Origin of the sequence: Actinoplanes sp. G11-F43, from assembly GCF_050589265.1 — a bacterium.
GTDB lineage: Bacteria > Actinomycetota > Actinomycetes > Mycobacteriales > Micromonosporaceae > Actinoplanes.
The window spans coordinates 1-57,671 of the sequence record NZ_JBNZCE010000021.1 but is presented as its reverse complement, the minus strand read 5'-3'; the positions used below and the strand labels follow the sequence as shown (position 1 = coordinate 57,671).

Here is a 57,671-nt window from a genome sequence, read left to right as displayed (position 1 = left end):
GATGCCGATGGTCAAGTTGCCGCGGGCCATGGACGGGACTCGGCTGGCGGTCGTCTCGGACATTCACATCGGTCCGTTGACCGGGGTGGATCACGCACAGCGGATCGTTCAGGTGATCAACTCGGTGAACGCGGACGTGGTCTGCGTGGTCGGGGATCTGGTGGACGGGAGTGTCGCGGAGCTGGGGCGGTTCGCCGCTCCTCTGGGTGACATCCAGTCGCGGCACGGGGCGTTCTTCGTCACCGGCAACCACGAGTACTACTCGGGTGCCGAGGAGTGGATCGCCGAGGTGGACCGGCTGGGTGTCCGGCCGCTGCGCAACGAGCGGGTCGCGATCAACGGGCTGGACCTGGCCGGGGTGAACGACATCAGCGGTGCTCAGCAGGGTGACGCCGCCGACTACGCCCGCGCGCTGGGTGACCGGGACACCGCCCGCCCGGTGGTGCTGATGGCGCATCAGCCGGTGGCCGCGCGGGATGCCGCGCCCTATGGGGTGGACCTCCAGGTCTCCGGGCACACGCATGGTGGTCAGATGGCGCCGTTCAACATGCTCGTGAAATTGCAGCAGCCGGTAGTCTCCGGCTTCGGGGAGGTGGACGGCGTGCCGGTGTATGTGACCAACGGCGCGGGTTTCTGGGGTCCACCGGTGCGGGTAGGAGCGCCCCCACAGGTCACGGTCATCGAATTGCGTGTGGCGTAACCCATCAAGATCGGTAAGTGTGTTTGAGCGTGGCGAAGCATGGCGAGACCGACGGCCGTGACAGGATGCGGGATGTGGAGGTCAGCACGGATACATATGTCGCGGACCTGCACATTCATTCTCGCTTCTCGCGAGCGTGCAGCCGCGACCTGACACTGCCCAACCTGGCGTGGTGGGCCCGGCGCAAGGGCATCGCCCTGCTCGGCACCGGCGACTTCACCCACCCGGCCTGGTTCGAGCACTTGAAGGAGAGCCTGGAGCCGGCCGAGCCCGGCCTGTTCCGGCTGGCCGACGAGAAACCGGTGACGAAACGGCTGCCGGGGTCGCTGCGCGGGACCACGCCGGCGCGGTTCATGCTGAGCGTGGAGATCTCCACGATCTACAAGCGGGACGACAAGACCCGCAAGGTCCACCACCTGTTGTACGCCCCGGACTTCGCGACCGTTGAGAAGATCAACACCGCGCTGGGCCGGATCGGCAACCTGACCGCGGACGGCCGCCCGATCCTGGGCCTGGATTCGCGGAACCTCCTGGAGATCACCCTGGAGGCGGGCGGCTACCTGATCCCGGCGCACATCTGGACGCCGTGGTTCTCCGCGCTCGGCTCGAAGTCGGGTTTCGACGCGATCGCCGACTGCTACGCCGACCTGGCCGAGCACGTGACGGCGGTGGAGACCGGGCTGTCCTCCGACCCGGAGATGAACTGGCGGGTCTCCAGCCTGGACCGCTACCGCCTGGTCTCGAACTCGGACGCGCATTCCCCGGCCGCGCTGGCCCGCGAGGCGACCCTCTTCACCGGCACCCCGGACTACTTCGCGGTGAAGGACGGTGTCGGCCTGGCCGGCACGCTGGAGTTCTTCCCGGAGGAGGGCAAGTATCACGCCGACGGCCACCGGGCCTGCGGGGTGAACTGGGAGCCGGCGAAGACCCGTGCGGCGAACGGCCGCTGCCCGGAGTGTGGCCGCGGCCTGACCGTGGGCGTGCTGAGCCGGGTGGAGGACCTGGCCGACCGGCCGCTCGGCTTCCACAAGGACGATCACGTCGAGCACCTGATCCAGCTGCACGAGATCCTCGGCGAGATCAACGGTGTCGGCCCGAAGTCGAAGACGGTGGAGTCGCAGCTCAACCACCTGGTCGCCACGCTCGGCGCGGAGCTGGACATCCTGCGGAAGGTGCCGGTCGACGAGATCGGCAAGGCCGGCGGGGACGAGCTGCGCGAGGCGATCACCCGGTTGCGGCGCGGTGACGTGCGGCGGGTGCCGGGATACGACGGCGAGTACGGCGTGATCACCCTGTTCGACTCCGGGGAGCTGCGTAATCGCAGTAGTGCCCCGCAGGTGGAGACGCTCTTCGACTTCCCGGCGGTGCAGCCGAAACCGAAGCCGGAGCCGGTGCGGGAGAAGCCGAAGGCCAAGCCGGCGAAGGGGAAGCCGGCCCCGCCGCCGCTGGCTCCGCCGCCGAGCCCGCACGAGCCGTTCGAGCCGATGCTGGCCGGCATGGAGGAGGTCGGCACCGGCCTGCTGGACCGGCTGGACGCGATGCAGCGGGTGGCCGCGTCGGCGCCGGGCGGACCGCTGTTGATCGTCGCCGGGCCGGGTACGGGCAAGACCCGCACGCTGACGCACCGGATGGCGTACCTCTGTGCCGAGTTGGGGGTCTTCCCGGAGCGCTGTCTGGCGATCACGTTCACCCGGCGGGCGGCCGCCGAGTTGAAGGAGCGTCTGGAGGCGCTGCTCGGCGATGTGGCCGAGGACATCACCGTGGGCACCTTCCACTCGCTGGGCCTGATCGTGTTGAAGGAGAACGCGAAGGCGGCCGGGCTCGGCACGGGCTGGCGGATCGCCGACGATCAGGAGCAGACACTGGCGCGGGAGCAGGCGGGCGAGGACGACGCCGCGTACCGCAAGTTGTTGCGCCAGCAGGATCTGGTGGACCTGGACGATCTGATCAGTGTGCCGGTGGAGTTGCTGCGCAACGATCCGGCGCTGGTCGAGAAGTACCGCCGCCGCTGGCAGTGGATCTTCGTGGACGAGTACCAGGACGTCGACGAGCTGCAGTACGAGTTGTTGCGCCTGCTCAGCCCGCCGGACGGCAACCTGTGCGCGATCGGTGACCCGGACCAGGCGATCTACTCGTTCCGTGGTGCCGACGTGCGGTACTTCCTGCGGTTCAACGCCGACTTCGTGGACGCCCGCCTGGTCCGGCTGACCCGCAACTACCGGTCGTCGGCTCCGATCCTGGCCGCGGCGGTTCAGGCGATCGCCCCGTCGTCGCTGGTCAGTGGCCGGCGGCTGGATCCGGCCCGGCTGGACCCGGAGGCGGCTCTGGTGGGCCGGTACCCGGCTCGGAGCGTGGCCGACGAGGCTGACTTCGTGGTCCGTACCATCGATGAGCTTGTCGGTGGTCTCTCCCACCGCTCGCTGGACTCGGGCCGGGTCGACTCCCGGACCGCAGCCGTCGGCAACCTGTCGTTCTCGGACATCGCGGTGCTGTATCGCACCGATGCCCAGTCCGGCCCGGTGGTGGACGCGCTGTCCCGGGCGGGTGTGCCGGTGCAGAAGCGCTCGCACAACCGGCTGCGGGACCGGCCCGGGGTCGCGGAGATCGCCCGGGAGTTGCGGCACGCCGGTGGTGCGACCGGTTCGCTGGCGGCCCGGGTGAAGGCGGCCGGGCAGGCGCTGGCGCAGCGGTGTGCGGCGCCCACGCTGGACGGTGACCAGCTCGCCCCGGAGGACGTGTGGACCGCCGTGGAGCTGCTGAGACCGCTGGCCGAGCGGGTCGGCGACGATCTGCAGTCGTTCCTGCAGCAGTTGGCGACCGGGGCCGAGGTGGACGCGCTGGACCCGCGGGCGGAGGCGGTCAACCTGTTGACCCTGCACGCCGCGAAGGGCCTGGAGTTCCCGGTGGTGTTCCTGGTCGGCTGTGAGGACGGGCTGCTGCCGTTGCGCTGGCCGGGTTCGGCGCCGTCGGAGGACGACGTCGCCGAGGAGCGCCGGTTGTTCTTCGTCGGGCTGACCCGGGCGCAGGATCGGCTCTACGTGAGTCACGCGGCGAAGCGGTTCCGGCACGGCAGCGAGCGGGAGCAGTCCCCGACCCCGTTCCTCGACGTGATCGATTCCGGACTGTTCGAGAGGCTGGGCGAGGCTGCCCCGGCTCGGCCGAAGGACCGGCAGCTCAGGCTGCTGTGAGCAGGCCGGCGCAACTGCCGAGGAGGAGTGCCGGCCCGAACGGGACCGGCCTCGTCCGGCGGGTCACCAGCAACCAGGTGGCGATCGCGCCGTTGAGCAGATGGGCGGTGCCGAAACCGACGGCCACCGCCGGCCAGCCCGCGAATCCGAGCAGGAACGCCAGTGTCGCGCCCAGTTTCACGTCGCCGAGGCCGAGTCCTCGCCCGGGTAGCAGGGCGATCGCCAGATAGGCGGCGCCGATCAGCAGCCCGGCGGCCAGTGCCGGCCCGATCCGGTCCGGCCGGAGCAGGGCGAGGGGGAGGCCGGCGACCACGGCGAGCATGCCGACGAGGCGGTCGGGCAGACGCAGACAGCCCAGGTCGATCATCGCCAGGAGGACGCCGGGGACCGCCGCGAGCAGGTGCACGGGCAGCTGCGGGACCGGTCCGAGCAGGACCGCCAAGACTCCGCCGAGGAGTGCGGACACGATGACCGGCCGGTGGCCGTGACCGCAGCAGGCCGGCCCGGCGTGGATCCAGCCGCCGGTGCCGGATGGGAACTGGCGGTCGCAGCGATGGCACGACGAGCGGGCCGGCCGTCCGAAGGGGACGGTCAGCCGGTAGGCGATCCGGGGCAGGAACGCGCCGGCCGCGGCACCGAAGAGCATCGACAAGATCACCAGGTGTGACGACACGAACGTGAAAGGTAGCCGATCGCCCGCCGCACGCTACGGTGGCAGGCGGCGTAGACCGTTTCGGAAGGGACTCCGATGTCGCAGGACGGGCCGTACCCTGCCCAGCAGCCGTACTCGGAGGCCTCCGACCCCTGGGGCGGACAGGATCCCTCGTGGATCCCGCATCAGCAGCAGTACGCGGCCTCCCCCCACCCGCCACCGGCCCCGTTGCGGGAGAACCGGCAGCGGCCCCGGCGCGGGTTTGCGATGGGCGCCACGGTCGCGGTGCTGAGTGTGCTGATCGGTGGCGGCCTGGCGACGGCGGCCTGGTTCACGCTGGGCGGTGGGAGTGAGGAGCCGGAGAAGCCGGCCACCATCGCGGCGACGGCTCCGGCGGTGTCCGTCCCGCGGGCGCCGTCCAGTGAGGACGCCCGGTTCGCGGCGAAGGGCCAGTGCGTCCGCAACGAGGGTACGAACACCGAGCCCGAGCTGCGGATCGTCGAGTGCACGGCGAACACGTACGAGATCCTGAAGCGCATCGACGGCCGCACCACCGGGGAGAAGGACGCGGTGGGTAAATGCGCCAAGGTGGCGAACTATACGAAGTGGTACTACTACGACACCGAGTACGACGACGTCGATTTTGTCCTCTGCCTGCGCGAGTATGAACCCCTCTAGCCCACTCTCGCAAAAAAGCTAGACAGCGCAAGATGGGGTTATCGAGTGAACTCTAGCGCTGACGCTAGAGAGCCCGATACGGTGCTACGTCATGGATCCGGTGCGCAACCCGTACGCCCCCGGCGCCGGTCAGCGCCCACCCGAGCTGGCCGGGCGCAACCGTGAGCTGGACGCCTTCGACATCGTGCTGGAGCGGGTGGCCCGCGGCCGCCCGGAGCGCAGCCTGGTCCTCACCGGCCTGCGCGGCGTCGGCAAGACGGTGCTGCTCAACACCCTGCGTTCGGCGGCGATCGGGCGGCTCTGGGGCACCGGCAAGATCGAGGCCCGGCCGGATCAGTCGCTGCGCCGCCCGGTCTCCGGCGCGCTGCACATGGCGATCCGCGAGCTGGCCCCGCACCATCGCGACCCGGACCGGGTGGACGAGGTGCTCGGTGTGCTGAAGGCGTTCGCGCTGCGGGCCAACGACGAGAACGCCAAGCTGCGGGACCGGTGGACGCCGGGCATCGACGTGCCACCGGCCCGGGGCCGGGCCGACTCCGGTGACATCGAGATCGACCTGGTCGAGCTGTTCACCGACGCCGCCTCGCTGGCCACCGACGTGGGCACCGGGATCGCCCTGTTCATCGACGAGATGCAGGACCTGAGCGCCACCGACGTGTCCGCGCTGTGCGCCGCCTGCCACGAGTTGTCGCAGCTCGGGGCGCCGCTGATCGTGGTCGGCGCCGGGCTGCCGCACCTGCCGGCGGTGCTGTCGGCGGCCAAGTCCTACTCCGAGCGCCTTTTCCGGTACGCCCGGATCGACCGCCTGGACCGGGACGCCGCCGACCTCGCCCTCGGGGTGCCGGCCGAGCGCGAGGGGGTGGACTACGACCAGGAGGCGCTGGATCTGCTGTACGAGAAGTCCGGTGGATACCCCTATTTCGTGCAGGCGTACGGGAAGGCCACCTGGGATCACGCGCCCCAGTCGCCGGTCACCGCCGACGACGTCCGGGTGGCCGCGCCGGAGGCCGAGGGCGAGCTGGCGGTCGGGTTCTTCGGTTCCCGGTTCGAGCGGGCCACCCCGGCCGAGCGGGAGTACATGCGGGCCATGGCGGCGCTCTCCGACGATCCCGGCAACGACATGGACGCCGCGGTGCCGACCTCGGACATCGCGACCTCCCTGGGCCGTAAGCCGGCCAGTCTGTCCCCGGCCCGGGACGCGCTGATCAAAAAGGGACTCATCTACTCGGGCGAGCGCGGCACCGTGGCGTTCACCGTCCCGCACTTCGGCCGGTACCTCCGCACCCAGCCGGTATGAGTCCCGTGTTGCGGGTATAACCAGGACATGAGGCCCGTACGCACCGCTGCCCGCGCCATGCTCGGATCGATCTTCGTCCTCGACGGTGTCCGAGCCCTGACCAGTCCGGAGACCCGGGCCGAGTCGGCACGCCCGCTCGCCGAGAAGGCGCGCCCGCTGCTGGAACGGACCGATCCACGCCTGCCCACCGACCCGGTGACCCTGGTCCGGGTGAAGGGCGCCGCCGACGTGCTGGCCGGTCTCGCCCTGGCCACCGGACGGTTCACCCGCCCGGCCGCCGCGGTGCTGGCCGCCGGTCTGGTGGCGCACACCGTGTCCGGTTCGGGTGGGCGGGACGAGAAGCTGCGTGATCTCGGGCTGCTCGGTGGGCTGCTGCTCGCGGCGGCCGACACCGAGGGCCGTCCGGGGCTGCGTTATCGCACGTCACACGCGGTGGAGCGGAGCCGCCGGTCGGCGCGGCGGGCCGTGCGTACCGCCCGCCGGGAGGCGAAGATCGCAGCGGTCTCGGCCGCCACTGCGCGTAGATTGCCCGGCTAACAACCTTCTTGCGGCCTTTGCGTTAAAGCGGGCGAGGGGCCCGCGCCGCCCCCGAAACGGGGGTCGCGCCATGCCGGCGAACAACAGACGATGGGTCGCGCTCAGCGTCCTGGTGACGGTCGCCGTCATCACCTTCGCCCTTCATCGGTACGGGTTGAGCACGCTCGCCGCCCATCACCAGTCGATCCGGGACTGGCTGGGCGGGGAGGGCCTCTACACCTCGCCCGGCGCCGTCCCACCACCCGCGCTCGCCGTCCTGCTCACGCCGCTCACCCTGCTGCCGGTCCCGGTGGCCGGCTGGCTGCTCGCACTCGCCGGGGCCGTCGCGCTGACCGCTGTCGCACTGGTGGTGGCCGGACCGGTGGCCCGCCGGTACGGGCGCCGGCGTACCCCGTACGTCCTCGGTGTCGCGGTTCTGGCTCTGCTCGCCGAACCGGTCCGCGCCACCGTCGGCCTCGGCCGCCCGGAGTTGCTGGTCCTCGCACTGATCGCCGCCGACCTGGTCGCGTTGCGCCGGGCCGCCCGGAACCGGCATCGCGCACCGGCCCGGCACACCCGCATCCGTCGGCTCCCGGACGGCACGGTCCTCTCCCGGCTGACCACCCGCCGGCCCCGCCCCGGCCTGGAACCGTCCGCGCCGGGCCCACTGCGCCGCGCATGGACCGGCGGCGCCTGGGCCGGTGTCGGCACCGGGCTGGCCACCGCCCTGAGCGCCACGTCCCTGCTCTTCATCGCCTACCTGGTGATCACCCGGCAGCGGCGGGCCGCCGGCCTCGCCCTGGTCACCACGGCGGTGGTCGGGCTCGGCCTGCTGCTCACCGTTCCCACCGAGACCCTCAGCTGGTACGGCCACCTGATGTGGGAGATCGACCGTCCCGCACCGGTCAGCGACCCCGGCAACCAGTCGCTGGCCGGGGTGATGGCCCGGTTGTACGGCTATCCCGCCCCGCCGATCCTGGTGTGGTTCTCGTTCGTCATGCTGCTGCTCGCCGTCGGGCTGATCCGGGCCCGCACCGCGCACGCCGACGGGGACGAGGTGGCCGCGTTCACCCTGATCGGGCTGACCGCGGCGGTCATCGTGCCGGTCAGCACCAGCGCCGAGCGCCTGTGGCTGCTGCCCGCCGTGCTGATCCTCGCCGACTCCGGCCTGCGCCGCCGCCGGCGAGTGCGGCTGCCGCGCTCGGCCCGTTTCGCCGGCGCCGGGTGTCTGCTGGCCGCCACTCTCACCTACCTGATCGCGATGGTGATGCCGTCCTGGTCGCTGGCGTGGAACATCCCGGCCCTGACGATGATCCTGCTGATCAACATCCTGCCGTCCCGGCACGCCACGCCCCCGATGCCGACCGGCCGGCGCCGTCCACAGCGCCGGGCCGCCATCCCGATGCCCCGCGGCGGCTGACCGTGTGGTGATCTGCGGCTCGATGCGAGCCGCAGATCACCACACAGCACTCAGCCCGCGGTGCGGGAGCTGACCCGGTAGCGGCCCGGCGGCTCGGCCCGGGAGCGGTGGAAGGCCCGGTTGAACGCATAGACCGAGGTGTAGCCAACCGACCGGGCGATGCTGTCGATGGTGTCGTCGGTGTCCCTCAGCCGCCGGGCCGCGAGATCCATCCGCCAGCGGGTCAGGTAGGCGCCGAGACTCTGCCCGATCACCGTCTGGAACCGCCGGGCCAGCGTCGCCCGGGACACCGCCAGCTCGGCCGCGAGAACCTCGGTGGTCCAGGCCCGCTCCGGCTCCCGGTGCAGCCGGCCGAGCGCCTCCGTCATCACCGGATCGTGCAGGGCGGCCAGCCAGCACCCCTCGACCTCGGCCGGCCGGCTCTCCAGCCACACCCGCAGCAGCTGGATGAGCAGGATGTCGACCATCCGGTCCAGGATCACGGCGGTCGCCATCCGGGGCTCGGCCAGCTCCCGGGCGAGCAGCCGGACGGTGTCGCCGAGACTCGTCCCGCCGCTGTCCGCGGCGAGGTGCACCACCTCCGGCAGCAGCGTCAGCAACCGGGTCGACACCGCGGGGTCCTGCCGGTAGGTCGCGCCCAGGATCCGGGTCCGCACCTCGCCGTCGCCCAGCCGCAGCACATCGCCGCGCTCCCGGGCCCGGGCGGCGGCGGTCACGTCACACGCGTAGATGTCGGCGCCGGGCACGCTGGCCATGGTGTGTGCGGTGCCCCGCGGCAGCAGCACCACGTCACCGGGCAGCACCTGCACCGGCGGCCGGGACCCGACGGTCAGCCAGGCCGCGCCACCGGTGATCGCGTAGAAGCCGGCCTCCGCCGCCTCCGCCCAGCGCACCCCCCAGGTGCCGCCCGCCTCGACCCGGGCTCCGATCGCGCCACGCACACCGGACAGCGCGAGCACGTCCGCGACAACATCCATGGCGTTGATCGTACGTCGCAATCAGGCTCGGCAGTTGAGACGATCAGACAAAGACCTGCACGTCAGAAGCATCGACCGTGTCATCGGGCCTACCTACGCTGGGCTTATCAACGAATCCGGAGGAGACTTCGCATGACCACCACCGACATCGTCCCGGACGGCCTCGTCCCCGCCGACATCCTGACCGCGGAGACCCCCGTCGCCGTCTACGCCGAGATCCGGATCCGGCCCGACCGGGACGCCGACTTCCGCGCGCTGATCGACGCGACCGTCCCGCTGGTACGCGCCGAGGACGGCCACGAGCAATACGAGGTGCACGCCGCCAAGGGCGAACCGGGCACCTACGCCCTCTACGAGCGCTGGTCCTCCGGGCTCGCCCTGGCCGCGCACGTGCGGCAGCCGTTCATGCTGGACTACTTCGGGCGGCTGCCGGAGATGCTGGCCGGAGAGTTCGAGACCCGGTGGCTCGTCCCGGTTCGGATCCCCGCTACGGGCAGTTGACCCACTCCTCGTTGCCGTCCTGGAAGACCTGGCGCTTCCAGATCGGCAGGCGGGCCTTCGCCTCGTCGACCAGACGGGCGCACGCGGCGAACGCAGCCGCCCGGTGGGCCGTGCTCACCGAGGCGACCAGGGCGACATCGCCGATCCGCAGCGTGCCGATCCGGTGCGAGACCGCCACCGCGTAGACCGCCGGGTCGGCGGCGATCTCCTCGGCCACCTCCCGAAGGATCGCCGCCGCGGTGGGATGACCCTCGTACTCCAGCAGGGTGACACCCCGGCCGTGATCATGGTCGCGGACCACACCCTGGAAGGAGACGACCGCTCCGGCCCGCGGGTCGGCGACGGCCGCCTCGTGGGCGGCCAGGTCCAGAGTCTCGTCCAGGACTTCGACAATCGCCACCAGGCCCGGTGTCGGGGTGCTGGGCGCGGAAGAGGTGGTCACGGGCGCTCCCCGGGAGTCAGCGGAAGGGGCAGGAACGGCACCGGGTCACCGGCCGCGACCTGGACGCCGGGCCGGACCACGGCGAAACCGTGGGCGTTGGCCAGGCCGCGCAACATCGCCGAGCCGACATGACCGACCGGCGTCGCGGTACGGCCGGTGGTGTCCAGGGCGGCCAGCGCCAGGTGGGTGAACCCGCCCCGGCCGGCCACCGGGGCACCGGCCAGCACCGACGGCAGCGGTGGCAGAGCCCGGCCCTGGAGCCCGGCAAGCAACGGCGCGACCAGGGTGACCAGGGCGATCACCGCGGACTGCGGGTTGCCGGGCAGGCCGGCCAGGAAGCGCGGGCGCCCGTCCGGGCCGGGCACCCGGGCCAGCAGCATCGGGAAACCGGGACGAACGGCCACCGTGTTGACCAGGTACGTCGCACCCAGCTCGGCCAGCGCCGGATGCAGGTGGTCGACCGGGCCGTTCATCGTGCCGCCGGTGGTGCAGACCAGATCGGCGGTGTCGAGCGCGGACCGGATCGCGTCCAAGTGGGCGTCGAGGGTGTCCTTGACCGGGCCGGTCACCGTGCCGACGGACGCGCCGTACCGGCGCAGCCAGGCCGGCACCTGCGGGCCGAGGGAGTCGCGGACCCGGCCGGCGCCCGGCGTGCCCGAGGTGAGCAGCTCGTCGCCGAAGACCAGCAGTGCGGCCCGGGGCACGGCACGGACCGACAGCGACTCGTATCCACAGGTCGCCGCCACCCCGATGACCGCCGGGTCGACGGGCGTGCCGGCCGGGAAGAGCTCCTCGCCGAGCCTCGCCTCCTCGCCGGGCATCCGCCCGTCCGGGACCGGGCCGTTGCGCGGTTCCCCGGACACCCGGCCGTCGGCGCCAGTCACCGAATCCTCGATCCGGACCAGGGCGGTCGTGTGCTCCGGCACCATCGCGCCGGTGGCGATCTCGACGCAGGTGCCGTCCTCGGCCAGCGGCGCCGGGGTGCCGCCGGCCAGCACCCGGCCGACCGGGCGCCACGGCCCGGTGCCGCGCACGGCCCATCCGTCGATGCTCGACGTCGGGAAGGCGGGCAGATCGGTGAGGGTGCGCAGCGGCTCCGACAGGGTCCGGCCGTCGGCCTCACCCAGCGGAACGTCCTCCGCGCCACCCGCCGCCGCCAGGCCCGCCTGATAGGCGAGCGTGCGCGCCAGTTCCCAGTCCACAGGGGTCGACTCGGTCACCGCGAAAGCCTAGCGGTCCCCAGCCCGCGTGGTCACTTGCGGTGCGCTCCGCGCCGGAAGTGACCACGCGGGTTAGTGGTCGCCGCCTCGGATCTGGTCGACCGTGTGCGACAGGAGGGGGCCGAGCACCGCCAGGCCGTCCTTGGCGCCGCCGGCCGAGCCGGGCAGGTTGACGATCAGGGTCCGGCCGGCCACCCCGGCGAGTCCCCGGGACAGCGCCGCGGCCGGCACCGTCTCCCGGCTGTGGGCGCGGATCGCCTCGGCGATGCCGGGGATCTCGAAGTCGAGCAGGCCACGGGTGGCCTCCGGGGTGCGGTCGGTCGGGGTGACCCCGGTGCCGCCACTGGTCAGCACCACGTCGACACCGTCGCTGATCGCGGTGCGCAGCGCCTCGGCGACCGGTTCCCCGTCCGGCACCACCACCGGGTCACCGACCTCGCATCCCAGTGAACGGAGCCCGGCGACGAGGCGGGGCCCGCTGGTGTCGGCGTAGACCCCGGCGGCGGCCCGGTTCGACGCCACGATCACTCGCGCGGTGATGGTCACGGCCGGTCCTCCGGGCGTACCCAATCGCCGGTCTTGCCGCCTTCCTTGCGCAGCACCCGGATGGCTTCCAGGCTGGCCGCGGGGTCCACCGCCTTGATCATGTCGATCATCGCGAGGCCGGCGGTGGCGACCGCGGTGAGCGCCTCCATCTCGACGCCGGTCCGGTCCGCGGTCTTGGTGATCGCGGTGATCTCGACGGTGGTGGCGGTGGTCTCCAGTTCGACCTTGACCCCGTGCAGGCCGATCGGGTGGCAGAGCGGGATCAGGTCGGGTGTCCGTTTCGCGCCCATGATCCCGGCGAGGCGGGCCACCGCGAGTGCGTCACCTTTCGGCAGACCGTCCCGGAGAAGGAGTTCGATCACTTCCGCGGTGGTCTGGACGCGGCCGGCGGCGACGGCCCGGCGGTCGCTCACCGCCTTGGCGGAAACGTCGACCATGCGCGCGGCGCCGGTGTCGTCGACATGGGTGAGTCGGGTCATACCGGGAGCTTAGTTCTATGCCGTTCACATCTCGTCCACACAGCTCAGGGGAGGTGGGAAATAGAATTCAGGGCCAGTGAATGGCGCGATTCTCATCGCATTGAGTTCCCATTCAGACGCGTTCCGTAACGATAACCCGTACGGTTCTCGCATTCTGCGCATAGCGACACGATCCACTTGAAACAGACACTCCCCGCAGCATAACTTTTCTCCGTCAACGCCAATTACCAGCAGAAAAGGGAGAAAAGCCATGATCGGCGAAAAAGAGTGGGGCTGAACATCAAACCCCTATGAATTACCCTCATCCTTGAGCGACGATGCGATAGCACTCGGCGACGACAAGGATCTGATGTCTCAAGACCGAAACGTCGACAACGTGACCGATCAGCGGCTCCGGCTGCTCGTCGGTCTCGTCGTCGTTCTAGGGGTCTGCGCCGCCGCCGGATTCGCGGCCCACGCGTTGCGCGACCCCGTCCCCACCCCGCACCCACTGGTCCTCGCCGGCCTCTGCGGAGCGCTGGTGATCGCCAAACGGGTCCGGGTCTACGTCCGGGTGCAGTCCAACCTCGACAGCAACACGTGGGGCGAGGTGCCGGTCCTGGTCGGGCTCACCCTCGTACCGGCGCACTGGGTGGTCTTCTGTGCCATCGCCGCCTCCCTGGTGATCCGCTGCCTGGCCCGCGCCGGCCTGCAGAAGAACGTCTTCGCCGTCGCCAAGGACACCCTGACCACCGGTGCCGCCGCCCTGGTCTTCCTGGCCTTCGGCGTCCGGGCCGACCTGGCCGATCCGTCCTTCCCGATGCTGCCGATCGTGGTGGCCCTGGCCACCTTCATCGTCGTCGACCACCTGGCGTTCGTGCCGGTGCTCTCCGCGGCCACCGGGGTCCCGCTCTGGCAGGTGGCACTGCACGACTGGGTCAGCAAGGCCATCCTGCACCTCGGCGAGCTGGTCGCCGTCCTGCTGGTGGCCGGTGTGCTGGCCACCGGCACACACCCGCTGCTCCTGCTGAGCGTCCCGCTCGTTGTGGTGTGCATGCACCTGTGGCAGTCCCGCAGCGTCCGCACCCGTGAGGAACGGGAGTCCTGGCAGCGCCTGGCCAAGGCCACCGACGAGCTCAACGCCGTCGACCTCACCCAGGTCCTGCACTCGGCGACCACCCGGGCGGCACAGATCTTCTCCGCCGCCGAAGCCGCGATCGACCTGTCCGCCCGGACCGTCCGGGCCACCGAGTCGCAGATCCTCGCCGACGGGCCGCCGGCCGCCGCGACGCCCGCGCCACCCGACGAGACCACCGTCGACCTGGTCGCGCACGACGGCAGTGTGCGGATCGGGGTGCTGCGGCTGCGGTTCGGCGGCGCGGTCCGGCTCACCGAGGTCGAGCAGTACAAGCTGCGCACCTTCGCCTCCGCGCTGTGCACGGCCATCCGCAACGCCCAGGCGTACGCCGAACTCGCCCGGATCGCCGCCGAGAACGCGCACGCCGCCACCCACGACCCGCTCACCGGCCTGGCCAACCGCCGCCGCCTGTACGAGCACGCCGAGCAGCTGTTCCAGGCCACCTCGCACTCCGGGCTCTTCGCCCTGCTGATGATCGACCTGAACCACTTCAAGGAGGTCAACGACACCCTCGGGCACGCCGCCGGCGACGAGGTGCTGCGTCAGGTGGCCGCCCGGCTGCGGGACGCCGCCGCCCCCGGTGACCTGGTCGCCCGGCTCGGCGGCGACGAGTTCGCGGTGCTTCTCACCGGGCTGCCGACACCGGCGCTCGCCGGGCACCGGGCCACCGGCATGCTCACCGCGCTGGAGGCCGACATCGAGGTCGAGGGCATGCGGCTCACCGTCGAAGCGGCCGGCGGCATCGCCCTGGCCGCCGGCACCGGAGGCACCGAGGAGCTGATGCGCCGCGCCGACATCGCGATGTACCAGGCGAAACGCGCCGGCGAGCAGACGTTCGTCTACGCACATGCCCGGGACACCGCCGATCTGGGCCGGCTGATGCTGACCGGGGAGCTGCGGCGGGCGGTGGCCGAGCACGAGTTCACCGTCGACTTCCAGCCGATCGTCGATCTGGGCACCGGCGAGGTGGTGGCGGCCGAGGCGCTGGCCCGCTGGCACCATCCCGAGCAGGGCAGTCTCAGCCCGGTGCAGTTCCTGGAGACGGTGGAACGCTCCGGGCAGCTGCCGGCGTTCGCCGACGCGGTGCTGGAGCAGTCGCTGCTCGCCCGGCAGAGCTGGCGGGACGCCGGTTTCGACCTGCCGGTCGCGGTCAACGTGTCGCCGCGCAGCCTGCTCGACCCGACCTTCCCCGGCGCGGTGCTGGCGATGTTGAGCCGCCACGACGTACCGGCGAATCGCCTGGTCCTGGAGTTGGCCGAGACGCTCACCGTCAGTCAGCTCGACGTGGTCGAACGCACCCTCGCCGAACTGCGCGACGCCGGGGTCCGGCTGGCCATCGACGACTTCGGCACCGGCGTCTCGTCACTGTCGGTGCTGTCCCGGATCCCGGTGCACCAGCTCAAGATCGATCGGGAGTTCGTGGCCGGGGTGGAGACCTCGGCGGAGGCGGCCGCGGTCATCCGCACCACCGTCGACCTGGCCCGGAATCTTCACCTCACGGTGGTCGCCGAAGGGGTGGAGAGCGAGCCGCAGCGGCGTGCCCTCTGGGCCCTGGGCTGCCTGGCCGGGCAGGGCCACCTGTTCGCCCGGCCCTACTCAGCGGCCCGATTCCTGGGCGTCCTGCAGCGTGGTTCGGGCGGACGGCCCGGTGTGCTGGCTGTGGCGCTGCACGACGAGGGCTCGGTGGTCCGCCTTCCGGTCCGCCGTCTGCCAAACTTGCCCGCGTGATCAAGCTGTCGGACCGGGCCCTCGACCTGCTCCTCTACGCGTTGTCCGCGGTCTTCGCACTGGTCACCGCACTGACCTCGACGTTGCTGCCGCACCGGGCGTGGGGTGCGGTGGCGGCCGGCGGCTACCTGGCCGCGGCCCTGCTCGTCTACCTGGTGCGCCGCCGGGACCTGCTGACCTGGGCGGCCTGGGGCGCGGTGGCGCTGCTGCCGATGGTCCTCCAGGCCGTGCAGCGGGCCGGCGGGCGCACCGACCGGGCCCAGGAGGAGGTGCTCGTCGTCGAGCACATGGGCGAGTCGCTGCTGAGCGCCGGCACGCCCTACCTGAGCCGTCCGGAGATCGCCGCGATCCCGATCGATGAGCGCCTGCTCGGCTACCGCCCCTACCAGCCCGGCATGTCGATCTTCGGGCTGCCGCGGGCGGTGGCCGGCGACTTCTGGTGGACCGACGCCCGGATCTGGTTCGCGGTGGTCACCGCGGGCGCGCTGGTCACCGCGTTTCATCTGGTACGCGCCACCCAGCCGGTACGTGCACTCCAAGCCGCCACCGTCCTCCCCGTGACGGCGCTGACGCTGGCGACCGGTGGGGACGACATCCCCGTCCTGGCGCTGTGCCTGCTCGCCCTGGCGCTCGTCCACGCCGGCCGCCCCGGGTGGGCCGGTGTGGCCGTCGGGGCGGCCGCCGCGTGCAAACTGTTCGCCCTCCCGGTGGTCGCCGTCCTGGTGATCCTGGCGCTCTTCACCCGATCGTGGCGGCTGCTCCCGGGTGCTCTCGGGCTCCCCCTGCTGGCCCTGCTGCCGCCGCTGCTGGTCAACGCCGACGCACTGATCGAGAACGTGTTCCGGTTCCCGCTCGGGCACGGCCTGGTCACCAGCCCGGCGCAGTCCCCGTTCCCGGGATATCTGATCTCGCAGCTCGAACCGGGCGGCCGTTACGTGGCGATGGGCCTGCTCGGGCTCGCCGCCGCGGTGATCGGGATCCTGCTGCTGCGCCGTCCGCCACGCACCGCCCGGTCGGCTGCCCTCTTCTGCGGATACGGACTTCTCACCGCGATCCTGCTGATGCCGACCACCCGTTTCGGATACCTGCTCTACCCGGCCGCACTGGTGTTTTTCGCCCTGGCACTCAGCAAGGACACAGCTTCTTCGGCTGCACAGCGCGACACAGCCTTGTACCGTCATTGAAATGCATATGACCTGTCCCAAGTGTCACGGCGAGATGCGGGTCTACGAGCGCAGCGGCGTCACGATCGACCAGTGCACCGAGTGCCGCGGAATCTTCCTGGACCGTGGCGAGCTGGAGAAGCTGTTCGCCGTCGAGGCCAACTACAACCGTTCCCAGGGCGGCCAGGTCCCGCCTCCCCCTCCGGCCCCACACCAGCCCCCGCACCAGCCGGGCTACGCGCCTCCGCCCCCGCCGCCCGGTTACGGGACACCCGGCTACGGAGCGCCCCGTCCGGGTGCCTACCCGCCCCCCGCACCCGCCTATGGGCACCACGGGCACTACCGGCACGGTGGGCACGGGCATCACGGGCACTACCGTCGTCGTAGCTTCCTGCACGGCCTCTTCGACTGAGCCGACACTTCGGCCCGTGTCCTTCTGCCGCGTCGTGACGTCGGCAGAACGCGGGTGAGAAGGTGGATGCGGCCGGCATGCCCGACATGCCACGGTGTGTCGTATGCCGGCCGATCCCGTCGAAGTCGCCGCCCGTCTCGTCCGTGACCGATTCCCGGACGCGCACGCCGCCTTTCTCGGCGGCAGTGCCCCGACCGCCCGCCGGACCCGCTGGTCCGATCTGGACGTGGTGGTCGTGCTCGACGGTCCACCCGCACCGTTCCGGGAGACCACACGCCATGACGGCCAACTCGTCGAATGGTTCGTGCACACACCGGACTCGTTGCGGCACTACTGGCGCCAGGACGCCGGCCGGCGCCGCACGCCGCTGTTACGCATGGTCGCCGAGGGCATCCCGCTGATCCCGGCGCGTCCCGGTGAGATCTCCACCCGGAACCCGGCACATCCCGGTGAGGCCCCTGCCCAAGCCCCGACCCGGCCTGGCGAGGCCCCTGCCCGACACTCGGGTCATGTCGGCGAGCCCTCCGCCCACGACCTGCCCCAGCCGGGCGCGGCTCCCGCCCTGAACCCCTCCCAGCCCGGCGGGCCCCCTTCGCAAGACCCGGCCTGGCGCGGTGAGCGGACTGGGCGGAACGCGGCCTCGCCCGGGGAGTTGCCGGAGCCAGGCTCGCGGGGGCGGGGGTATCAGGCCGAGGCCGTCGCTCTGTTGGCGGCGGGGCCGGCGGCTCCGGGCGCCGCTGCCGTCGACTACCAGCGCTATCTGGTCACCGACCTGCTCGACGATCTGCGCGGTGCCACCGATCCGGTCGAGATCGCCTTTCTGGCGGCCACCGTCGTGCTCGCCGCCTCCGATCTGCTTCTGCTGGCCGAGAACCGTTGGTCGGCCCGCGGCAAGTGGCTTCCCCGGCGGCTCGCCGAAGTGGCGCCGGAGTTGCCCGGCCGGCTGGCCGCCGGACAGCGGGCCGCGGTGGCCTGGGGCGATCGGGCACCCCTGGAGTCGGCCGTCCGGACTGTTCTTGATCACACTGGCGGCCCACTGGGGGAGGGCTTCCGGGTCGCCGGGACGATTCCGGCTCCGCACACACAGTGATTCGAAACGACGATACGGAATCGTCCACATTGCTGGCTTCGAGCCTTGTGAACGCGTCAATTTTCACGACTGTAATCAAAAGACGAACGTGGTATTGATCACGCTTAGTAATCACCAAACGGAGTCACGCCGTCACTTTAGAGCGAGATATTTCGATAAGGCTCTCTTTACGTGTGCGTTACGAAGTTATCGGAATACGCAACGTCGCCGATCTTGGGTATTGTCACGTCGCCCCCCTGTCGCGGCGAAGGAGGAAGAACCGTGACTGAAACTGCCGATACATCCCTGCAGACCGACCTGCAAGACACCTACGGGCGGTATGAGGAGCTTCGTTCCGGTGTGGACGAACTCCAGCGCAGCCTGGCGACCATGCAGGTCAGTGCCGAGTCCGAAAACGGCGTGGTGCACGCCACAGTGGACGCTGCCGGGAGCCTCGTCGGACTCCGGCTCGATCAGCAGGCCTGCCGGGAATGGAACGTCGACACCCTGGCCCGGGTGATCGTGGAAACCGTGCAGAACGCGTCGGCCGGCAAAACCCGACAGATCGAACAGCTCGTCACCAATCACCGCCCCGACGAGGACGCCTGAACAAACCGCGACTCGTCTTTCCCCTATTCGCCCGACGAACTCCGGCCAGCCTCACCAGTCGGCGCCCACCCCCGCGCCCGGCTCCCCGACCTGCCGGATCCGGTATCCGTGCCGGGCCGCTCGTTCCCACCCACGAACACCGCGACCCGGCGCAACACCCGCACACCGAAGATCAGAGATCAGATGGCCATGTCGACGAATCGCGACAGGTGCAGCTGAGCGGCCACCGTGATCGTGTCGGTCGGCCCGTTACGGTGCTTGGCCACGATGAAGTCGGCCTCACCCGCACGCGGCGACTCCTTGTCGTAGTAGTCGTCACGGTGCAGCAGGATCACCACGTCGGCGTCCTGCTCGATCGAGCCGGACTCACGCAGGTCGGACAGCTGCGGCCGTTTGTCGGTGCGCTGCTCGGGACCACGGTTCAGCTGGCTCACCCCGATCACCGGGCACTCGATCTCCTTGGCCAGCAGTTTCAGGCCACGGGAGAGCTCCGAGACCTCCTGCTGACGGCTCTCGGTCTTCTTCGGCGAGGACATCAGCTGGAGATAGTCGATCACCAGCATCTTCAGGTTGTGCCGTTGTTTGAGACGCCGCGCCTTGGCCCGGATCTCCATCAGGTTCATGTTGGGTGTGTCGTCGACGAAGATCGGCGCCTGACTGATCTCGCCCATCCGCCGGGCCAGTTTCGTCCAGTCGTCGTCGGACAGCTGCCCCGACCGGAGTGTGTGCAGCGGCACCCGCGCCTCGGCGGAGAGCAACCGCATCACCATCTCGATCTTGCTCATTTCCAGCGAGAAGATGGCGCTGGCATGGCCGTGCTGGATCGCCGCGTTGCGGGCGAAGTCCATGCTGGCGGTCGACTTACCGAGACCGGGGCGTCCGGCCACGATGATCAGCTGGCCGGCATGCAGCCCGTTCAGCAGCCGGTCCAGGTCGGCGAAACCGGTCGGCACACCGGACATCACGCCACCGGCCGCGCCCACCGCCTCGATCTCGTCGAGGGTCGGCTGGAGCATGTCACCGAGAGCCGCGTAATCCTCGCTGACACGTTTCTCGGTGACGTCGTAGATGGCCTGCTGCGCGAGGTCGACGATGTCGTCGACGTCCCGGCCGCCGCTCCCACCCGTACCGTAACCGAGTTGGACGATCTTGGTCCCGGCCTCCACCAGGCGGCGCAGGATGGCCCGCTCGGAGACGATCCGGGCGTAATACGACGCGTTCGCCGCGGTCGGCACGCTCTCGATCAGCGTGTGCAGGTAGGGCACACCACCGATGCGCTGCAGCTCACCGGAGTCGGCGAGGGCCGCGGCCACGGTCAGGGCGTCGGCCGGCTCACCGCGACCGTACAGATCGAGGATGACGTCGTAGATCGTCGCGTGCACCGGCCGGTAGAAGTCGTTGACCTTGAGGATCTCGACGACGTCGGCGATGGCGTCCTTGGAGAGCAGCATGCCGCCGAGCACACCCTGCTCGGCCGCGACGTCCTGTGGCGGCGCCTTGTCGAAGCCACCGCCACCACCGCCCCCGCCGCCCTCCTGCGGACCCTTGCCCTTGCCACCGCCCCCGTTGAAGGAGCCGCCCCCGCCCCCGGACGCGGCCGGCGGCCGTGCCTCATGCCTCGCGTCGTCGGTGATCGACACCCGGACTCCCCCTCCACTCGGCCACGCGCTCGGACGATCGAACCGCCTCGGTCAACCCGCCTCGGTCAACCCGCCTCGGTCAACCCGCCTCGGTCAACCCGCCTCGGTCAACCCGCCTTGGTCAACCATTCGACCCGATCAAGTCCGCACGTGAGGCTGGACCACTCTACGAATCCGGTCGGCCCCGGCCCAACTGGCGCGGTGGACAAGCCTTGGGACAACCTGTGGACAGCCCGGACAACTCCTGTGGGTAGCCCTGTGCACACCGTGTGGATAACTCTTGGGGACAACGAACCCGACCAGGTGTTTCGCTCGCTACTCCTGTGGAGGGCAGAAAAGGTTCTGGATCTGCGGAAATACCGACTCGGGTGAGCAATCCGTCGCACTGAGGCGTTGCGGTTCCGTCTCGCGCACGTCACCCTTTCCAGGTGGACCAACGGGAGTGGGACTACGGCACCCGCATGTCGCGCAGTCGGCGCGCTGCGGGTTCTTGGTCCACCCGGGAACCGGAGGTCCAGGAGCCGGAGCCTCGTTGGGCCTCCCTCACCGACACCGGGAGCATGGCTCCGAGCGACGAGGCCCTCACCTGGCAGCGCCGCGCCGACGACTGGGCCCAGCAGGCCGAGGTCGAGCCGTACAACGGCGGTGGCGGCCAGGAGATCGAGCCGGCGAACAGGTGGTCCTCCGCCGAGGTGAGCACCACCGGCCGGCCCACCTTCCCCGCTGACGGTGTCGGCTGGCGCACCGAGACCGCCGAGTGGCGGGCCACCGGGGCGCGCTGGCGGCAGACCACCGAGTGGCGTTCGTCCACCGGCTCACACGTGTGGCGTTCCACCACCGAGGCCTGGCAGGACGAGGAGGACGGCGCTCCGAGACGGGAGCAGGAGGCGATCTCCGGCACGGCTTGGCCGACCCCCGGCACCGACTCCGACGGTGACAGCGCGTCGACACCGTCCTGGCGGCAGTCGGCGGCCGATCAGACCCCGTCGTGGCGGCAGTCCCGGGCCGATCCCGGCCCGTCCTGGCAGCAGCCCCGCTCCGACTCCACCCCGTCGTGGCAGGAGCCGCGTTCGGAGTCCACGCCGTCCTGGCAGGAGTCCCGCTCCGAGTCCACGCCGTCCTGGCAGCAGTCCCGCTCCGATCCGGCCCCGTCCTGGCAGCAGTCCGCCCGCTCCGAGCCGGCACCCTCCTGGCAGCAGCCTCGATCCGAGCCGACCCCGTCGTGGCAGCAGCCCCGGTCCGAGCCCACGCCGTCGTGGCAGCAGCCCCGGTCCGAGCCGACCCCATCGTGGCAGCAGTCGCCGGCACCGGCCGCCGAGCCGGCCCCCTCCTGGCGGCAGTCGTCCGACCCGGCGCCGTCCTGGCGGCAGACCGAGCCGGAGACCCCGTCGTGGCAGCGCACCGATCCGGAGGCGTCCGGGTCCCGGCGGCGCCGCCCGGACGGGCCGGCCGCGACCACTCCGGTCGAGCAGACCTGGTCGTCGGGCAGTTCCTCCTGGCAGCAGCCGTCCGCCTCGACTCCGTCGTGGCAGCAGACCTCCGCCCGTACGCCCGCGTGGCAGCAACCGCAGCAGACGCCCTCCTGGCAGCAGCCGTCCGGCCCGGCGCCGGCCCGGCGCCGTGACGAGGACCAGACCGGTGCCGCCCGCTCGGGCCGTGCCGACCGGCCCGAGCCCGGGGAGAACACCGGCGGCATCACCCGCTGGGAGCGCACCGACGCGCCCGGCTGGCAGCGGTCCGCGGCCGACGACGCCCGGCATCTGGTCCGCGAGGACGACCGGGCCGCCTGGCGCCGGGACAGCGAGCGCCCCACCCGGGTCGGCCGCCGCCGGGCCGCCGAGAGTGGTGCCGCGCCGTCCGGAGGCACCGGTTGGACCAGCGGTTCCGACGGGGACAACTGGGCCGGGCACACCGACACCGGCAGCATCCCGGCCTTCATCGAGCCGGACGACGGACCGGCCGCGCCGAGCTGGGGCACCCGCTCCGGTGGGCCGTCGCGACGGGACCGGCGGCGGGCCGCCGAGCAGGAGCGCCCCGAGCTCACCCGGCCCGACTCCGGCCGCGCCGGCCAGTCCCGCACCGACATCGGCCGCCCGGATCAGTCCCGGACCGACATCGGCTGGCCCGACCAGTCCCGCACCGACATCGGCCGGCCCGACCAGTCCCGCACCGACATCGAGCGTCCCGGCCTGTCCCGCATCGACGTCGGCCGTCGCGGTGGCGCCGCGCCCAAACGGGGCAAGCCGCGCTACAACGCGAATCCCACGAACTGGCGCGAGGACACCTCCTCGTGGGATGCCGACCAGGACACCAGCAACTGGACACGGGACCCGGACACCGGCCAGTGGAGCCGGGCCGAGGACGACCCCCGGGTGCTCGCGTGGCGTGCCGAGGCCGCCCGCCGGGAGGCCGCCAAGGGGGAGCCGGAACCGGAGCCGGAGGAGGAGCCGACCGGCCGCCGGGCCCGCCGGGCCGACCCGTCCGGTGGGGTGCCCGGTGGTCCGCTGCCGAGCAGTGCGATCCCGTCCGGCGGTGGCCCCGGCTGGGCGGCCGGCGCGGTGCCGAACGAGGCGCCGTCCGGCGGCATGCCCCGCAACGCCCTGCCCGGCCCGGCCGACGAGGACCAGGGACGCCGCCGCCGTGGCGCCGACCCGGACCGCACGGGTGGCCGCCGGCGCGCGTCCGATTCCTGGCAGCAGGACTCCGGCCCACAGCGGCCCGCCGACGCCTGGCAGAGTCAGCCGGATCCGCGGCAGAGCCGTCAGTACCGGCGCATCGAGATCGAACCCGAGGACTACTCCACGCCCGACGACGGGCGTCCCGGTCCGCGGCCGCCGCAGTGGCAGGATCCGGGTCCGGATCCGCGCCGTTCCGGCTACCGGGACGAGCCGCCCGACCAGTCCGGGTATGGGCAGTCCTATCCGCCGCCGCAGCAACCGCCTCGGCGCAGCGGGTTCGGCAGCGCCGCCCGGGAGCTTCCGGCCGGCCCCTCGGCACAGCAGCAGCGGCCCGGCTACGGCGGTCCGGCCCGGGAACTCCCGGCCGGCCCGTCCGCGCAGCAGCCCTCGCGGGCGCCGCGGGAGTTGCCGGCCGGCCCGTCGGCGTACGCCGCGGGCGACCCGGGCCAGTGGTCCGACCGGGAACGGCCGCAGCAGCCCCCCACACGGCCGGTCAGTGGTCCGGCCTGGCCCGCCCAGGAGCGGCAGCAGCCGGAGCCGCAGCGGCCCGGCTACGGCGCTTCCGGCACCGATTCCTGGCTCGATCAGGAGGGGCGGCAGCAGCGCCCGGGCGGCGGCTCGTCCTGGATCGAGCAGGAACGCCGGCAGCAGGCTCCGCAGCGCCCGGCTGGCGGCGAGCCCTCGTGGCTCGACCAGGAGCGGCAGCAGCAGTCGCCGACCGCACCGGTCAGCGGCCCGTCCTGGCTGGAGCAGGAGCGGCAGCGGCAGCGCCCGCAGTCGGGCCCGTCGTACGGCGGTCCCCGGATCCCCACCCAGTCGCCCGGCTACGACGCCCGTGAGCTGCCCGCCGGCAGTTCCGCGCCGAGTTGGTCGGAGCAGCGGAAGCCGGCGTACGGCGGATCCGAGGATCTGACCGCGCGCTGGCCGGACCCGCTCGCCGAGCAGTCCGGCCGGGGTGGCTACGACAATCGTGACGAACCGCCCTCACCCGATGGGGGCGGATTCGGCGGCCGTCCGCCTCTCACGGACTGGCTCGCCGCGGAACGCGCCGAACGGCGCGGGACGACCGGGTACCGCACGGGCGCCGGGCAGGACGGTGAGACCGACTGGCGTCGAGAGTTGTCCGGAGATCCGGCGGAAGGAGAGTCCCGCCGTTACAGCACGTCGGACTTTCCTCCCTTTCGGCCAAGTGGGTCAGCCTCGGTCGACGGAACGTCGAACCTGGCCCTGAGCTCCACCTCGGTGATCTCCACCGAGCCCGGCGCGGCCGCACGCGCGGGTGGCGGAACCGCCCTCGCCGTCGAGGAGGACACCTCCTGGCCGCCGCGCCGGTCCACCGGCGCGTTCCAGGGCACCGGATCGTACGAGCGCCGCCCGGTCAGCGACGACTACTTCACCACCGGCGTCAAGCAGAACGATCTGCTCGATCCGGATGACGACGAGGAAGAGGAGGACAACGGCAGCCCGCTCGCCGCGGTCGGTTACACGGTCGTCTGGTACGGGGTTCCGGTGGTCCTCTTCGTCGCCGGCATGCTGGTGCTCAACACCGGTGGGAACAACACCGCGCTGGACACGCTCGCCGGGGCTCTGCCGCAGTTCGGCATCTCGCTGGTGCTGAGCATGCTGGTCGCCTACGGCCTTCGTACGGCCACCACGTCCTGGAAGTCGGCGAGTGTCGGCCTGGCTGCGGCGGTCGTCGGCGGCGGCCTGGCGACGGTGCTGAGCTCGGCGATCACCGGCAACAGCCTGAGCTGACCCGGCCGAGGCCGAGAACAAAGCAAGAGGCGCGCCGGGCACCGGGCCCGACGCGCCTCATGGCGTAGTCCGAAGAACTACTTGGCGGCCACCACGTTCACCGGGAACGTCGCGGTCACCTCGGGGTGGAGCTTGACCTGCACGTTGTACGAGCCGGTGGTCTTGATGTGACCGGGCAGCTCGAGACGACGGCGGTCGAGGGCCGGGCCGCCGGCGGCCTTGACCGCGTCGACGATCTCGGCCGGGGTGATCGAGCCGAACAGACGGCCGCCGTTGCCGGAGCGCGCCTTCAGCGTGACCTTGAGGCCGGACAGCTGGCCCTTGACCTCGTTGGCCTGGCCCAGGTCACGGATCTCACGGGCCTCGCGGGCCCGCTTGATGACCACGACCTGCTTCTCCGCGCCCTTGGTCCACTGGATCGCGAACCCCTGCGGGAGCAGGTAGTTACGGCCGTAACCGTTCTTCACCTCGACGATGTCGCCGGGGGTGCCGAGGCCGGACACTTCCTGAGTGAGGATGATCTTCATCTGGGTGTCCTCTCTCAGCGCGCCGTAGCGGTGTACGGCAGGAGCGCCATCTCACGCGCGTTCTTGACCGCGCGGGCGATCTGACGCTGCTGCTGGGAGGTCACACCGGTGACGCGGCGGGCACGGATCTTGCCGCGGTCGGAGATGAACTTCCGCAGGAGAGCGGTGTCCTTGTAGTCGATGTAGGTGATCCCGTCCTTGTCGAGCGGGTTCACCTTCTTCTTCGGCTTGCGAAGCGCAGCAGCCTTAGCCATTGCTCAAACTCCTGAATTGTGATCCTGAAAGCCCGGAGGGCTTAGAAGGGAGGCTCGTCGTCGAACGAGGAGTTGCCGCCGCCACCGCCGGAACGGTTGCCGCCGCTGGATGCCGGGGCCGCTGTCGCCCAGGGGTCGTCGAAGTCGTTGTTGTTTCCACCACGACCGCCACCGGAGTTGCCGGAGTTGCCCCCGAACTGCCGGTTGCCACCCCCGCCGCCACCACCGGAACCGAAGCCGCCGCCGGAGTTGCCGAAGCCACCCCCGCCGCCACCGGACCTGCTCGCCTTCTGCACCTTCGCCGTGGCGTAGCGCAGTGACGGGCCGATCTCGTCGACCTCGAGCTCGTAGACGGTGCGCTTCTCTCCCTCTTTGGTGTCGTAAGACCGCTGCCGCAACCGGCCCTGCACGATCACCCGGGCGCCGCGCTGCAGCGACTCGGTGACGTGCTCGGCGGCCTCACGCCAGACACTGCAGGTGAGGAAGAGTGGCTCGCCGTCTTTCCACTCGCCCGACTGCCGGTCCATCGTCCGCGGTGTCGAGGCGACACGGAACGAGGCAACGGCCGCACCGGAGTTGGTGTAGCGCAGCTCAGGGTCGTTGACCAGGTTGCCAACAACCGTGATTACGGTTTCTCCAGCCATGAAACTTCTCCTCGCCGCTCAAGTCGTTGACGCAAAGGGTCTCAGGACCCTCTGACAAAAAACGCCTCAGCGGGTCTCGGGACGGATGACCTTGGTGCGCAGGATGGACTCGTTGAGCCGGAGCTGACGGTCCAGCTCGGCCACGGCCTCGGGCGTCGCCTGCAGGTCGACGACCGCGTAGATGCCCTCGGCCTTCTTGTTGATCTCGAACGAGAGCCGGCGACGGCCCCAGACGTCGAGCTTCTCCACCGAGCCACCCGCGGTCCTGATCACGTTCAGGTACTGGTCGAGCGACGGTGCGACGGTGCGCTCCTCGAGCGAAGGGTCGAGGATCACCATGAGTTCGTAATGACGCAAGACGTTCTCACCTCCTGTGGGCTATGCGGCCACGGGATTTCCGTGGCAGGAGGTCTTGTGTCGTACGCAGAAGAAAACCGCGGGTCAGGTAGCGCCCACGGCGAACACACTGCGAACCGAGCCAGCATACCCAAGAGGGTCGCCACGCCCAAAAACGACGGCCCCGTCCGGAGACAGGGCCGTCGTCACGTAGAGCCGCGGGGCGTCCGGTCCGATTCGTTGGGTGGGACCTGGGGAGGAACGACCACACCGATGAGGTTGGACGCGTCCGCCCCGCGGAGCTTTCAGAAACTACCTTACGCCATATTTGTACGAGATGCACGTTGTGACACGATTGCCCGAATCGCGGCAGTTGCTACGCCCAGCACGCAGACCAGCGCGGTCAGCCCGAGCAGGCCCAGTGGGCGCCCGTCGTCGATCCGCCCGACCGCCGCCACCGGCTCGGCCGCGCTCAGACCCGACGGCTCGGCCGGCTCCGCCTCCCAGCCCGGGATCCGGGACAGCACCTCGTCCGTCTCGGAGATCTGCGGCACCGTGCCGCCCTGACCCACCCCGTCCCGCGCCGGGCCGGCCTGTGCCGCGATCGGCCCGGCACCCGGCGTGGCGGGCACCGTCGCCTTCCGGCCGCCCGGGGGCATGCCGGCGAACACCGGCGCACCGGTGGCCGTACTCCGCAAGGGTTTGGTCTTGATCTTGGAAGTGATGTCCCCCTGCGGCATCGCCTGCGCCGCGGTGGTCACCGTCTGCGCGGCGGTCGCCGGTCGCGATCCGGGCTGCTTGCGCGCTCCGCGCCGGGATTCCTTGCCGGTACGGGCGGGCCGCGCCGCCCCGGCGATCGAACCGGGCCTGGTGGAACCAGCGGTGGTACGTGCCGGAGCACCCGGAATCGCCGGCTTCGACATCGTCGCGACGGAACGGGAGCCACCACCCGGGGCGGCCGGCGCCGGCTCCGGCTCCTCCGCGGCAGCCGACGGGGACGCCGTCACCAGCACCGGCAGGGTGGTGTCGTCCTTGGACGCGCACTCCGGCGTCAGCAGCACCGGAGTGGCGCCCCGGCGGAAGACCACCTCGGCCGAACCGTCCGCCGGGATCGTCCCGCGCGGCGCGCCGGCCAGCCGCAACTGCGCGTCGTGCCCGGTCTGGTTGACCACCCGGACCACGCTGCCGGCCGGAACCGTCATCGTCTCGACGTTCGGCCGGGAACCGCACGACAGGCCCAGCATCCCGGCGCCGCCGAAACTCACCTGCCGTTCGTTCGACTCGACCTGTTCGGCGCTCGCCGTCCCGTTCAACAGCAGCGGCGCGCCGAAGATGAGACCGCTCAGCCCCAGCGCCGCCATCCGGTATCGGAACTGTCGCGACATGCCATCCCCCAGTTCACCGCCGATCGAGATCAGCGTTCGTCCAGCCAGATCACCGGGGGTAACGACGGGTGCACAAGCGCGGTGACGCGGCGGGAAACCGTCGTACCGGCGTCGTAGGCTCGTCCCATGCGCATCGGAGCCCACGTCGATCAAGCCGACCCGCTGGCCGAGGCCGCCGCTCGTGGCGCCGAGGCGGTGCAGTTCTTCCTGACCGACCCACAAAAGTACAATTCCCCCAAACCGCGTGAGGACGCCGCGCTGATCCGGGCCGCCGAGGTGGACGTCTACATCCACGCGCCGTACATCGTGAACGTCGCCTCGCCCAACAACCGCATCCGCATCCCCAGCCGCAAGCTGCTGATGGCACACGCCAAGGCCGCCGCCGAGCTGGGCGCCAAAGGGCTGATCGTGCACGGCGGCCACGTCGGCAAGGGCGCCGATCTGGCGGACGGTTTCACGAACTGGCGAAAGGCCTTCGAGTATGCGGAGAGCGACGGCGGACTGCCCCTCCCGATCCTGATCGAGAACACCGCGGGTGGCGACAACGCGTGCGCCCGCCGGTTCGACGACCTGGCCCGGCTGTGGGAGGCGGTCGGCTCGTTCGGGGCCGGGTTCTGCCTGGACACGTGCCATGCCTTCGCCGGCGGGGAGGACCTGCTCGGCATCGTCGACCGGGTCAAGGCGATCACCGGGCGGATCGATCTGATCCACGCCAACGACTCCAAGGGCGGATTCGACTCGGGCCAGGACCGCCACGACAACCTCGGCAATGGGAAGATCGACCCCGAGTTGGTGGTGGCCGCGATTCGCGCCTCCGGCGCTCCGGCCATCGTGGAGACACCGGGCGGGGTGGAGGGGCAGACCGCCGACATCGCCCTACTGCGGGAGCGGGCGGGCAACTGACGCACCGCCGCCGGGGAGGGTCATGACCGAGAAGCCGCAGCCGGCCTCACCCGCGCCGCCCGCCGCTGAGCGGCCAGCGCCGGAGAGCCCTGCCCCGGAGAGCCCTGCCCGGGAGTCGTCAGCGCCGCCGGCATCGGCCACCGCCGCTTCCCCCGCGTCCGTGACGGCGCCCTCCCCGGTGCCTGAGTCGGCGACCACCTCATCCGCCGCTTCATCCGGGGGTGCGGCCGGGGCGGCCGTGAGCGGACCCACGACCGGGCCGGCCGAAAGCAAACCCACAACCGGGCCAGCCGAAAGCGGGCCCACGACCGGGCCGGCCGAAAGCGGACCCACGGCCGGTTCCGGGGTTGCGGGGAAGCCCACTGCCGGGCAGCGCGGGGCACCGGGAGAGAAGCGGCGGCGTTTCACCGTCTTCTGGCGCAGAGCGGCGACGAATACCCCGCCATCGGCCGGCAGCGTCGCGCCAAACCCGAAAAATCCTAACAAGACGGACACGGCTGCGGGGGTGACTCCGCAGAGCACCGACCACGCGGTCGCGTCTGCCGGATCGACTCCACAGAAGACCGGTTCGGCACCCCAGCAGCGCAAGGCCCTGCCCACCGACCGGCCGGCCGGAGCGCCACCGGACCCGTGGACCACCTTCGCCAACACCCGGGACAAGGGGCCCGGCCGGATGCGGCGCGGGTTCCGGCGGCTCGGGCTCGGCCTGGTCCACGAGTGGGCGCTGGCCGCCTACGCCTCCTGCCTGCTGGCCGTGGCGATGACCTGGCCGGCACTGCGCTACCCGATGCACACCCTCCCGCAGGATCTGGGTGACCCGGCCCGGCAAGCCTGGCAGGTCGCCTGGGCCGGCCACATCCTGAGCAGCAACCCGGTCCGGCTCTGGCAGTCGAACGCGTATTTCCCGGAGCCGTTCAGTTTCGCGTTCGGCGACACCCTGATCGGATACGCCTTCGCCGGCATGATCGGCACCGGCCCGAGTGCCGCGATCCTCCGCTACAACGTGCTCTTCGTGCTGGCCCACGCCCTGCTGGTGTTCGGCGCCTACGTGCTGGTCCGCCAGCTCGGCGCCCGGAAGACCGGTGCGGCGGTCGCGGCGGTCGCGTTCGCCTACGCCCCGTGGCGGCTGGCGCAGGAGGGCCATCTCGACATCATCTCGGCCGGGGGCATCCCGCTGGCGCTGGCCATGCTCGCGCGGGCGCACGGATACTCACTGCGCCACGGCCTGCGCCCCGAGCGCCGGCACGCCGGATGGGCGGCGGGCGGATGGCTGGTGGCGACCTGGCAACTCATGCTGGGCTTCTCCCTGGCGATCCCTTTCGCGTACGTCCTGGGCCTGCTCCTCGTCGTCATCACGATCGCCGGCCTGTACCGCCATCTCCGCCGCGTCCTCTTCCAGCGCCCACCGAAACCGGCCGTCGGTTCAGCAGCGGTCCCCCGCGACGTCGGTGCCGGCTCATCCGCGTCGGGCTCGCCCGTGTCCGGCGCCGGTCCAACCGCTTCCCAGCCCGGATCCGGCGGCGGCCCGGCTCCGGCCACCACGAGCCCGGCCACAGGCACCGGTGCGGGTGCGGGCGTCGCACCCCCGGCTGGGCCGGGCTCGACCGCCGTCAAGGGCCTGACCGCGACCGCCGCCGAACCGGGGCTGGCATTGGCGTCGAGGTCGGTGGCCGGGCCCACCAGCGAGGCGGAGAAGGCCAACCGGATCGAAGCGGCCGGAACCCCGGTGAAGGGCACCACCGACATCCTGGAGAGCCCACGCCGGGAGCCGAAGGGCCGCCGCCGCTGGCTGCTGTTCGGCCCGCGCCGGCCGGTCGCGCCGACACCGGTGGCACCGCCCGGCCCGATCGCGGCGAACCCGGCCACATCGACCTCCGTGTCGTCCGGGGCGGCTGCCGCGGGCGCCACCACGCCGCCCTCGTCGCCCGCAACGAAGGACGGCAGAACCCCCTCGGCGACCGCCGCGAAAGGTGGCAGACCGCCGCGCCGGCGCCCGGGACCACCGCCGAGGCAGAAGGCTCCGACCGTCGCCTGGTGGCTGGTGGTGGTCAACGCGCTGGGTGCGCAGACGTTCATCGCGGTCGCCTCGGTGATCGCCCTGCCGTACGTCCGGGCGCTGAATCCGGGCTCGCGGATCGAGGAGATCACCTTCTTCTCGCCGCCGTTGCGGAGTCTGCTGATCGGGCCGGCCGAGTCGCGCGTCTGGGGTGCCGCGCACGCCACCCCGCGCGAGTCACTGGGCTGGGCCGCGGAGATGTCGCTGCTGCCGGGGTTCACGCTGTACGCGCTGGCCCTGGCCGGACTGTTCCTGTCGGTCTGGCCGTTCCGGCACCGGCTGCTGCTGGTCGCCGGTCTGACGATCGCGGTGATCCTGACTCTGGGCACGAACTTCTTCGGGGGTGAGTGGACCTACCTGCCGTTGTTCGGCCACTTCCCGGCCGCCTTCGACCAGCGGGTCCCGGGCCGGTTGATGCTCTGGGTGACACTGCTGCTGGCGATTCTGGCGGCGGGCGCCGTCGACGGCTTCGTCCGCCGTACCGAGAATTTCGCCGCGCAGCGGATCCCACCGTGGCCGGGGCCGTGGCTGCGGCTGGCCACGCTGACCCCGCTGCTGCTGGTCGCGCTGGAGGGGTGGAACGCGACGGCGCATCCGGTGGTTCCGGCACAGCCGGCCTCGATGCGTACGGTGCCCGGCCCGTTGCTGGTGTTACCCACCGCCGAGCTGAGCGACCAGACCGTGCAGTTGTGGACGACTACCCGGTTCCAGCAGGTCGCCAACGGTGGTGGCACGTTCGCCGCCCAGCAGCAGAACGAGTTGCGGGCCCGGGTGGCCAACTTCCCGGACGCCGCGAGCTCGGACTATCTGATCTCGATGGGGATCACCAAGGTGCTGCTGCTGCGGGATCTGGCCGAGGGCACCCGGTGGGAGGAGGCCGCCGACCGTCCGGTGGACAGCCTCGGCATCCGGCGTGAGGATCTGCCGGATGCCGTCGTCTTCTACCTGAACTGATCAGCCGGCCGGGGACACCGGCTCCGGCTCGCCCTTGTGGACGGTCGGCGGGGCGGGCGCCTCGTCGGTCGGGCCGAAGCCGAAGAAGCGGCGCAGCCCGGTGATCCACTGGTGTTCCGGCCCGTCGAGGGGCCCGGCGTCCGGGTCGGCGCCGTCGTAGGTCTTGCGCACGTCGTCGAGTTCCGGCCGCCAGATCTCGCGCACCACCAGGCCGACCAGGACGGCCACGGTGATCAGGCGGGCGGTGGAGGCGAGCACGAAGACGCCCTCGGGGATGACGGTCTTGCCACCGGCGCCGATCAGTTCGGCGTAGAAGGCGGCGAGGTAGCCGATCTCGGCGATGGTCCAGGCGATGATCGCGCCCCACTTGGGCCGGGCCAGCACGATCAGCGGGAGCAGCCAGAGCACGTACTGCTGGGACCAGACCTTGCTGAACAGCAGGAACAACGCGACGATCAGGAACGCCAGCTGGCTGAGCCGGGGCCGGCGCGGGGCGAGCAGCCCGAGCAGCAGGATCGCCAGGCAGGACAGGGCGAAGAGTGCGTACGACAGGTAGTTGAGTGTCGGGATGTGATCGCTGAGCCACTGGAACGGACCCTGGTCGCCGGCCGCCCCGGAGTTCCATTTGCCGTCCAGGTAGCGCCCGATATACCAGAACGTGCCCCAGTCGATCGGCCGCTCCGAGTTGAGCCGGAAGAACCGCAGCCAGCTCTCGTGCCACAGCACCATGACCGGCAGGTTGGCCAGCAGCCAGGTGACACCGGCGGCGATGAACGAGCTGACGAAGGGGCGCAGTCGCCCGGTCCGCAGGGCCAGGACCAGCACCGCGCCGAGGATGAACACCGGCCACAGTTTGGCCGCCGCGCCGAGGCCGAAGAACACGCCGGCCCAGATCGGATTGCGCCGCACCCACAGGTAGAGGCCGATCGCCCACAGGCCGATCGCCAGGAAGTCCCAGTTGATGGTGGCGGTGAGCAGGACGATCGGGGAGAGCGCGAGGATGGCCGCGTCCCACGGGCGACGGCGGCGCAGCGACAGCACCACCGCCACGGTGGCGAGCGCGAACAGCGACAGCACCAACGCGTTGATGTTGTAGAACCAGCTGCCCTGGTTGATGTCCGGGCGGGTCTCGCCGTAGGCGTGCACCGGCAGCCCCAGCACGCCCATGAAGTAGCCGGTGACGACCGGGTACTCGACGGGGTGGTCCTTGTAGGGAACCTTGCCCTCGTTGATGCCTTCGGCGTAGTAGAGCGCCAGCACGTCGGTGTAGCAGTACCGGGTGTACTGGGCGTTGTTCTGCCAGTTGCCGTCCATGCAGGGCGACTTCTGCACCCAGGAGAAGGCGAGGATCAGGCAGGCGAGGGCCATCACGATCCGCGGCGCGGTCCAGAACCGGCCCGGCCGGGCGTCCGGTGGCACGGCATGAGCGCCGAGTGGCCCGCCGATGGCTTGGGAGAGTCCCCGCACGAAACCGTCCGAGGTGGGGCTCGAGACGTCGGGCCGGTCGGTGGGCGGTAGGGCGCTCATGTCTTGGCATCATGCCGCATCGGTGGCCGTACAGGGTGACCGGCCACGTTCGACGCACGGAAAACGGCGCCCACCCTCAAGGGTGGACGCCGTTGTCTCAGTTCCGGACGTCAGTCCTCTTCTTCCTCGTCACCGCCGGGGCCGCCGATGTTGGGGAGGCCAGTGCCGGGGCCGCCGCCGTTGTTGCCACCGTTGTTGCCACCGTTGTTACCGCCGTTGTTGCCACCGGGGCCGCCGTTGTTGCCACCGTTGTTGCCGCCGTTGTTGCCGTTCTGGCAGCGGGGGTCCTCCGGCGCCACCTGGCAGAAGGCGTCGTTCAGGTCGTCCGGGGAGGGCGTCTCGACCACCGGCCGGACGCCGTTGCCCTTGTCGTCGCTACCGGTCTTGCCGCCTGCGGGGAAGGGCTTGTTATCCCACTTCATCGCCTCGGCGGCGGTGTCGAGGAATTCCTTCCAGATCGCCGCCGGGGTGCCGGAGCCGTACATCGGGCCGCCGCCGATCTCCTTGAGCGAGACACGGTTGCCGGCGCCACCGACCCAGACGGTCGCCGCGAGCTGCGGGATACCGCCGACGAACCAGGTGTCACCGTTCTCCGACTTGCCGTTGATCTCGATTTCCCAGGTACCACTCTTGCCGATCGACGGGCGACCACCGGCAAGCGACTTGCCGGCATTCTTCGGGATCTCTTTGAGCACGTCGGCCAGGCCGGCCATCTGCGCCTCGTCGAAGACCCGCTTGCCCTTCTGCGGCGCGGTGTAGACGACCTTGCTCTCACCGGTCTTGGAATCGCGGTGGCTGATCTTCTTGATGAAGTGCGCGTCGTGCCGGACGCCCTGGTTCACGATGGTGGCGACGCCCTGGGCGTGCTCCAGCGGGACCACGCGGTACTGGCCGAACGCGACCTCGTTGTCGAAGTTGTTCTTCATCTTGGAGCCGTTGGCGCTCTTCAGGTCGATCTTCTCGTCGCCGTCGGTCCACATGGTCTCGACGCCGGCGTCCCGCGCGGCCTCCAGGACCTTGTCCGGGCCGATCGTGTCGGCGATCCAGTAGAACGGGAAGTTGTACGACTTGATCGTGCTGAACCGCAGGTCACAGTGGGTGATCTTGCCGCCACAGACGTTGTTGTCCAGCTGCCCCGCGTTGCTGATCTTGTCGCCGTTGTTCTTCCGCTTGGTGCCGTCCCAGATCGTGTCGAAGGACATGTCCGCCTTCAGGCCGGCCGCCAGCGTGTAGATCTTGAAGGTCGAGCCCGGCGACTGCCCCGCGCTCTTCGGCACCCCGCTGCCGTCACCGGCCATGTAGCCGGCGTAGTCGGTACCGGTCGGGTTGTCGCCGCCGTAGTACCCCATCACCTCACCGGAGGTCGGGTCGATACCGATCACCGCGGCCTGGTACGTCTTCTTCTGGCCCTTCATCGGCGAGGTCTTGCTCAGTCGCGAGCCGGCCTTCTCCGCCGCGGCCTGGACCTTCGGGACGATCGTCGTGGTGACCGTGTACCCGCCCTTGGAGAGCATGTCCTCGGTGATGCCGAGCTGGTGCAGCTCGTACGTCACGTGGCGCATGACCATGCCGACCGGCTTGCCGTCGGTGCTGCTCGAACGGCTCTTCTTGGGGTCGTTGGCGGTCGGGTACTTCCGGGCCTCGTACTGCTCCTTCGAGATCGAGCCCATCTCGTACATCTTGCCCATGGTGTATTCCCACCGCTCCTGGGCTTCTTTGAGGTTGTTCGCCGGGTCGTAGCCCTTGTGGGTGTCGGTGGGGTAGGGCTGCTTGATGATCGAGGCGAGCACCGCGGCCTGCTCGACGGTGATCGGGTTCTTCGCGTCCTTCATCACCGAGGTGCCGAAGTAGCCGTTCGCCGCGGCCTCCACACCCAGCTTGCCCCGGCCGAGGTCGATGAAGTTCAGGTACATGCCCATGATCTCCGTCTTGGAGTACTCCGACTCCAGCTTGCGGGCGATCACCGCCTCACGGAGCTTACGGCTGTAGCTGATGTCCTTCTCGTCGGCGACGTGGCGGGCGTACTGCTGGGTGATGGTCGACGCACCCTGCAGCTCGCCACCGGTGAAGTTGTTCCACGCGGCGCGGGCGATGCCCTTCATGTCGATGCCGTTGTGGGTCCAGAAGTTGTTGTCCTCGGCGGCCGCGACGGCGTCCTGCATCACCTTGCTGATCTGGTCCGGCGGCACGTTGATACGTGTCGACACGGTCTGTTCCAGCACCTTGTTGTTCGAGGTGAGAATCCTGTTCATCTGCTCCTCGGCCTTGGCCTGAGGTAGCTTGATGTCGTCGAAGAAGTACGTGCCACCGACGATGCCGACACCGAGCATGATGACCAGCACGGCGGCGGCAGCGGTCAGGATGTTGGCACGGCGGTACTTCTTGTCGGCCTTGCTGCGGGGCTTACGGCCACCGGAGCCACCCGACCCACCGGATCCGCCACCACCGCCTCCGGGCGGTCCACCCGGCCCGGCCGGTCCACCCGGTGACACCGAGGCCCGGCCACCGACGGCCGCGGCACCCACCGAGGCACGGCCACCGACCGGGGCCGCGCCCACCGAGGCACGGCCCGGCGTCGCGGAACCCACCGACGCCCGGCCTGGGCTCGCGGAACCCACCGAGGCGCGGCCTGGGCTCGCGGACCCGACGGAGGCGGAGCCCACCGAGGCCCGCCCCGGAGTGGCCGATCCCACCGACGCCCGGCCCGGCTGCCCGCCGACCGAGGCCGCGCCGGACGGACGCCGATAGGCATCCGGACCCGGCCGGCCGTTGTCGGCTGGTTCGTCGCCAGGCGTGGAAGCAGCGGACGGCCCGGGCACTTGGACCCGGGCTCGTGCTGACTGCGGTTCGCCGTACGCGTTCATTCCCTCACACCTACCGGTCGCGGGGGCGCGGCCGAACGGCCCGGAAGGGCCGACCCGGCACTGCGCCTCGATCGGGCGTTGTGGGCTGCGGTCCCGGCAGCCCCCTTGGCTTCTGTCTGTGTTGACCGTTTTCCGGCCACAAACTCGTACACGTTAACGGGATCGATCCGGTTCATCCCCGGGCCTCCCCGCTCTGTGACGGACCATTCCGGTGGGATCCCCCACCACCGGACGAGACCATAGCCTCGGTATGCAAAGCGTCATCGGTGCCCAAGCCGTCACGGCCGAGCACGAATCGCTCGACGAGGTGGTTCCACGAGCACGAGCGGCACACCTCGACCACGAAGACCTGGAACTCACGCAGAGTCATCGCCAAAACCGGCAACTCCGCCAGTTTCCGGGCCTGACCAGCGGACTGTTTCAGGTCGTCGCCATAGACGTAGTGCACCAGCGTCAGGTTGTCCCGGCGGCAGATCGGGCACCGCTCGTCGGTCGGCTCGCCGTGGAAAGTCGCCGCGTTTCGCAAGTACGGAGACGCGTCACAGACCTCGAGCGTGCCGATCCGGCCGTTTCGAACGTCACGCAGGACTGCCCGCCTCTGTAGCGAGTAGTCGACGATCTGCCGCTGCGTGCGCATGGCGAAGAGACTACGCGGTCGCCGCGTCCCCGGCGACCGTCATCACGCAGCGTCGTGTGCCGACTGCGCACGATGGCCGAGTTGCACGTCTCGCGGTCCCGATCTACGGTTGCGATGTATCGGGCCGATACATCGGGACCCGCTTCTACGTCGGGACACAGTTGGAGGGAGGGCCAGTGCTGGAAATGGCGATCCTCGGTCTCCTCCAGGAGGCCCCGATGCACGGTTACGAGCTCCGTAAAGAACTCGCCACCAAGCTCGGCATGCTCCGGGCCGCGATCAGTTACGGCACTCTCTACCCCACGTTGAAGCGGCTGAAGCTCGCCGGCTGGATCAGCGAGGCGGAGGCCAACACCGACATCATTCCCCCGATGACCAGTAGGCGGGGGCGGGTTGTCTACAAGATCACGGCAGAGGGCAAGGAACACTTCGCCGATCTCCTCACCCAGGCCGGCCCGGAGACGTACGACGACGCCGGTTTCGGGGTGCACTTCACCTTCTTCTCCCGCACCGACCGCGCCACCCGGCTGCGCATCCTCGAGGGCCGCCGCAGGCGCGTCGAGGAGCAGCGCGAGGGTCTGCGCGAGATCCTCGCCCGGGCCGCCGACCGGCTCGACGCCTACACCCTGGAGCTCCAGCGCCACGGCCTGGAGGCCTGTGAGCGCGAGGTCCGGTGGCTGGAGGAGCTGATCACCAACGAGCGCTCCGGGCGTACCCCCGCTTTCCGCAATCGCGCCGGTCTCACCGGCGCTCCGAACCCCGCTCCCGCCGTCGGACCGCCGACGGGAGCGGCTCTCCCAGAAACACCGCGTCCCCACCAGGACCGGCCGTGATGAACAACAAGGAGGCAAACGCGATGGGTTCCGTCCGCGTCGCCATCGTCGGTGTGGGTAACTGCGCCTCGTCCCTCGTGCAGGGCGTGGAGTACTACAAGAACGCCGACCCGAACGACCGCGTTCCGGGTCTCATGCACGTGACCTTCGGCGACTATCACGTATCCGACGTGAAGTTCGTCGCGGCGTTCGATGTGGACGCCAAGAAGGTCGGCATGGATCTCAGCGAGGCGATCGTCGCCAGCGAGAACAACACCATCAAGCTGACCGACGTGCCGCCGACCGGCGTCACCGTGCAGCGCGGCCCGACCTTCGACGGTCTGGGCACGTACTACCGCGAGATCATCGAGGAGTCGCCGGCCGAGCCGGTGGACGTCGTGCAGGCCCTGAAGGACGCCGAGGTCGACGTCCTGGTCTCCTACCTCCCGGTGGGCTCCGAGGAGGCGGACAAGTTCTACGCGCAGGCCGCCATCGACGCCGGTGTGGCGTTCGTGAACGCTCTGCCGGTCTTCATCGCCTCCGACCCGGTCTGGGCGAAGAAGTTCGAGGACGCGGGCGTGCCGATCGTCGGCGACGACATCAAGAGCCAGGTCGGCGCCACCATCGTGCACCGCGCGCTGGCGAAGCTGTTCGAGGACCGTGGTGTCGAGCTGCTGCGCACGTACCAGCTGAACTTCGGCGGCAACATGGACTTCATGAACATGCTGGAGCGCAACCGCCTGGTCTCGAAGAAGATCTCGAAGACCCAGTCGGTCACCAGCCAGATCCCGCACGAGATGATCAAGAGCGACGTGCACATCGGCCCGTCCGACCACGTGCCGTGGCTCGACGACCGCAAGTGGGCGTACATCCGCCTGGAGGGTCGTTCGTTCGGTGACACCCCGCTGAACGCCGAGCTCAAGCTCGAGGTGTGGGACTCCCCGAACTCGGCCGGCGTGATCATCGACGCGGTCCGCGCGGCGAAGATCGCCAAGGACCGTGGCGTCGGCGGCCCGATCCTGTCGGCCTCGTCGTACTTCATGAAGTCCCCGCCGGTGCAGTACAGCGACCACGACGCCCACGCGGCCGTCGAGGCGTTCATCAAGGGCGACATCGAGCGCTGAAGTTGATTGAAAAGGACGGCCCACCGGAAGGCGGGCCGTCCTTTCAGCTCCAGGCCCGCTGGAAGGCGACAGCGGCCTCCAGTTCGAGCAGGATGCGCTTGCGGTCCAGGCCGCCGCCGAAGCCGACCATCTTGTTGCCGGCGCCGACCACCCGGTGGCAGGGCACGATCACCGGGACCGGGTTGTGGTTGCAGGCCGTGCCGACCGCCCGGGCCGCGCCGGGGTCACCCAGGGCGGTGGCGATCGCCCCGTACGTGATCGTCTCGCCGTAGGGGATCCGGGCGATCTCGGCCCAGACCGCCCGCTCGAACTCGGAGCCACCCCGCATCTCGAACGGCACGGTGAAGTCGGTCAGCGCCCCGGCGAAGTAGGCCGTGAGCTGCTCGGCCGCCGGGTGCTCGGCGGACGGTCCGGGCCGGGCGGCGAATCGCACGCCCACCACGGCCGGACCGTCGACGGCCACACCGAGCGGACCGATCGGTGACTCGATGACGAACATGTCGTCCAGTCTGACTACCTCACCTGCACGCCGTCGACCGCGGAGGCGGCGTCGCGGGCGTTGCTGCCGGCGTAGACGGACTTCCAGGTGCCGCTCCTGGTGGCGGTGAAGGCCTTGCTGTAGGCGCCCTTGGCGTTGGTCTTGGCGGCGCCCTTGTAGGTGTAGGCGCTCGCGCCGTCCGCCTTGAAGTAGACCCGCACGGCGGCCCCGGCGAACGCCTTGCCATTGATCTTGAGTACGCCCTTGGCGGTGAGCTTCTTGCCCTTCCGCACCGGCTCGGGGGTGGCGTTCAGGCTGAGCGACGACGGCCGCTTCAGGTAGATCGACCGGCTGACCACGTTGGTGGTCACGTAGTCGAAGTCGTCCTCGCTCTTCGGGGCGTACACCCCGTAGACCCGGGCGATGTAGCGGCCGGCCACGTCGGCGCCGCAGAACTTCACCGAGCCGCGGTAGGTGGCCGAGGAACCGACCCGCTTAATCTCCTCGCCTTTGACGATGTCGCCGGTGCCGGGCTCGTAGATGTCGACACCGACGCCGCTGAAGCCCTCCTTCACGGCCGGCATCGGCGCGCTGAGCTTGGCCGTGACGGTGACCGGCGTGCAGCGGGCCTTGCTGCCGAGGACGAGGGTGCTCCTGCTGAGCGACACCGACTTGACGGTGACGTTCAGATCGGCGGCCTGCGCGGGCGAGCCGACGAGGAGTCCGGCGGCGGGGGCGAGGACCAGAAGAGCGGCGAAGAGCCGATTGCGTACGAGGTTCACGCACGCAATCTAGAACGCTACCGTTTCGGCGTAACCAACCGAACGGTCAGCGACACCGGGAAGCTAGGCGATGTGGCCCTGTTCGCGGGCCCACTTGAGGAGCTCCGCCTCGGCCTCGTCGCGGTCCAGCGGCCCCCGGTCGAGCCGGAGCTCCTTCAGGTGTCGCCACGCCTGGCCGACGATCGGGCCCGGCGGCACCCCGAGCAGCTCCATGATCGCGTTGCCGTCCAGGTCGGGGCGGACCTTGGCCAGGTCCTCCTCGGCCGCGATCCGGTCGATCCGCTCCTCCAGCGCGTCGTAGTCGGTGGCCAGCTGGGCCGCCTTGCGCCGGTTACGGGTGGTGACGTCGGAGCGGGTCAACTTGTGCAGCCGGGCGAGCAGCGGGCCGGCGTCGGTCACGTAGCGGCGCACCGCCGAGTCGGTCCACTCGCCCCGGCCGTACCCATAAAATCGCAGGTGAAGGGCGACCAGACCGACGACCTCGGAGGTCACGTCCTTGGGGTATTTGAGGGCTTTCATCCGCTGCTTGGTGAGCCGCGCGCCGACCACCTCGTGGTGGTGGAAACTGACCCGGCCGTCCCGCCCGACCGCCTTGGTGGCCGGCTTGCCGACGTCGTGCATCAGCGCGGCCATCCGCAGCACGAAGTCCGGGCCGGTGTCGCCCTCCAGCCGCATCGCGTTGCTGACCACGATCAGTGTGTGCTCGTAGACGTCCTTGTGCTGGGCGTGCTCGTCGATCTCCAGCTTGAGCCCGGCGATCTCCGGCAGGAACCGGTCGGCGAGCCCGGTGTCGACGAGCAGGCGCAGCCCGGCGAGCGGGTCGGCGCCGCACATCAGCTTGGTGAACTCGTCCCGGATCCGCTCGGCGGTGATCCGGTCCAGGTCGGCGGCCATGTCCCGCATCGCGGCGACCACCGGCGGGTCCACGGTGAACCGCAGCTTGGCGGCGAACCGGGCGGCCCGCAGCATCCGCAGCGGGTCGTCGCCGAACGACCGGGACGGTGCGGCCGGCGTCCGGATCACCCGGGCGGCCAGGTCGGCCAGCCCGCCGAACGGGTCGGTGAACTCGTGCCCCGGCACCGAGACGGCCATCGCGTTGATGGTGAAGTCACGCCGGGACAGGTCGTCGTGCAGAGACGTGCCGTAGGAGACCACCGGGTTCCGGGTCACCCCGTCGTAGGCCTCCGCCCGGTACGTGGTGATCTCGATCCGCAGCCCGTCCTTCTGGATGCCGATCGTGCCGAACTCGCGCCCGGTCTCCCAGATCGCGTCGGCCCAGCCGTTGACCACGCCCAGGGTCTGCTCGGGCCGCGCGTCGGTGCAGAAGTCGAGGTCGTCCCCCAGACTGTCGAGCAGCGCGTCCCGGACCGAACCGCCGACCAGGTGCAGCTGGTGCCCGGCGTCGGCGAACCTCCGCCCGAGCTCATCGGCGACGGGGGACACGCGGAGCAACTCGGCTACCGCTTTCTGCTGGGCGGAGTTCAGAACAGACATGGGGTTACCAGGGTATCCGTATTAGCTACTTCGACTGTCGCCGGGCAGGATGTCAGGATGCCCGTTTCCGAGGCGTTGCAGCGCCTGATCCTGGACCCCGACTTCTGGACCAACGGGCTGACCGGCACGGACGAGTTGCCCGCCGAGGCTCGTGTCACCTTTCCGGTGGTCGCCGGGTATTCCCTGATCCTGACCGTCGATCTGCCCTCCGGCGACCGGACGCTGGGGTTGCGCGGTCCGGCCTCCAGCGAACCGGTGCAGCTGGGCTGGGCGCCGGCCGGTGGGCCGTACCCCGCGGCGCTGGACTGGTGGGAGCTGGAGTCGTTCGCCCGGGTGATCGCCCTCGACGACCCGCTGCTGCCGCATCCGGGCCTGGTGGTGGCGCTGCTCTCGCCGTTCGCACCGCCGCGCGGCGAGGACGACGACCCGGCCGTGGTCGCGGCGGTGCGCGAGGCGGCGTACCGGTCGCTGCGCCGGGAGGTGCCGGAGGTGGTGCCGGCCGGCCCGGAGCAGACCCCGCTGCCGCTGTTCGCCGCCGAGCAGTGGTGGCCGGCGCCGCCGTCCCCGTCGCCGCAGGTGCTCGACGAGGCCACCATCGCCGAGCTCAGTGCCCCGGCGTTCGCGTCGCTCCAGGTTCGCGCGGGCGACCGGTTCCCGCACGAGGACCTCTCCTTTCTGGTACGCCGGACCCGCGCCGCCCTGTCCACGGTCCCCGAGTTGATGACGTGGACCGGCGGCGGTCCACTGGCCCGGGAGATCATCCGTACCGGCGATCTGTCGGTGGTGCCGGCGCTGCTGGGTGTCCTCACCGAAGCGGGCTGTGACCATCCGACGGTGCTGGATGCGCTGAGTGAGCCCCTGGTTCCGCTGGAGGCTTGCTGGATGGTGGAAACCCTGGCCGGAGCCGAGCCCGGCACCCTCCTGCGTCACCACGTGTGACATTTGCGCTTTAAGGTGGCTGCATCAATCTCGGCAGGGCTTCTGGAGGCTTGGTGAACGGCGGCCTGTACCGCAGCACGCACGCGGACCCGGACGGAGAGCCCGCGAAGCAGGACGGCGTGACCGTCATGTCCGTGGACGGCCCCGCCGAGGCACCGGGACAACCAGATCAACAGAGCGGCGGCGGTACGGCCGGGCAGAGCGCCGTCATGGCGATCGGCAGCCTGGTCAGCCGGGTGATCGGTTTCGTCCGCAACGCGCTGATCGGCATGGTGCTCGGTCAGGCGGTCGGGGACGCCTACACCGGCGCCCAGTTCCTGCCCGGCCAGATCTACGAGCTGCTGCTCGGCGGCATCCTGTCCAGCGTGCTGATCCCGCTGCTGGTGCGGCGGCGCAAGGCCGACGAGGACGGCGGTCAGGAGTTCACCCAGCGGCTGCTCTCCTTCGCGGTGGTGATGCTCGGGGTGGCCACCGTCCTGGTGACCGTCGCCGCGCCGCTGATCACCGCGATCCAGACGAGCAGCGACCGGACCACTCCGGCGTTCCGTGAGCTGGTCACCCACTTCGCGTATCTGATCCTGCCGATCATCTTCTTCACCGGCCTGTCCGCGCTGATCGCGGCGGTGCTGAACGTCCGCGGCCACTTCGCCGCGCCGATGTGGGCGCCGATCCTGAACAACATCGTGGTGATCGCGGTGTGCGGGGTGTTCCTGGCGGTGTTCGGCACCGACAAGGCGCTGACCCCGGACAACATCACCACCGGCGAGATCCTGCTGATCGGCGGCGGCACCCTGCTCGGCATGGTGGTCCAGGCCATCGGCCTGCTGCCGGCCCTGCGCAAGGTCGGCTTCCGCTGGGCCTGGCGCTGGGCGCCGAAGTCGCTCGGGCTGCGCGAGATCGGCAGCCTGGCCGGCTGGATGCTCTGCTACGTCGGCGCCAACCAGATCGCGGTCTTCGCCCTGGTCCGGGCGCTGAACAGCGCCGGCGGCGAGGACAACCCGGGCGCGCTGGCGTTCAACAACGTCTTCCTGCTGATGATGATGGCGCACGGCATCATCGGCGTCTCGGTGATCACCGCGCTGCTGCCGAAGATGAGCGCGGCCGCCGCCGAGGGCCGGCTCTCCGAGATCAGCGACGACCTGAACCGGGGCATCAAGCTGGTCTCGGCGGCGCTCGCCCCGATCGTGGTCGTCTACGCGGTGCTGAGCGGCCCGATCGCGGTCTTCCTGTTCCAGGGCGGCCGGATCACCAACGATGACGCGCTGGCGATGGGCACGGTGCTGACCGTGGCCGCGTTCGCGGTGCTGCCGCTGTCGATCAGCTTCCTCTGCACCAACGCCTTCTACGCGCTGCAGGGCAACCGGACCGCCGCGCTGATCAACCTGCCGGTGGTGGGAGTCCGGATCGCCGGGTACTTCCTGCTCGCCGCGATCCTGAACGAGTCGCTGATCGCGGCCGGCATGACCGCCGCCAACGGCGTCTCCTACCTGGTCTCCGCGCTGATCTCGCTGACCGTCCTGCGCCGCCGGATCGGCCGCCTCCACCTGGGTTCGGTCCTCGTGGCACTGCTCAAGGTCGCGGTCGCCGCCGGTGTCGCCGCCGGAGCCGCCTGGCTGGTGGTCGGGCTGCTGCCCGGATCGGGCACGCCGGACGGCCGGATCGAGGCGATCACGCAGATCGCCGTCGGCGGTGTGGTGATCCTGATCGCCTACCTCGGGACGGCTCTTCTCCTGCGCGTCCACGAGGTCAGCCAGGTGGTCGGGATGGTCCGCCGGAAGATCGGCCGCTGACCTCGCCGGCGGTTGTCCTGAACAGGTGATTCCGGACTGATCAGCCACCGATTCGCCCGGTTCGCCGGGTTCACCGCCGGTGCCGCGCCGGGGGGACGACCTGCCGGAGCGTGGCCCCGTGCGGGTATGGTCGGTGTCGTCATGTACGCGGGAGCATCGTTCCATGTGCCGGGACCTCTGCGCGGCACCCCGGAATGCACCACCCTAGGGAGGACTGGTGACCCAGGTCGGCGAAGGCCACGAGACCACGGCCGACGAGGGCGGACCGGTCTTGACCTTCGGTGCCCCCACCGCCGGTGAGGTCCTGGCCGAGCGATACCAGCTGGAAGAGCACGTCAACAATGACAGTGCCGGCCGGCAGGTGTGGCGAGGTATCGATGTGATCCTCCGGCGCGCGGTCGCCGTCGTCCTCCGGCACCCGGGCGGGGACTCCGCCACCGAGATGCTCCAGGCCGCGGTCGCCGCGAGCCGGGTGATCCACCCCAACCTGGTCGGCGTCTACGACGCGATCGACGAGGAGCAGCGGGCCTACGTGGTCCGCGAGTGGGTCGACGGCGAGTCGCTGCGTGACCTGGTCGCCGGTGAGGGTCCGTTCGACCCGGCGCGGGCGATCGCGATCGCGCACTCGGTGGCCGACGCGCTCACCGCGGTGCACGCCACCGGCATGGTGCACGGCAACGTGCACCCGGGCAGCGTCCTGATCGCCGACGACGGCCGGGTGGTCCTGGCCGACGCGCGTGCCGACTCGGCCGACACGGTCGAGGGCGACGTTCGCGCGGTCGGCGGCATCCTCTACTTCTCGCTCACCGGCCACTGGCCGCACGCCGAGGTGGGCCGATCCGCGCTGACCGACGCGACCCGTGACAGCGCCGGCAACCCGGCCGCGCCGCGCCAGGTGCGCGCCGGCGTCCCGGCGTACCTCGACGACCTGACCATGGACCTGCTGGACCGCCGGGTCGCGGCACCGGCCTCCGACGCGCTGACCGCGGAGCTGGGCCGGCTCGACGCGGCCGCCGAGGACGAGGAGTTCGAGGACGTCGGCCCGCTGCGCTTCGTGCAGGGCAACGCGTCGTCCGGCGAGCCCGCCAAGAGCACTCCGAAGATCTTGATCGGTGTCGCCGCGCTGGTGGTGATCGCGGTGATCGGCCTGGTCTTCGGCATCCGCGCGATCAACAACACCGGCAACACCGACAACACCGCCGGGGGGAACGACTCGGTCACCGCGCCGGCCACCGACGGCGGTGACGACGACGGTGCGGTCACCCCGCTGCCGGAGCCCAAGAAGATCAAGCTCACCGGTGACATGGTGCGCCTGGTCGACGCGCCGCCCGGCGACCGCAGCGACGCCGACGAGGCGAAACTGACCGTCGACGGCGACATGGAGACCGGCTGGTCCACCCAGACCTTCCGCAACTACCCGAACTTCGGTAACACGAAGGACGGCATGGGCATCCTGATCAACCTGGGTGAGCCGCGGTCGCTGTCCGAGGTGCAGGTGACCACGTCGGCGCCCGGCGTGACGATGGACGTCCGGACCGGCACGTCCGACCCGGGCAACAGCTCGAACGGCGACAAGAAGCTGCTCGAGCAGTTCAAGTCGCTCTCCGACGAGAAGCCGGAGAAGAGCACCGGCACGACCTGGATCTACACCGGTTTCGAGCCGGCCCAGAAATACCAGTACGTGCTGGTCTTCCTGACCGAGCTGCCGCCGAGCGAAGAGGGCAGCGGCTACAAGGTCACGGTCAACGAGATCGAGTTGTCTGGATACTGAGCCCGCGAGCACGCTTCCGGTGCATTAGATTGCTGACGTGACTCTCCGGGACGGACCACCCGGCTCGACGCCGACCGACGTCGAGCTGGTCCGTGCCCACGTCACGGGCGATCCGGACGCGTTCGCCGAGCTGGTCCGCCGCCATCGGGACCGGCTCTGGGCGGTCGCCCTGCGGACCATCGGTGACCGCGAGGAGGCCGCCGACGCGGTTCAGGACGCGCTGCTGAACGCGCATCGCAACGCTGCCAAGTTCCGCGGCGACGCGGCGGTCACCACCTGGCTGCACCGGATCGTGGTGAATGCCTGCCTGGACCGGATCCGCCGCCGGCAGGCCCACCCGACCGTGCCGCTGCCGGACGGCACCCGTGACGACGACCTGCCCACCGGCCCCGAGCCGGCCGCACCCGCCCCCGACCAGGACACCGTTCTGGTCGTGCGGGACGCGCTGGCCGCCCTGCCGGTCGATCAGCGGGCCGCGATCGTGCTGGTCGACGTGCAGGGTTACGGGGTGGCCGAGGCCGCGGAGATCCTCGGCGTCGCGGAGGGCACGGTGAAGAGCCGGTGCGCCCGGGGCCGCGCGCGGATGGCGATGACCCTCGGATATCTGCGGGGGAACCGAAACGACGGCGCGACCGTCACATCCAGGTCGGAGGCGGCGAATCCGCTGCCGACCGGGTCTGATCGGAGGGAGCCGCGGTGACCGGCGCCGAGTTCGAGGGAGTCGCGTTCGAGGGGGTCGACCTCGACCTGCTCGCCGACTTCGTCGGTGGCGCTCTGGACGGCACCCCCGACGAGGAGCGGGTGGCCACCCTGGTCGCCGAGGACCCGGCGTGGCAGGCGGCGTTCGAGGCCCTGGCGCCGGCGATGGCCGCGGTCGGCGGGGCGCTGGCGGCGTTCGAGCCGGAGCCGATGCCGGACGACCTGGCGGCCCGGCTGGACGGCCTGCTGAGAGAGCCGGAGACGGAGACGGCGGCGGCCCCGGCCGTACCCACCAATGTCGTTGATCTGGAGGCCCGGCGGCGGGCTCGACGGTGGGCCGCGCCGCTCGCCGTGGCCGCCGCGGTGATCGCGTTCGCCGGTTTCGGCGCCACCTGGTGGGTGGCCAACCAGCCACTGGCCGACCAGGCGTCGTCGGACAGCGCCGCGGCGACCGCCGAGCGGGCCACCGGCGTGGGCCTGCCGTTCACGGTGACCAGCAGCGGCATCGACTACAGCGCGGCCACTCTGGCCGACGTCCCGATGAGCGCGACGATGGCCACCGGGGAGGACCAGGCGGGGTCGTTGCCGGAGGCGCCGAAGAGCGCCACGCTGGGCCGGCTGGACGACACCGGCGCGCTGCTGGCCTGCATCGAGGCGATCACCGCGGAGAACGCCGGCGGCACCCTGTCGGTCGAGTCCGTGGACTACGCCCGGTTCGACGGGAAACCCGCGGTGATCGTGCGGTTCAGCGCCGCCAACGGCCAGTGGGTGTGGGCGGTGGGGCCGGAGTGCGGCTCGCCAGGTGCGGGCGCCGACGCCGCCCAGAAACTCCCGGTACGCTGACCGGACTCCCCGCGTGAGGTCGGACACCAGCCTGCCCGGGGGAATGGCGAATGCCAGCATGACGTTCTAGCGTGCAGTGTCGCCGGCCTATTCGTTCGGCGGAAAACAGACTGAGGAGTCGGCAGTGGACGAGGTCCGCAATCTGATCATCATCGGTTCCGGACCGTCGGGCTACACCGCGGCGTTGTACGCGGCCCGGGCCGAGCTCAAACCTCTGGTGATCGAGGGCGTGCAGTCCGGTGGCGCCCTGATGACCACCACCGAGGTGGAGAACTTCCCGGGGCACCGCGACGGGATCATGGGTCCCGAGCTGATGGACAACATGCGGGCCCAGGCGGAGAAGTTCGGCGCCGAGTTCCTGACCGACGACGTCACCCGCGTCGAGCTGGGTGACAAGCCGACCGAGCCGGGCACCGAGGGCCTGAAGACGGTGTGGGTCGGCGAGAAGCAGTTCTTCGCCCGCGCCGTGATCCTGGCGACCGGCTCCGCGTGGCGCCCGATCGGGGTCCCCGGCGAGCAGGAGCTGCTCGGCCACGGCGTGTCCGCGTGTGCCACCTGTGACGGCTTCTTCTTCCGCAACCAGCACATCGTGGTGGTCGGCGGCGGCGACTCGGCGATGGAGGAGGCCACCTTCCTCACCCGGTTCGCCGAGACCGTGACGATCGTGCACCGCCGGGACAGCTTCCGGGCCAGCAAGGTCATGCAGAAGCGGGCCCTGGACAACCCGAAGATCAAGGTCGAGTGGAACACCGTGGTCGAGGAGATCCTCGGCACCGACGGCAAGGTCGCCGGCGTGCGGCTGCGCGACGTGAACTCGGGCGAGACCAAGATCCTCGACGTCACCGGCGTCTTCGTGGCGATCGGCCACGACCCGCGCAGCGAGCTGTTCAAGGGCCAGGTCGAGCTGGACGACGAGGGCTATGTGAAGGTCGACGCGCCCAGCACCCGGACCAACGTGCCCGGTGTGTTCGCCGCCGGTGACCTGGTCGACCACACGTACCGGCAGGCCATCACCGCGTCCGGCACCGGCTGTTCCGCCGCGCTGGACGCCGAGCGCTTCATCGCTTCATTCGTCGAGCTGTAAGACCCGGGAGGTCCTTGTGGGAGCAACCAAGGTGGTCACCGAAGCCACCTTCGAGACCGACGTGCTGAAGTCGGACAAGCCGGTGCTTGTCGACTTCTGGGCCGAGTGGTGCGTGCCGTGCAAGAAGATCGACCCGCTGCTCACCGAGATCGCCGCGGAGATGGGCGACAAGCTGGAGATCGTCAAGGTCAACATCGACGAGAACCCGCAGATCGCCCTGAAGTACGGGGTCATGTCGGTCCCGCTGCTGACCATGTTCAAGGACGGTGAGCGGGTCAACTCGGTGGCCGGTGCGAAGCCGAAGAGCTTCCTGGTCAACTTCATCGAGTCGTCGCTCTAGATCTTCAGAGTCCAACGCCCCGCGCCCCGTCTGGGTCGCGGGGCGTACTCTCCTGGAGGTCGTGTCCTTTCTCGCCAAGGGAGTCGTGAGTGCGGTCCATCCGACGCGGAGACACCGGTCCGGCCGTTTCTGAGATCAGGTCGATCCTGGCCGGGCTGGAGTTGCTCGCCGACGCCGACCCCGATGTCTTCGACGAGGCCACCGAGGGCGCGGTCCGGGCCTTTCAGCAGAGCCGCGGTCTCGGCATCGACGGCATGGTCGGCGACGAGACGTGGGGTGCGCTCGACGCGGCGCGCTGGCGGCTCGGCTCCCGGACACTCTTCCACTCGGTGCCCGACGCTCTGGTCGGCGAGGACGTGCGGGCGCTCCAGGAGCGGATGCTGGAGATGGGCTACGACGCCGGTCGCCCCGACTCCGTCTACGGCGCCCGGACGGCCCGCGCGGTCGCCCAGTTCCAGCGTGAGGTCGGGCTCGTCCCGGACGGCTCCTGCGGCCCGCAGACCATGAAGGCGCTGCGCCGGCTCGGCCGCAAGGTGGTCGGTGGCCGCCCGCAGTGGCTGCGCGAGGCCGAGGCGTTCCGGCAGTCCGGCCCCAACCTGGTCGGCAAGACCATCGTGATCGATCCCGGGCACGGCGGCGGTGACGACACCGGTGTGGTGGTGCCCGACGGCCCACTCCGGTGGAACGAGGCCGACCTGGTCTTCGACCTGGCGTCCCGGCTGGAGGGCCGGCTCTCCGCGGCCGGCATGCGGGTGCACCTGACCCGTGGCCCGTCCCCGGCCGCGCCGATGACCGGCGCCGAGCGGGCCGCCCTGGCCAACACCCTCGGCGCCGACCTGCTGATCTCCCTGCACCTGGACGGACACGACTCCCCGTCCGCCGAGGGTGTGGCGACCTATCACTACGGCACCGGCAACGGTCTGAGCTCCACCGTCGGCGAGCGGCTGGCCAACCTGGTGCAGCGGGAGATCGTGGTCCGGACCGGGATGCACGACTGCCGTACCCACGCGAAGGGTTGGGATCTTCTGCGTCTCACCCGGATGCCCACGGTCCGGGTCGACCTCGGGTACTTGACGTCGAAGACCGACCGCGAGCGGCTGATCGATCCGCAGTCGCGGGAGCAGCTGGTCGAGGCTCTGCTGGCGGCGGTGCAGCGGATGTATTTCCCGGTGGAGCGGGACGTCCCCACCGGCTCGATCGACGTCCGCCAGCTGCGGCTCGCGCTGGCCGACAAGAGCTAGCCGCCTTTCTGCTCCCATCGGTGGTCCTGGTGCGAGGGCTAGTTGTCCGCTGACCTCGTCGCGGCCACCGGGCGGACCGGGCGCAGCAGGGTCTCCGGGCTCATCGAGCCCAGCAGTTTCTCCAAGGCGTACTCGACGTCGGACTTCCAGGACAGGGCCGTCCGCAGCTCCAGCCGCAACCGCGGATACCGGGGATGCGGGCGGACCGTCTTGAACCCCACCGACAGATAGAAGTCGACAGGCGCCAGACAGGCCGACGTCTCATCGGTCTCATCCGGTTTGGCGTCCCCGAACGCCTCGATCGCTTTCACGCCCCGCTTGGTCAGATCCCGGGCCACCCCCTGCACCAGCATCCGGCCCAGGCCGCCACCGGCGAACGCGGGCACCACCTTCGCGATGGTCAGCAGGGCGGCGTCGGCACTCACCGGCGAGGTCGGGAAGGCCATCGACCGCGGCACGTAGGCGGGCGGCGCGAACATCACAAACCCGGCCGGCATGCCGTCGACGTAGGCGAGCTTGCCGCACGAACCCCACTCCAGCAGGGTCTGCGAGACCCACGCCTCCTTCTCCAGACCGGGATCGCCGGTGGCGCACGCCCGCTCCGCGGAGACCGGATCCAGCTCCCAGTAGACGCATTGCCGGCACGGCCGGGGCAGATCCTCAAGAGTGTCGAGGGTCAGATTGACCAGGCGTCGCGACATGCGGGACCACCTTGCAGCTCGGAACCGGAACCCCCGAATCTTACGTCGGGACCCCCATGAACGGGACCGGACTAGGATCGTTTCAGTCCGGGTTTCGGCCTCTCTGGAAGGTGAATCGCATGACCGGTACGACACAGGACGACTACACCGATCGGTACGCCCGGCGTGTCCGCGGGATGACCACGTCGGAGATCCGGGCCCTGTTCGCCGTCGCCAGCCGCCCCGAAGTGGTCTCCCTCGCCGGTGGCTCCCCTTACATCGCCGCCCTCCCCCTCGACGCCGTCGGTGAGATGCTCGGCGACCTGGCCGCGCAGCAGGGCGCCACCAGCCTCCAGTACGGCATCGGCCAAGGCACCGTCGAGCTGCGCGAACGCATCTGCGAGGTGATGACCCACTCGGGCATCGTCAACGCCTCCCCCGACGACGTGGTGGTCACCGTCGGCGGCCAGCAGGCCCTCGACCTGCTCGCCAGGCTGTTCCTGGACCCGGGCGACGTGGTGCTCGCCGAGGGGCCGACCTACGTCGGCGCACTCGGTGTGTTCCAGGCCGCCCAGGCACAGGTGCGGCACGTGGCGATGGACGCCGACGGCCTGATCCCGGCAGCACTCGAGGAAGCGATCGCCCGGACCGGCGGCCGCGCCAAATTCCTCTACACCATCCCCACCTTCCAGAACCCGGCCGGAGTCACCCTGTCGGAGGACCGTCGCGAGCAGATCCTCGACATCTGCGAGCGGGCCGGGCTCCTCGTCATCGAGGACGACCCGTACGGCATGTTGTCCTTCGAAGGCGACGCACCGCTGCCGCTGCGGGCCCGCCGGCGGGAAGGCGTCTTCTACTGCTCCACCTTCTCCAAGACGTTCGCGCCCGGGCTGCGGGTCGGCTGGATCCTGGCCCCGCACGCGGTCCGCGAGAAGCTGGTGATGATGAGTGAGGCCAACGTGCTCTGCCCCAGCGCGTTCGCCCAGGGCGCCGTCACCCGGTACCTGTCGACCATGCCGTGGCAGCAGCAGATCAAGGTGTACCGGGAGATCTACCGGGAACGCCGCGACGCACTCCTGGAAGCCCTCGACGACCTGATGCCGGCCGGCACCACCTGGACCCGGCCGTCCGGTGGGCTCTTCGTCTGGGCCACCCTGCCCGACGGCCTCGACTCCAAGGCGATGATGCCGCGGGCCATCGCCGCCCGGGTCGCCTACGTGCCCGGCACCGGGTTCTACGCCGACGGCACCGGGCGGTCCAACATGCGGCTCAACTTCAGCTTCTCCTCGCCCGAGCGGCTGCGTGAGGGCGTCCGGCGGCTGTCCGGCGTGATGGAGCAGGAGCTGGCCATGCGTGCCGTCTTCGGTTCCGCTCTGCAGCCCGGACACCGCAGCCGCCGTGGCTCGGCCGCCGCGGACGCTCCCGGTCCCGACTTGGCATGATCACTGCCATGGGTACGCGTGACGAAGTGCGAGTTCTGGTCCTGGCCGGCGGGCTGTCCTACGAGCGGGACGTGTCGCTGCGATCCGGGCGGCGCGTACTCGACGCCCTCCGATCCACCGGCCTGACCGCCGACCTCCACGACGCCGACGTGTCCCTGCTCCCCTCGCTGCAGGCCGACCCGCCGGACGCCGTGGTGATCGCGCTGCACGGCGCCACCGGCGAGGACGGATCGCTGCGCGGGGTGCTCGACCTGTGCGGAGTGCCCTACGTCGGCGCCGACGCCCGGACCGCCCGGCTCGCCTGGGACAAGCCGTCCGCCAAGTCGATGCTGCGGGAAGCAGGCATCCCCACACCCGACTGGGTGGCGCTCCCGCACGACCGGTTCTCCGAACTCGGCGCGGTCGCCGTCCTCGACCGGATCGTGTCCCGGCTCGGCCTGCCCCTCATGGTCAAACCCGCCCAGGGCGGATCCGGTCTGGGGGCCGCGGTCGTGCGGGACGCCGCGGACCTGCCGGCGGCCATGGTCGGTTGCTTCGCGTACGACTCGACGGCCCTCGTCGAGCAGTACGTGACCGGCACCGTCGTCGCCGTCTCGATCATCGATCTGGGCACCGGGCCGGAGACCCTGCCGATCGTGGAGATCGTCCCGCGGGATGGGGTTTACGACTATGCCGCCCGCTATACCGCCGGACTCACCACGTGGCATGTGCCGGCTCGGCTGTCGGCCTCGGTCGCGACCCGGGTGTCGGAGATGGCTCTGGCTGCGTACAAGGCGCTCGGTCTCAGGGATCTGTCCCGGATCGACGTGATCGTGACTGAGGACGGGGAGCCGCACGTGCTCGGCTGCAACGTGTCGCCGGGGATGACCGAGACGTCGTTGCTGCCGTTGGCGGTCCAGGCGGCCGGGGTGGATCTGGGGGCCGTGATGGGCGCGTTGGTGGAGCGGGCGGTGGCTCGGCGGCGCCGCTGAGCTGGCGGCTCTTCAGGGCACCCTCTCTCAGGTCGTCCCTTGAATCTCGGGTTCGACCCACATCTGGGGTTCGTCACCTACGTCTCGTCGCCCCGCCTATCTCGTCCCGTCATCCACGTCTTGTTCTCGTCACCTACAGCTTGATCTCGCTATCTACAAGCTCGCCCTCGTCTACCTCGTCCCCGTCATCTACTTCTCCTCCCCGTCGTCTACCTCTCGTCCCCATCGTCTACCTCTCGTCCCCATCGTCTACCTCTGCTCCCCGTCATCGACCTCTGATCCCCCTCATATACATCTCAGGCCCGGCGAATCCCTCGCCGGGCCTGATCCTTATCCCCTGCCGGTTCCCTTGTGTGCGCCGCTTCAATGTCGGCCGCAGCCCTGACCGATCGCCTGTTTCACGTGGAACCGACTCCGGCTTGTCTGCCGGCGGCTCCTTCCATGCGTCGACTTTTCAGCCCGGTCGCTGTCCGTCGGCCTTTTCCACCGGTTCGTTGTCTGCCGGTTCGCTGTGTCCACCGGCTAGTTGTGTCTGCCGGTGCGCTGCCTGCCGGCTTTCCATCGGGCCGCCGCCGTCGCCAGCCTGTCTTGTCTGACCGCTGTCCACCGGCTGGCCTTGTCCGATCGCTTCCTGCGACTCGCCTGTCGGACCGCTTGTTTGCCGACTCGCCCGCCCACCGCTGTTTACCGGCTCACCCTCCGGACCGCTGCCCGTTGGTCTGCCTGTTCGGTCGCTGTCTGCCGACCTTCCGTCTGGTTGCGGCCCGCTGGCCTGCTCGGTCGCTGCCTGCCGACCTTCCGTCTGGTTGCGGCCCGCTGGCCTGCTCGGTCGCTGCCTGCCGACCCTCCGTCTGGTTGCGGCCTACCGACCCGTTCCTCCGCCCGCCCACTGTCCACCGGCTTGCCTGTTCGACCAGTGACCGACGGCCTGTCTGTTCGGTCGTCCGGCCGCCGCCGTCGAATGGAGTTTGGTCGTGGCCCGCCGGGCAGTCCTCCCACCGGACCGCGTCCGGTCTCCCCACTCGACCCTCCCACCGGACCGCGTCCGGTCTCCCCATTCGACCCTCCCATCAAACCGCGGCCGGTCTCCCTACTCGACGTCGCCGAGTGTGGCCGGGCGGCGGGAGTCGTCGGTTTCCGTGGTCGGGACGTTCAGCGTGCCGGACGACTCCCAGGCAATGTGGGCCGGCTCGGCGTTGGCCTGTCCACCGAAGTCGGCGAGCCACGCGGCCACAAGAGCGAGGTTCTCCCGCCACTGTGATTCGGGTACGACCGGCAGGATGTCGTCCCAGAGCGAGAGGAACGTACCTCGTAGCTGAAGCCTGCCGTAGGGCCGAGCCAGGAACCACATGTGTAGGTGCGCGCTTCCGTCGCCCCACCGGTTCACGTGGACCCGCGCGACGCCGTCGAGCGAGCGGATCGCGCGCTCCAGGCGAACCGTCATCACGCCGAGCTCGGCGGCCAGCAGGTTGGGCAGGTCGCCGAGGTCGAGGTGCGAACGACATTCCAGGATCAGAACCATGGGAAGGCCGGTCGGCCGGTCCATCGCGCGGACACGCCACCGCTCACTGACCCAGATGTACGCGTCGTCGGGGGTCCCGCACGCCACACAATCAGAGCCGTCTTCACCGCTGCGGGGTGGTTCGACGTCGACCGGTGGAGCGAGTTTCTTGACCCGCATATCGCCTTCGAAGGGAAAGGACGGCCATCGTGTGAAGTCAGGCAGGGGGGTGGTGTTCTCAGACACGACGTGACCTTAGCCCAGCCCAGGACGACCTGTCCCGGGTCAATTTCCCACGACTTCGCACGACAGAGGGACTCCCCGCACTTCGACGGCCATCAGCTTCCCGTCATCCACACGCCCATCCCCAAGTTATCCACAGAAGTTATCCACAGGCTCCCGTGTTTCACGTGAAACTCGACGTAGAACGCTTGCACACCCTGTGGATAGAGCAGTGGACGAAGCCCACAACATCGGCGTCGTTTCACGTGAAACACCGGCAGCCCCTCCATCAACAGGTGCAACACACAGGTTGTGGATAGTGGGGTTCGCGCATGTCTCGAAAGTTGTCCACAGCCACGTTCGCGGCGCCGAGCCGGCCCACACGATCCACGGGCATGCATCCGGGCTCAGACCGGCAGCCCAGCCGTAACGGGAATGCACTTCACTTCCCGACCTCGATCCGCTCCACGTGAAACAGCCCGACAACCCGAGTTCCGCTCAGGTCCAGGTCTACACCGCTGTCCCAGTACGCCACATCGGTCCCGCCGAAAGCCTTCATCACGGGGTCAGATCTGGTCTGTCCAGCTCGACCCCCCATCACGAGATTTCGGTCGCCTGCCTCCCCAGTACCCCGGCTCCCTCGGTCCACCTCGAGGTGGCACCCACCGCCCCGATCTATCGTGGCGTCGGTACATCCCTACCGCCGGCCACGCCCTTTCTGGATCGCCGGCGCTCGCTGATTTCGCCACCCTTCACCGCTCCTAGAAGCCTGCGCTCCGATGTCCCGGTATCCCGGCCGACCCCGCCGCCCTCAGCCATGTGATCCCGGCAATCGCCATCTGGTCCCGGCAATCGGAGTCCATGACGGCTGCGGGCCTGAGCGATCGCTGCCACCGGTCTGACATCCCAGCCGATGTCCCGTCGCATCGGGGTGCCTGCCGTCCACCCACGGACCGCTCCAGCCGCCGGCCAATTCGAAGCTCCGTTCCCCGTCGCCGGGCTTCGCCGGCCGTCCCGTCTCACTGCCCCAGCGCCTTAAGACCGGCCTCAGCCACGTCCGACCAAACTGCAGCTCCCCAAATCTCCGGCCGGCTCTCCTCTACTCATCCGCGCGCTGCCTGTTCGTCCTCGTTGCGCGTCATTCGATCTCCCCTTCAGCTGCCATGTCACCGTCCCAACTCACGGGCCGAAGGCCGCCCTCCGCCCGTAGTCCACCGCCTGAAGACCGCTCTCCCTTCTCCTCAAACGGTTCGCAGCCTTCCCGTTCACAGATCGCTCGCGGTCGCCCATCGGGAGTCTCGGCAACTGCCGGCTCCCACGGCACTGCCCTCAACCACACCCGCGCCATCATGTCGATGCTCTCTCACGCCCAGGCCCCCACCTTCATCTCCGCCACGCACAGGCACCTCGCCTTGGACCACGGCTCAGCCGCCACCTGCTATCGCATCCGCCCCTCCTCACACACAGCCCGCCTGTCGCATTCATCCGCCCGTCCCGTCCGACCGCCCGGCCACGTCCGACCGCGACGTCCGATCGCGACGTCCGACCGCCCCCTAGGTCCAACCACCGCCATGTCCAACCGTCATCACGCCGACTCACCCATCGCTTTCGGTCGGCCTGTCGCAGCCGCCCAGCCCGTCCGTTTTGCTCGCCGAGCCACCCGCACGCGAGGCCGCGGTTGTATCTCTCCGGACCAGCCGCATCACGTGAATTCCGGGCGCGAACGAACGGCCAAGTAATGATCGTTCCCGCAGCGAATCGCTAGTGGATAGCCAACGGCCAGCGCCAGTTCCCACTCTTCGCCGCCAGTCGGACAAGACCGTAGGCAGCGACCAGCTCGCCATGATCGGCCCCAATGACGATCCTCCCCGCGGCTACCACTCCCGTGGAGGCCTTCTCAGAACAGGCATCTCAGATCGCTGGGGTCGTAGGCCACTCGGAAGTCAGCTCTCGCTCTCACCGCGAGGCAGAGTGCTTGGTCCAGCCACGGCTCCTTCAATCCGCCGCGCCCTACACCCTGAGATCCTCATAACACGCGGCGAAGATCATCGCCCAGCTCCAAAACAGATCGAGCTGTGACCGACGCCAGCCCCTCCGAAGAACGCCGGCCTCCGGTGGCCCTAGGCGCCGGACGAGGCCATGTCGCTTCCCCAGCCCGAAACGCCCGCGTTCGCTAATTGAAAGACCGCTCAGCCCTCCAGTCCACCTACCCACTGCTCATCGAGCTGTGACTGGAATTAGCGCCATACCGGCAGAGCCCAGCACTCACTCCCATGGAATAGCGCCGAGCTTCGTGCCCATCCGCTGGCCGACAGGCCATTCCAAACAGCCCTTCGCCGGCACGCGCGCTGGCGGCCAAAAGCCAAGGTTTCACGTGAATCACCCCGCACCCCGCACCCCGCACCCCGCACCCCGCACCCCGCACCCCGCACCCCGCACCCCGCACCCCGCACCCCGCACCCCGCACCGATTATCGGATCGCCTCGTTCTCAAGAGAGCCGTCGGCTCACGGCTGTATCACCGGTCAGACTTCCAGCCCCAAGATCGGGCTATTCGTGGAACCTGGGGCTACGGCCCGGGCCGT

General features: G+C 70.3%; 47 protein-coding genes (1 of these 47 running past the window's edge). 27 read left to right on the top strand and 20 right to left on the bottom strand.

Going from position 1 to position 57,671, the window contains the following annotated elements:
• Both ACQ0O7_RS25030 and ACQ0O7_RS25025 read left to right on the top strand, forming a co-directional pair.
• A protein-coding gene (locus ACQ0O7_RS25030) for a metallophosphoesterase (protein WP_430784831.1) crosses the window boundary here: on the top strand, nt 1-700 show its final stretch. The gene continues 716 nt to the left of window position 1, outside the view; 700 of the gene's 1,416 nt are visible here — the last part of the coding sequence; its start codon lies off the left edge, out of view; its stop codon occupies nt 698-700.
• A gap of 65 nt (nt 701-765) precedes the next feature.
• Nucleotides 766-3,888: a UvrD-helicase domain-containing protein gene (locus ACQ0O7_RS25025; RefSeq protein WP_430784946.1), complete on the top strand. Its 3,123-nt coding sequence runs from the start codon at nt 766-768 to the stop codon at nt 3,886-3,888.
• Here the strand turns inward: ACQ0O7_RS25025 and ACQ0O7_RS25020 are convergent.
• Entirely contained in the window at nt 3,875-4,561 is a 687-nt protein-coding gene (locus ACQ0O7_RS25020) for a prepilin peptidase (RefSeq protein ID WP_430784829.1), read from the bottom strand. The genes ACQ0O7_RS25025 and ACQ0O7_RS25020 overlap by 14 nt on opposite strands.
• A gap of 75 nt (nt 4,562-4,636) precedes the next feature.
• Here ACQ0O7_RS25020 and ACQ0O7_RS25015 point away from each other — a divergent pair, with 75 nt between their 5' ends.
• The 4 genes from ACQ0O7_RS25015 to ACQ0O7_RS25000 all read left to right on the top strand — a co-directional run bounded on the left by ACQ0O7_RS25015 (nt 4,637) and on the right by ACQ0O7_RS25000 (nt 8,451).
• Nucleotides 4,637-5,218, top strand: a complete 582-nt coding sequence (locus ACQ0O7_RS25015) for an LppU/SCO3897 family protein (protein WP_430784827.1) — start codon at nt 4,637-4,639, stop codon at nt 5,216-5,218.
• A 91-nt stretch (nt 5,219-5,309) separates the two neighbouring features.
• Nucleotides 5,310-6,515, top strand: a complete 1,206-nt coding sequence (locus ACQ0O7_RS25010; RefSeq protein ID WP_430784825.1) for an AAA family ATPase — start codon at nt 5,310-5,312, stop codon at nt 6,513-6,515.
• Nucleotides 6,516-6,542: 27 nt separating this feature from the next.
• A complete protein-coding gene (locus ACQ0O7_RS25005) occupies nt 6,543-7,052 on the top strand; it encodes a DoxX family membrane protein (RefSeq protein WP_430784823.1) in 510 nt (169 codons plus the stop codon).
• A gap of 70 nt (nt 7,053-7,122) precedes the next feature.
• A complete protein-coding gene (locus tag ACQ0O7_RS25000; protein ID WP_430784821.1) occupies nt 7,123-8,451 on the top strand; it encodes a glycosyltransferase 87 family protein in 1,329 nt (442 codons plus the stop codon).
• A gap of 50 nt (nt 8,452-8,501) precedes the next feature.
• On the opposite strand, the gene ACQ0O7_RS24995 is transcribed toward ACQ0O7_RS25000, so the two are convergent.
• The gene (locus ACQ0O7_RS24995) at nt 8,502-9,428 is read right to left on the bottom strand and encodes an AraC family transcriptional regulator (RefSeq protein WP_430784819.1); all 927 of its coding nucleotides are present in this window, start codon (nt 9,426-9,428) and stop codon (nt 8,502-8,504) included.
• 132 nt (nt 9,429-9,560) lie between these two features.
• Here ACQ0O7_RS24995 and ACQ0O7_RS24990 point away from each other — a divergent pair, with 132 nt between their 5' ends.
• Nucleotides 9,561-9,929: a putative quinol monooxygenase gene (locus ACQ0O7_RS24990; RefSeq protein WP_430784817.1), complete on the top strand. Its 369-nt coding sequence runs from the start codon at nt 9,561-9,563 to the stop codon at nt 9,927-9,929.
• On the opposite strand, the gene ACQ0O7_RS24985 is transcribed toward ACQ0O7_RS24990, so the two are convergent.
• The 4 genes from ACQ0O7_RS24985 to moaC form a co-directional block, all read right to left on the bottom strand.
• A complete protein-coding gene (locus ACQ0O7_RS24985) occupies nt 9,916-10,332 on the bottom strand; it encodes a molybdenum cofactor biosynthesis protein MoaE (RefSeq protein ID WP_430784945.1) in 417 nt (138 codons plus the stop codon). The two genes, ACQ0O7_RS24990 and ACQ0O7_RS24985, sit on opposite strands and share 14 nt — an antisense overlap.
• A gap of 35 nt (nt 10,333-10,367) precedes the next feature.
• Nucleotides 10,368-11,591 (bottom strand): molybdopterin molybdotransferase MoeA, encoded by a 1,224-nt coding sequence (locus ACQ0O7_RS24980; RefSeq protein WP_430784815.1) that lies wholly within the window; start codon nt 11,589-11,591, stop codon nt 10,368-10,370.
• A 72-nt stretch (nt 11,592-11,663) separates the two neighbouring features.
• A complete protein-coding gene (locus ACQ0O7_RS24975; RefSeq protein ID WP_430784813.1) occupies nt 11,664-12,161 on the bottom strand; it encodes a MogA/MoaB family molybdenum cofactor biosynthesis protein in 498 nt (165 codons plus the stop codon).
• The gene (moaC, locus tag ACQ0O7_RS24970; RefSeq protein WP_430784811.1) at nt 12,134-12,616 is read right to left on the bottom strand and encodes a cyclic pyranopterin monophosphate synthase MoaC; all 483 of its coding nucleotides are present in this window, start codon (nt 12,614-12,616) and stop codon (nt 12,134-12,136) included. The genes ACQ0O7_RS24975 and moaC overlap by 28 nt, the downstream gene beginning before the upstream one ends.
• A gap of 349 nt (nt 12,617-12,965) precedes the next feature.
• Between moaC and ACQ0O7_RS24965 the strand changes: the two genes are divergently transcribed.
• The 5 genes from ACQ0O7_RS24965 (at nt 12,966) to ACQ0O7_RS24945 (ending at nt 18,714) form a co-directional block, all read left to right on the top strand.
• Complete coding sequence (locus ACQ0O7_RS24965) at nt 12,966-15,461, top strand: putative bifunctional diguanylate cyclase/phosphodiesterase (protein WP_430784809.1); 2,496 nt, start codon at nt 12,966-12,968, stop codon at nt 15,459-15,461.
• Nucleotides 15,458-16,645 (top strand): glycosyltransferase 87 family protein, encoded by a 1,188-nt coding sequence (locus tag ACQ0O7_RS24960; protein WP_430784807.1) that lies wholly within the window; start codon nt 15,458-15,460, stop codon nt 16,643-16,645. Before ACQ0O7_RS24965 ends, ACQ0O7_RS24960 begins: the two co-directional genes overlap by 4 nt.
• Before the next feature lies 1 nt (nt 16,646).
• Nucleotides 16,647-17,036, top strand: coding sequence for a zf-TFIIB domain-containing protein (locus ACQ0O7_RS24955; protein WP_430784805.1), 390 nt, complete (start codon nt 16,647-16,649; stop codon nt 17,034-17,036).
• A gap of 103 nt (nt 17,037-17,139) precedes the next feature.
• A complete protein-coding gene (locus tag ACQ0O7_RS24950) occupies nt 17,140-18,126 on the top strand; it encodes a hypothetical protein (RefSeq protein ID WP_430784803.1) in 987 nt (328 codons plus the stop codon).
• 261 nt (nt 18,127-18,387) lie between these two features.
• The gene (locus tag ACQ0O7_RS24945) at nt 18,388-18,714 is read left to right on the top strand and encodes a YbaB/EbfC family nucleoid-associated protein (RefSeq protein WP_430784801.1); all 327 of its coding nucleotides are present in this window, start codon (nt 18,388-18,390) and stop codon (nt 18,712-18,714) included.
• 179 nt (nt 18,715-18,893) lie between these two features.
• Here the strand turns inward: ACQ0O7_RS24945 and dnaB are convergent, their stop codons facing one another.
• Nucleotides 18,894-20,354 carry a replicative DNA helicase gene (gene dnaB / locus ACQ0O7_RS24940; RefSeq protein ID WP_430784799.1) on the bottom strand — a complete coding sequence of 487 codons (1,461 nt, stop codon included), beginning with the start codon at nt 20,352-20,354 and terminating at the stop codon, nt 18,894-18,896.
• Nucleotides 20,355-20,914: 560 nt separating this feature from the next.
• Here dnaB and ACQ0O7_RS24935 point away from each other — a divergent pair.
• Nucleotides 20,915-24,787, top strand: a complete 3,873-nt coding sequence (locus tag ACQ0O7_RS24935) for a hypothetical protein (protein ID WP_430784797.1) — start codon at nt 20,915-20,917, stop codon at nt 24,785-24,787.
• Nucleotides 24,788-24,864: 77 nt separating this feature from the next.
• Here the strand turns inward: ACQ0O7_RS24935 and rplI are convergent, their stop codons facing one another.
• The 5 genes from rplI to ACQ0O7_RS24910 form a co-directional block, all read right to left on the bottom strand.
• Nucleotides 24,865-25,314, bottom strand: coding sequence for a 50S ribosomal protein L9 (gene rplI / locus ACQ0O7_RS24930; protein WP_430784795.1), 450 nt, complete (start codon nt 25,312-25,314; stop codon nt 24,865-24,867).
• Nucleotides 25,315-25,328: 14 nt separating this feature from the next.
• Nucleotides 25,329-25,568, bottom strand: a complete 240-nt coding sequence (gene rpsR, locus ACQ0O7_RS24925) for a 30S ribosomal protein S18 (RefSeq protein ID WP_007073789.1) — start codon at nt 25,566-25,568, stop codon at nt 25,329-25,331.
• Nucleotides 25,569-25,609: 41 nt separating this feature from the next.
• Nucleotides 25,610-26,212 carry a single-stranded DNA-binding protein gene (locus tag ACQ0O7_RS24920; RefSeq protein ID WP_430784792.1) on the bottom strand — a complete coding sequence of 201 codons (603 nt, stop codon included), beginning with the start codon at nt 26,210-26,212 and terminating at the stop codon, nt 25,610-25,612.
• A gap of 66 nt (nt 26,213-26,278) precedes the next feature.
• Nucleotides 26,279-26,569: a 30S ribosomal protein S6 gene (gene rpsF, locus ACQ0O7_RS24915; RefSeq protein ID WP_014448192.1), complete on the bottom strand. Its 291-nt coding sequence runs from the start codon at nt 26,567-26,569 to the stop codon at nt 26,279-26,281.
• Between the two features lie 296 nt (nt 26,570-26,865).
• Nucleotides 26,866-27,933, bottom strand: a complete 1,068-nt coding sequence (locus ACQ0O7_RS24910) for a hypothetical protein (RefSeq protein WP_430784789.1) — start codon at nt 27,931-27,933, stop codon at nt 26,866-26,868.
• A 126-nt stretch (nt 27,934-28,059) separates the two neighbouring features.
• Between ACQ0O7_RS24910 and ACQ0O7_RS24905 the strand changes: the two genes are divergently transcribed.
• Together ACQ0O7_RS24905 and ACQ0O7_RS24900 are read left to right on the top strand one after the other, a co-directional pair.
• Nucleotides 28,060-28,836: a deoxyribonuclease IV gene (locus tag ACQ0O7_RS24905; protein ID WP_430784787.1), complete on the top strand. Its 777-nt coding sequence runs from the start codon at nt 28,060-28,062 to the stop codon at nt 28,834-28,836.
• A 673-nt stretch (nt 28,837-29,509) separates the two neighbouring features.
• Nucleotides 29,510-31,846 (top strand): hypothetical protein, encoded by a 2,337-nt coding sequence (locus ACQ0O7_RS24900; protein WP_430784943.1) that lies wholly within the window; start codon nt 29,510-29,512, stop codon nt 31,844-31,846.
• On the opposite strand, the gene ACQ0O7_RS24895 is transcribed toward ACQ0O7_RS24900, so the two are convergent.
• The 3 genes from ACQ0O7_RS24895 to ACQ0O7_RS24885 form a co-directional block, all read right to left on the bottom strand.
• Complete coding sequence (locus ACQ0O7_RS24895; protein ID WP_430784785.1) at nt 31,847-33,373, bottom strand: glycosyltransferase family 87 protein; 1,527 nt, start codon at nt 33,371-33,373, stop codon at nt 31,847-31,849.
• Nucleotides 33,374-33,483: 110 nt separating this feature from the next.
• Nucleotides 33,484-35,931 (bottom strand): transglycosylase domain-containing protein, encoded by a 2,448-nt coding sequence (locus tag ACQ0O7_RS24890; RefSeq protein ID WP_430784783.1) that lies wholly within the window; start codon nt 35,929-35,931, stop codon nt 33,484-33,486.
• A 478-nt stretch (nt 35,932-36,409) separates the two neighbouring features.
• Entirely contained in the window at nt 36,410-36,874 is a 465-nt protein-coding gene (locus ACQ0O7_RS24885; protein ID WP_430784781.1) for a DUF5318 domain-containing protein, read from the bottom strand.
• A gap of 176 nt (nt 36,875-37,050) precedes the next feature.
• Between ACQ0O7_RS24885 and ACQ0O7_RS24880 the strand changes: the two genes are divergently transcribed.
• Both ACQ0O7_RS24880 and ACQ0O7_RS24875 read left to right on the top strand, forming a co-directional pair.
• The gene (locus ACQ0O7_RS24880) at nt 37,051-37,707 is read left to right on the top strand and encodes a PadR family transcriptional regulator (protein WP_430784779.1); all 657 of its coding nucleotides are present in this window, start codon (nt 37,051-37,053) and stop codon (nt 37,705-37,707) included.
• 23 nt (nt 37,708-37,730) lie between these two features.
• Nucleotides 37,731-38,810 (top strand): inositol-3-phosphate synthase, encoded by a 1,080-nt coding sequence (locus ACQ0O7_RS24875; protein WP_430784777.1) that lies wholly within the window; start codon nt 37,731-37,733, stop codon nt 38,808-38,810.
• A 43-nt stretch (nt 38,811-38,853) separates the two neighbouring features.
• Here ACQ0O7_RS24875 and ACQ0O7_RS24870 read toward each other — a convergent pair whose 3' ends face one another.
• The 3 genes from ACQ0O7_RS24870 to ACQ0O7_RS24860 form a co-directional block, all read right to left on the bottom strand.
• A complete protein-coding gene (locus ACQ0O7_RS24870) occupies nt 38,854-39,309 on the bottom strand; it encodes a methylated-DNA--[protein]-cysteine S-methyltransferase (protein WP_430784775.1) in 456 nt (151 codons plus the stop codon).
• A gap of 14 nt (nt 39,310-39,323) precedes the next feature.
• Nucleotides 39,324-40,070 carry a hypothetical protein gene (locus tag ACQ0O7_RS24865; RefSeq protein ID WP_430784773.1) on the bottom strand — a complete coding sequence of 249 codons (747 nt, stop codon included), beginning with the start codon at nt 40,068-40,070 and terminating at the stop codon, nt 39,324-39,326.
• A gap of 63 nt (nt 40,071-40,133) precedes the next feature.
• Complete coding sequence (locus ACQ0O7_RS24860; protein WP_430784771.1) at nt 40,134-41,564, bottom strand: CCA tRNA nucleotidyltransferase; 1,431 nt, start codon at nt 41,562-41,564, stop codon at nt 40,134-40,136.
• Nucleotides 41,565-41,621: 57 nt separating this feature from the next.
• Here ACQ0O7_RS24860 and ACQ0O7_RS24855 point away from each other — a divergent pair, with 57 nt between their 5' ends.
• The 8 genes from ACQ0O7_RS24855 (at nt 41,622) to ACQ0O7_RS24820 (ending at nt 50,271) form a co-directional block, all read left to right on the top strand.
• On the top strand, nt 41,622-42,503 hold the full coding sequence (locus ACQ0O7_RS24855) for a hypothetical protein (protein WP_430784769.1): 882 nt from the start codon (nt 41,622-41,624) through the stop codon (nt 42,501-42,503).
• Between the two features lie 53 nt (nt 42,504-42,556).
• Nucleotides 42,557-44,293: a murein biosynthesis integral membrane protein MurJ gene (murJ, locus tag ACQ0O7_RS24850; RefSeq protein ID WP_430784767.1), complete on the top strand. Its 1,737-nt coding sequence runs from the start codon at nt 42,557-42,559 to the stop codon at nt 44,291-44,293.
• A 217-nt stretch (nt 44,294-44,510) separates the two neighbouring features.
• Nucleotides 44,511-46,064 carry a protein kinase family protein gene (locus ACQ0O7_RS24845; protein WP_430784765.1) on the top strand — a complete coding sequence of 518 codons (1,554 nt, stop codon included), beginning with the start codon at nt 44,511-44,513 and terminating at the stop codon, nt 46,062-46,064.
• Nucleotides 46,065-46,101: 37 nt separating this feature from the next.
• Nucleotides 46,102-46,764 (top strand): RNA polymerase sigma factor SigM, encoded by a 663-nt coding sequence (sigM, locus tag ACQ0O7_RS24840; protein ID WP_430784763.1) that lies wholly within the window; start codon nt 46,102-46,104, stop codon nt 46,762-46,764.
• Entirely contained in the window at nt 46,761-47,606 is an 846-nt protein-coding gene (locus ACQ0O7_RS24835; RefSeq protein WP_430784761.1) for a hypothetical protein, read from the top strand. Before sigM ends, ACQ0O7_RS24835 begins: the two co-directional genes overlap by 4 nt.
• A gap of 124 nt (nt 47,607-47,730) precedes the next feature.
• The gene (trxB, locus tag ACQ0O7_RS24830; RefSeq protein ID WP_430784759.1) at nt 47,731-48,690 is read left to right on the top strand and encodes a thioredoxin-disulfide reductase; all 960 of its coding nucleotides are present in this window, start codon (nt 47,731-47,733) and stop codon (nt 48,688-48,690) included.
• A gap of 16 nt (nt 48,691-48,706) precedes the next feature.
• Nucleotides 48,707-49,030, top strand: a complete 324-nt coding sequence (gene trxA, locus ACQ0O7_RS24825) for a thioredoxin (RefSeq protein ID WP_430784757.1) — start codon at nt 48,707-48,709, stop codon at nt 49,028-49,030.
• A gap of 89 nt (nt 49,031-49,119) precedes the next feature.
• Nucleotides 49,120-50,271 (top strand): N-acetylmuramoyl-L-alanine amidase, encoded by a 1,152-nt coding sequence (locus tag ACQ0O7_RS24820; RefSeq protein WP_430784755.1) that lies wholly within the window; start codon nt 49,120-49,122, stop codon nt 50,269-50,271.
• A 38-nt stretch (nt 50,272-50,309) separates the two neighbouring features.
• Here ACQ0O7_RS24820 and ACQ0O7_RS24815 read toward each other — a convergent pair whose 3' ends face one another.
• Complete coding sequence (locus ACQ0O7_RS24815) at nt 50,310-50,972, bottom strand: GNAT family N-acetyltransferase (RefSeq protein ID WP_430784753.1); 663 nt, start codon at nt 50,970-50,972, stop codon at nt 50,310-50,312.
• Nucleotides 50,973-51,091: 119 nt separating this feature from the next.
• Between ACQ0O7_RS24815 and ACQ0O7_RS24810 the strand changes: the two genes are divergently transcribed.
• Nucleotides 51,092-52,393 (top strand): PLP-dependent aminotransferase family protein, encoded by a 1,302-nt coding sequence (locus ACQ0O7_RS24810; protein ID WP_430784751.1) that lies wholly within the window; start codon nt 51,092-51,094, stop codon nt 52,391-52,393.
• Between the two features lie 8 nt (nt 52,394-52,401).
• Nucleotides 52,402-53,364: a D-alanine--D-alanine ligase family protein gene (locus ACQ0O7_RS24805; RefSeq protein WP_430784749.1), complete on the top strand. Its 963-nt coding sequence runs from the start codon at nt 52,402-52,404 to the stop codon at nt 53,362-53,364.
• A 1,090-nt stretch (nt 53,365-54,454) separates the two neighbouring features.
• Here ACQ0O7_RS24805 and ACQ0O7_RS24800 read toward each other — a convergent pair.
• On the bottom strand, nt 54,455-55,045 hold the full coding sequence (locus ACQ0O7_RS24800) for a hypothetical protein (RefSeq protein ID WP_430784747.1): 591 nt from the start codon (nt 55,043-55,045) through the stop codon (nt 54,455-54,457).
• Nucleotides 55,046-57,671 lie beyond the last annotated feature (2,626 nt).

What these genes read in the sequence shown, in the direction of transcription:
- ACQ0O7_RS25025 (WP_430784946.1), top strand. Translation starts at nt 766, where the DNA reads ATGCGGGATGTGGAGGTCAGCACGGATACATATGTCGCGGACCTGCAC.
- ACQ0O7_RS25015 (WP_430784827.1), top strand. Translation starts at nt 4,637, where the DNA reads ATGTCGCAGGACGGGCCGTACCCTGCCCAGCAGCCGTACTCGGAGGCC.
- ACQ0O7_RS25010 (WP_430784825.1), top strand. Translation starts at nt 5,310, where the DNA reads ATGGATCCGGTGCGCAACCCGTACGCCCCCGGCGCCGGTCAGCGCCCA.
- ACQ0O7_RS25005 (WP_430784823.1), top strand. Translation starts at nt 6,543, where the DNA reads ATGAGGCCCGTACGCACCGCTGCCCGCGCCATGCTCGGATCGATCTTC.
- ACQ0O7_RS25000 (WP_430784821.1), top strand. Translation starts at nt 7,123, where the DNA reads ATGCCGGCGAACAACAGACGATGGGTCGCGCTCAGCGTCCTGGTGACG.
- ACQ0O7_RS24995 (WP_430784819.1), bottom strand. Translation starts at nt 9,428, where the DNA reads ATGGATGTTGTCGCGGACGTGCTCGCGCTGTCCGGTGTGCGTGGCGCG.
- ACQ0O7_RS24990 (WP_430784817.1), top strand. Translation starts at nt 9,561, where the DNA reads ATGACCACCACCGACATCGTCCCGGACGGCCTCGTCCCCGCCGACATC.
- moaC (WP_430784811.1), bottom strand. Translation starts at nt 12,616, where the DNA reads ATGACCCGACTCACCCATGTCGACGACACCGGCGCCGCGCGCATGGTC.
- ACQ0O7_RS24965 (WP_430784809.1), top strand. Translation starts at nt 12,966, where the DNA reads ATGTCTCAAGACCGAAACGTCGACAACGTGACCGATCAGCGGCTCCGG.
- ACQ0O7_RS24955 (WP_430784805.1), top strand. Translation starts at nt 16,647, where the DNA reads ATGCATATGACCTGTCCCAAGTGTCACGGCGAGATGCGGGTCTACGAG.
- ACQ0O7_RS24950 (WP_430784803.1), top strand. Translation starts at nt 17,140, where the DNA reads ATGCCGGCCGATCCCGTCGAAGTCGCCGCCCGTCTCGTCCGTGACCGA.
- ACQ0O7_RS24935 (WP_430784797.1), top strand. Translation starts at nt 20,915, where the DNA reads ATGGCTCCGAGCGACGAGGCCCTCACCTGGCAGCGCCGCGCCGACGAC.
- rplI (WP_430784795.1), bottom strand. Translation starts at nt 25,314, where the DNA reads ATGAAGATCATCCTCACTCAGGAAGTGTCCGGCCTCGGCACCCCCGGC.
- rpsR (WP_007073789.1), bottom strand. Translation starts at nt 25,568, where the DNA reads ATGGCTAAGGCTGCTGCGCTTCGCAAGCCGAAGAAGAAGGTGAACCCG.
- ACQ0O7_RS24920 (WP_430784792.1), bottom strand. Translation starts at nt 26,212, where the DNA reads ATGGCTGGAGAAACCGTAATCACGGTTGTTGGCAACCTGGTCAACGAC.
- ACQ0O7_RS24910 (WP_430784789.1), bottom strand. Translation starts at nt 27,933, where the DNA reads ATGTCGCGACAGTTCCGATACCGGATGGCGGCGCTGGGGCTGAGCGGT.
- ACQ0O7_RS24905 (WP_430784787.1), top strand. Translation starts at nt 28,060, where the DNA reads ATGCGCATCGGAGCCCACGTCGATCAAGCCGACCCGCTGGCCGAGGCC.
- ACQ0O7_RS24900 (WP_430784943.1), top strand. Translation starts at nt 29,510, where the DNA reads ATGCGGCGCGGGTTCCGGCGGCTCGGGCTCGGCCTGGTCCACGAGTGG.
- ACQ0O7_RS24895 (WP_430784785.1), bottom strand. Translation starts at nt 33,373, where the DNA reads ATGAGCGCCCTACCGCCCACCGACCGGCCCGACGTCTCGAGCCCCACC.
- ACQ0O7_RS24885 (WP_430784781.1), bottom strand. Translation starts at nt 36,874, where the DNA reads ATGCGCACGCAGCGGCAGATCGTCGACTACTCGCTACAGAGGCGGGCA.
- ACQ0O7_RS24875 (WP_430784777.1), top strand. Translation starts at nt 37,731, where the DNA reads ATGGGTTCCGTCCGCGTCGCCATCGTCGGTGTGGGTAACTGCGCCTCG.
- ACQ0O7_RS24870 (WP_430784775.1), bottom strand. Translation starts at nt 39,309, where the DNA reads ATGTTCGTCATCGAGTCACCGATCGGTCCGCTCGGTGTGGCCGTCGAC.
- ACQ0O7_RS24860 (WP_430784771.1), bottom strand. Translation starts at nt 41,564, where the DNA reads ATGTCTGTTCTGAACTCCGCCCAGCAGAAAGCGGTAGCCGAGTTGCTC.
- ACQ0O7_RS24855 (WP_430784769.1), top strand. Translation starts at nt 41,622, where the DNA reads ATGCCCGTTTCCGAGGCGTTGCAGCGCCTGATCCTGGACCCCGACTTC.
- ACQ0O7_RS24815 (WP_430784753.1), bottom strand. Translation starts at nt 50,972, where the DNA reads ATGTCGCGACGCCTGGTCAATCTGACCCTCGACACTCTTGAGGATCTG.
- ACQ0O7_RS24810 (WP_430784751.1), top strand. Translation starts at nt 51,092, where the DNA reads ATGACCGGTACGACACAGGACGACTACACCGATCGGTACGCCCGGCGT.
- ACQ0O7_RS24805 (WP_430784749.1), top strand. Translation starts at nt 52,402, where the DNA reads ATGGGTACGCGTGACGAAGTGCGAGTTCTGGTCCTGGCCGGCGGGCTG.
- ACQ0O7_RS24800 (WP_430784747.1), bottom strand. Translation starts at nt 55,045, where the DNA reads ATGCGGGTCAAGAAACTCGCTCCACCGGTCGACGTCGAACCACCCCGC.